Annotated in this window: 57 protein-coding genes (1 of these 57 running past the window's edge); 34 read left to right on the top strand and 23 right to left on the bottom strand. The window is 69.3% G+C overall.

Annotation, left to right across the window (positions count from 1 at the left end):
* Positions 1–396: the 3' portion of an ABC transporter ATP-binding protein gene (locus ABZV44_RS36160; protein WP_354846689.1), read on the top strand. The gene continues 537 nt to the left of window position 1, outside the view; only the last 396 of its 933 coding nucleotides appear in the window; the start codon falls outside the window, past its left edge; its stop codon occupies positions 394–396.
* A 29-nt stretch (positions 397–425) separates the two neighbouring features.
* On the opposite strand, the gene ABZV44_RS36155 is transcribed toward ABZV44_RS36160, so the two are convergent.
* A complete protein-coding gene (locus ABZV44_RS36155) occupies positions 426–1625 on the bottom strand; it encodes a transposase (RefSeq protein ID WP_354846686.1) in 1200 nt (399 codons plus the stop codon).
* Positions 1626–1729: 104 nt separating this feature from the next.
* On the opposite strand from ABZV44_RS36155, the gene ABZV44_RS36150 reads away from it, so the two are divergent.
* From ABZV44_RS36150 to ABZV44_RS36135, 4 genes are all read left to right on the top strand, one after another.
* A complete protein-coding gene (locus ABZV44_RS36150; protein ID WP_354846684.1) occupies positions 1730–2512 on the top strand; it encodes an ABC transporter permease in 783 nt (260 codons plus the stop codon).
* Positions 2513–2642: 130 nt separating this feature from the next.
* Positions 2643–3620 carry a heme A synthase gene (locus ABZV44_RS36145; protein WP_354846681.1) on the top strand — a complete coding sequence of 326 codons (978 nt, stop codon included), beginning with the start codon at positions 2643–2645 and terminating at the stop codon, positions 3618–3620.
* Positions 3621–3672: 52 nt separating this feature from the next.
* Positions 3673–4323, top strand: coding sequence for a class I SAM-dependent methyltransferase (locus ABZV44_RS36140; protein WP_354846679.1), 651 nt, complete (start codon positions 3673–3675; stop codon positions 4321–4323).
* A 219-nt stretch (positions 4324–4542) separates the two neighbouring features.
* Positions 4543–5694 carry a serine hydrolase domain-containing protein gene (locus tag ABZV44_RS36135; protein WP_354846676.1) on the top strand — a complete coding sequence of 384 codons (1152 nt, stop codon included), beginning with the start codon at positions 4543–4545 and terminating at the stop codon, positions 5692–5694.
* A gap of 117 nt (positions 5695–5811) precedes the next feature.
* On the opposite strand, the gene ABZV44_RS36130 is transcribed toward ABZV44_RS36135, so the two are convergent.
* The gene (locus ABZV44_RS36130) at positions 5812–6360 is read right to left on the bottom strand and encodes a TetR/AcrR family transcriptional regulator (RefSeq protein WP_354846673.1); all 549 of its coding nucleotides are present in this window, start codon (positions 6358–6360) and stop codon (positions 5812–5814) included.
* 174 nt (positions 6361–6534) lie between these two features.
* Here ABZV44_RS36130 and ABZV44_RS36125 point away from each other — a divergent pair, with 174 nt between their 5' ends.
* Positions 6535–7350 carry an alpha/beta hydrolase gene (locus ABZV44_RS36125; RefSeq protein ID WP_354846670.1) on the top strand — a complete coding sequence of 272 codons (816 nt, stop codon included), beginning with the start codon at positions 6535–6537 and terminating at the stop codon, positions 7348–7350.
* A 115-nt stretch (positions 7351–7465) separates the two neighbouring features.
* On the top strand, positions 7466–8431 hold the full coding sequence (locus ABZV44_RS36120; RefSeq protein ID WP_354846667.1) for a DUF1152 domain-containing protein: 966 nt from the start codon (positions 7466–7468) through the stop codon (positions 8429–8431).
* A gap of 16 nt (positions 8432–8447) precedes the next feature.
* Here ABZV44_RS36120 and ABZV44_RS36115 read toward each other — a convergent pair whose 3' ends face one another.
* Complete coding sequence (locus ABZV44_RS36115; protein WP_354846665.1) at positions 8448–8642, bottom strand: hypothetical protein; 195 nt, start codon at positions 8640–8642, stop codon at positions 8448–8450.
* Between the two features lie 120 nt (positions 8643–8762).
* Between ABZV44_RS36115 and ABZV44_RS36110 the strand changes: the two genes are divergently transcribed.
* The 3 genes from ABZV44_RS36110 (at position 8763) to ABZV44_RS36100 (ending at position 10678) form a co-directional block, all read left to right on the top strand.
* Positions 8763–8921 (top strand): hypothetical protein, encoded by a 159-nt coding sequence (locus ABZV44_RS36110; protein WP_354846662.1) that lies wholly within the window; start codon positions 8763–8765, stop codon positions 8919–8921.
* On the top strand, positions 8908–10209 hold the full coding sequence (locus ABZV44_RS36105) for a hypothetical protein (protein ID WP_354846659.1): 1302 nt from the start codon (positions 8908–8910) through the stop codon (positions 10207–10209). The genes ABZV44_RS36110 and ABZV44_RS36105 overlap by 14 nt, the downstream gene beginning before the upstream one ends.
* Before the next feature lie 82 nt (positions 10210–10291).
* Entirely contained in the window at positions 10292–10678 is a 387-nt protein-coding gene (locus tag ABZV44_RS36100) for a hypothetical protein (RefSeq protein WP_354846657.1), read from the top strand.
* Between the two features lie 6 nt (positions 10679–10684).
* Here ABZV44_RS36100 and ABZV44_RS36095 read toward each other — a convergent pair whose 3' ends face one another.
* The gene (locus ABZV44_RS36095) at positions 10685–11557 is read right to left on the bottom strand and encodes a class I SAM-dependent methyltransferase (RefSeq protein WP_354846654.1); all 873 of its coding nucleotides are present in this window, start codon (positions 11555–11557) and stop codon (positions 10685–10687) included.
* A gap of 7 nt (positions 11558–11564) precedes the next feature.
* Positions 11565–12089, bottom strand: a complete 525-nt coding sequence (locus tag ABZV44_RS36090) for a cupin domain-containing protein (protein ID WP_354846651.1) — start codon at positions 12087–12089, stop codon at positions 11565–11567.
* 170 nt (positions 12090–12259) lie between these two features.
* Between ABZV44_RS36090 and ABZV44_RS36085 the strand changes: the two genes are divergently transcribed.
* Positions 12260–13168, top strand: coding sequence for a sigma-70 family RNA polymerase sigma factor (locus ABZV44_RS36085; protein WP_354846648.1), 909 nt, complete (start codon positions 12260–12262; stop codon positions 13166–13168).
* Positions 13169–13339: 171 nt separating this feature from the next.
* Here ABZV44_RS36085 and ABZV44_RS36080 read toward each other — a convergent pair whose 3' ends face one another.
* A complete protein-coding gene (locus tag ABZV44_RS36080) occupies positions 13340–14188 on the bottom strand; it encodes a class I SAM-dependent methyltransferase (protein ID WP_354846646.1) in 849 nt (282 codons plus the stop codon).
* A 71-nt stretch (positions 14189–14259) separates the two neighbouring features.
* Here ABZV44_RS36080 and ABZV44_RS36075 point away from each other — a divergent pair, with 71 nt between their 5' ends.
* Together ABZV44_RS36075 and ABZV44_RS36070 are read left to right on the top strand one after the other, a co-directional pair.
* Positions 14260–14850 (top strand): TetR family transcriptional regulator, encoded by a 591-nt coding sequence (locus tag ABZV44_RS36075; RefSeq protein ID WP_354846644.1) that lies wholly within the window; start codon positions 14260–14262, stop codon positions 14848–14850.
* 140 nt (positions 14851–14990) lie between these two features.
* Positions 14991–15362 carry a limonene-1,2-epoxide hydrolase family protein gene (locus ABZV44_RS36070; protein ID WP_354846844.1) on the top strand — a complete coding sequence of 124 codons (372 nt, stop codon included), beginning with the start codon at positions 14991–14993 and terminating at the stop codon, positions 15360–15362.
* A gap of 3 nt (positions 15363–15365) precedes the next feature.
* Here ABZV44_RS36070 and nagB read toward each other — a convergent pair whose 3' ends face one another.
* The 5 genes from nagB to ABZV44_RS36045 are packed head-to-tail and all read right to left on the bottom strand — an operon-like array spanning position 15366 to position 20487.
* Positions 15366–16148: a glucosamine-6-phosphate deaminase gene (gene nagB, locus ABZV44_RS36065; protein WP_354846641.1), complete on the bottom strand. Its 783-nt coding sequence runs from the start codon at positions 16146–16148 to the stop codon at positions 15366–15368.
* Positions 16136–17302, bottom strand: coding sequence for an amidohydrolase family protein (locus tag ABZV44_RS36060; protein ID WP_354846638.1), 1167 nt, complete (start codon positions 17300–17302; stop codon positions 16136–16138). Before ABZV44_RS36060 ends, nagB begins: the two co-directional genes overlap by 13 nt.
* Entirely contained in the window at positions 17299–18954 is a 1656-nt protein-coding gene (ptsP, locus tag ABZV44_RS36055) for a phosphoenolpyruvate--protein phosphotransferase (RefSeq protein WP_354846636.1), read from the bottom strand. The genes ABZV44_RS36060 and ptsP overlap by 4 nt, the downstream gene beginning before the upstream one ends.
* A complete protein-coding gene (locus ABZV44_RS36050; RefSeq protein WP_354846633.1) occupies positions 18944–19207 on the bottom strand; it encodes an HPr family phosphocarrier protein in 264 nt (87 codons plus the stop codon). The genes ptsP and ABZV44_RS36050 overlap by 11 nt, the downstream gene beginning before the upstream one ends.
* Positions 19204–20487: a PTS transporter subunit EIIC gene (locus ABZV44_RS36045; RefSeq protein ID WP_354846630.1), complete on the bottom strand. Its 1284-nt coding sequence runs from the start codon at positions 20485–20487 to the stop codon at positions 19204–19206. Before ABZV44_RS36045 ends, ABZV44_RS36050 begins: the two co-directional genes overlap by 4 nt.
* 123 nt (positions 20488–20610) lie before the next feature.
* Between ABZV44_RS36045 and ABZV44_RS36040 the strand changes: the two genes are divergently transcribed.
* Complete coding sequence (locus tag ABZV44_RS36040; RefSeq protein ID WP_354846627.1) at positions 20611–20841, top strand: PTS glucose/sucrose transporter subunit IIB; 231 nt, start codon at positions 20611–20613, stop codon at positions 20839–20841.
* 5 nt (positions 20842–20846) lie between these two features.
* A complete protein-coding gene (locus ABZV44_RS36035; RefSeq protein ID WP_354846625.1) occupies positions 20847–21296 on the top strand; it encodes a PTS glucose transporter subunit IIA in 450 nt (149 codons plus the stop codon).
* Positions 21297–21380: 84 nt separating this feature from the next.
* Here the strand turns inward: ABZV44_RS36035 and ABZV44_RS36030 are convergent, their stop codons facing one another.
* Together ABZV44_RS36030 and ABZV44_RS36025 are read right to left on the bottom strand one after the other, a co-directional pair.
* Positions 21381–22136, bottom strand: coding sequence for a GntR family transcriptional regulator (locus ABZV44_RS36030; RefSeq protein ID WP_354846622.1), 756 nt, complete (start codon positions 22134–22136; stop codon positions 21381–21383).
* The gene (locus tag ABZV44_RS36025; protein WP_354846620.1) at positions 22133–22483 is read right to left on the bottom strand and encodes a hypothetical protein; all 351 of its coding nucleotides are present in this window, start codon (positions 22481–22483) and stop codon (positions 22133–22135) included. The genes ABZV44_RS36030 and ABZV44_RS36025 overlap by 4 nt, the downstream gene beginning before the upstream one ends.
* Positions 22484–22589: 106 nt before the next feature.
* On the opposite strand from ABZV44_RS36025, the gene ABZV44_RS36020 reads away from it, so the two are divergent.
* Entirely contained in the window at positions 22590–23555 is a 966-nt protein-coding gene (locus ABZV44_RS36020) for a quinone oxidoreductase (protein ID WP_354846617.1), read from the top strand.
* 8 nt (positions 23556–23563) lie between these two features.
* On the opposite strand, the gene ABZV44_RS36015 is transcribed toward ABZV44_RS36020, so the two are convergent.
* Complete coding sequence (locus ABZV44_RS36015) at positions 23564–24172, bottom strand: TetR/AcrR family transcriptional regulator (protein ID WP_354846614.1); 609 nt, start codon at positions 24170–24172, stop codon at positions 23564–23566.
* Between the two features lie 80 nt (positions 24173–24252).
* Here ABZV44_RS36015 and ABZV44_RS36010 point away from each other — a divergent pair, with 80 nt between their 5' ends.
* The 3 genes from ABZV44_RS36010 to ABZV44_RS36000 all read left to right on the top strand — a co-directional run bounded on the left by ABZV44_RS36010 (position 24253) and on the right by ABZV44_RS36000 (position 28441).
* Entirely contained in the window at positions 24253–25719 is a 1467-nt protein-coding gene (locus ABZV44_RS36010) for an FAD-dependent monooxygenase (RefSeq protein ID WP_354846611.1), read from the top strand.
* 215 nt (positions 25720–25934) lie between these two features.
* Positions 25935–27323: a hypothetical protein gene (locus tag ABZV44_RS36005; protein ID WP_354846608.1), complete on the top strand. Its 1389-nt coding sequence runs from the start codon at positions 25935–25937 to the stop codon at positions 27321–27323.
* 251 nt (positions 27324–27574) lie between these two features.
* Positions 27575–28441: an alpha/beta hydrolase gene (locus tag ABZV44_RS36000; RefSeq protein ID WP_354846605.1), complete on the top strand. Its 867-nt coding sequence runs from the start codon at positions 27575–27577 to the stop codon at positions 28439–28441.
* A 5-nt stretch (positions 28442–28446) separates the two neighbouring features.
* Here the strand turns inward: ABZV44_RS36000 and ABZV44_RS35995 are convergent, their stop codons facing one another.
* Both ABZV44_RS35995 and ABZV44_RS35990 read right to left on the bottom strand, forming a co-directional pair.
* On the bottom strand, positions 28447–29676 hold the full coding sequence (locus tag ABZV44_RS35995; protein WP_354846602.1) for an FAD-dependent monooxygenase: 1230 nt from the start codon (positions 29674–29676) through the stop codon (positions 28447–28449).
* 316 nt (positions 29677–29992) lie between these two features.
* Entirely contained in the window at positions 29993–30946 is a 954-nt protein-coding gene (locus ABZV44_RS35990) for a TauD/TfdA family dioxygenase (RefSeq protein WP_354846600.1), read from the bottom strand.
* Positions 30947–31017: 71 nt separating this feature from the next.
* Here ABZV44_RS35990 and ABZV44_RS35985 point away from each other — a divergent pair, with 71 nt between their 5' ends.
* Positions 31018–31614 (top strand): helix-turn-helix domain-containing protein, encoded by a 597-nt coding sequence (locus ABZV44_RS35985; RefSeq protein WP_354846597.1) that lies wholly within the window; start codon positions 31018–31020, stop codon positions 31612–31614.
* A gap of 33 nt (positions 31615–31647) precedes the next feature.
* Here ABZV44_RS35985 and ABZV44_RS35980 read toward each other — a convergent pair whose 3' ends face one another.
* Positions 31648–32289: a dihydrofolate reductase family protein gene (locus ABZV44_RS35980; protein ID WP_354846594.1), complete on the bottom strand. Its 642-nt coding sequence runs from the start codon at positions 32287–32289 to the stop codon at positions 31648–31650.
* Between the two features lie 88 nt (positions 32290–32377).
* Positions 32378–33364, bottom strand: coding sequence for a heme o synthase (locus ABZV44_RS35975; protein WP_354846591.1), 987 nt, complete (start codon positions 33362–33364; stop codon positions 32378–32380).
* 385 nt (positions 33365–33749) lie between these two features.
* On the opposite strand from ABZV44_RS35975, the gene tkt reads away from it, so the two are divergent.
* The 8 genes from tkt (at position 33750) to ABZV44_RS35935 (ending at position 45921) form a co-directional block, all read left to right on the top strand.
* The gene (gene tkt / locus ABZV44_RS35970) at positions 33750–35894 is read left to right on the top strand and encodes a transketolase (RefSeq protein ID WP_354846588.1); all 2145 of its coding nucleotides are present in this window, start codon (positions 33750–33752) and stop codon (positions 35892–35894) included.
* A gap of 5 nt (positions 35895–35899) precedes the next feature.
* Positions 35900–37030: a transaldolase gene (gene tal / locus ABZV44_RS35965; RefSeq protein ID WP_354846585.1), complete on the top strand. Its 1131-nt coding sequence runs from the start codon at positions 35900–35902 to the stop codon at positions 37028–37030.
* Positions 37031–37032: 2 nt separating this feature from the next.
* Positions 37033–38595 carry a glucose-6-phosphate dehydrogenase gene (zwf, locus tag ABZV44_RS35960; protein WP_354846582.1) on the top strand — a complete coding sequence of 521 codons (1563 nt, stop codon included), beginning with the start codon at positions 37033–37035 and terminating at the stop codon, positions 38593–38595.
* Positions 38592–39500 (top strand): glucose-6-phosphate dehydrogenase assembly protein OpcA, encoded by a 909-nt coding sequence (gene opcA, locus ABZV44_RS35955; RefSeq protein WP_354846580.1) that lies wholly within the window; start codon positions 38592–38594, stop codon positions 39498–39500. The genes zwf and opcA overlap by 4 nt, the downstream gene beginning before the upstream one ends.
* Positions 39493–40227: a 6-phosphogluconolactonase gene (pgl, locus tag ABZV44_RS35950; RefSeq protein ID WP_354846578.1), complete on the top strand. Its 735-nt coding sequence runs from the start codon at positions 39493–39495 to the stop codon at positions 40225–40227. The genes opcA and pgl overlap by 8 nt, the downstream gene beginning before the upstream one ends.
* A gap of 292 nt (positions 40228–40519) precedes the next feature.
* Positions 40520–43423: a BTAD domain-containing putative transcriptional regulator gene (locus tag ABZV44_RS35945; RefSeq protein ID WP_354846575.1), complete on the top strand. Its 2904-nt coding sequence runs from the start codon at positions 40520–40522 to the stop codon at positions 43421–43423.
* Positions 43424–43476: 53 nt separating this feature from the next.
* Entirely contained in the window at positions 43477–44913 is a 1437-nt protein-coding gene (locus ABZV44_RS35940; protein ID WP_354846573.1) for an FAD-binding oxidoreductase, read from the top strand.
* A gap of 213 nt (positions 44914–45126) precedes the next feature.
* Complete coding sequence (locus ABZV44_RS35935; RefSeq protein WP_354846570.1) at positions 45127–45921, top strand: hypothetical protein; 795 nt, start codon at positions 45127–45129, stop codon at positions 45919–45921.
* Between the two features lie 59 nt (positions 45922–45980).
* On the opposite strand, the gene ABZV44_RS35930 is transcribed toward ABZV44_RS35935, so the two are convergent.
* Positions 45981–47030: an Lrp/AsnC family transcriptional regulator gene (locus tag ABZV44_RS35930; protein WP_354846567.1), complete on the bottom strand. Its 1050-nt coding sequence runs from the start codon at positions 47028–47030 to the stop codon at positions 45981–45983.
* A gap of 105 nt (positions 47031–47135) precedes the next feature.
* Between ABZV44_RS35930 and ABZV44_RS35925 the strand changes: the two genes are divergently transcribed.
* A complete protein-coding gene (locus ABZV44_RS35925; RefSeq protein WP_354846564.1) occupies positions 47136–48299 on the top strand; it encodes a lactate 2-monooxygenase in 1164 nt (387 codons plus the stop codon).
* A gap of 4 nt (positions 48300–48303) precedes the next feature.
* Here the strand turns inward: ABZV44_RS35925 and ABZV44_RS35920 are convergent, their stop codons facing one another.
* The gene (locus ABZV44_RS35920; RefSeq protein WP_354846562.1) at positions 48304–49701 is read right to left on the bottom strand and encodes an amidase; all 1398 of its coding nucleotides are present in this window, start codon (positions 49699–49701) and stop codon (positions 48304–48306) included.
* A 131-nt stretch (positions 49702–49832) separates the two neighbouring features.
* A complete protein-coding gene (locus ABZV44_RS35915; RefSeq protein WP_354846559.1) occupies positions 49833–50804 on the bottom strand; it encodes an alpha/beta hydrolase in 972 nt (323 codons plus the stop codon).
* Positions 50805–50857: 53 nt separating this feature from the next.
* On the opposite strand from ABZV44_RS35915, the gene ABZV44_RS35910 reads away from it, so the two are divergent.
* The 3 genes from ABZV44_RS35910 to fadD8 are packed head-to-tail and all read left to right on the top strand — an operon-like array spanning position 50858 to position 54575.
* Positions 50858–51706 (top strand): SDR family NAD(P)-dependent oxidoreductase, encoded by an 849-nt coding sequence (locus tag ABZV44_RS35910; protein WP_354846556.1) that lies wholly within the window; start codon positions 50858–50860, stop codon positions 51704–51706.
* 43 nt (positions 51707–51749) lie between these two features.
* Complete coding sequence (locus ABZV44_RS35905) at positions 51750–52943, top strand: Nonspecific lipid-transfer protein (protein ID WP_354846553.1); 1194 nt, start codon at positions 51750–51752, stop codon at positions 52941–52943.
* 24 nt (positions 52944–52967) lie between these two features.
* Positions 52968–54575, top strand: coding sequence for a fatty-acid--CoA ligase FadD8 (fadD8, locus tag ABZV44_RS35900; RefSeq protein ID WP_354846551.1), 1608 nt, complete (start codon positions 52968–52970; stop codon positions 54573–54575).
* A gap of 19 nt (positions 54576–54594) precedes the next feature.
* Here the strand turns inward: fadD8 and ABZV44_RS35895 are convergent, their stop codons facing one another.
* Positions 54595–55260, bottom strand: a complete 666-nt coding sequence (locus ABZV44_RS35895) for a DUF1361 domain-containing protein (protein ID WP_354846548.1) — start codon at positions 55258–55260, stop codon at positions 54595–54597.
* Positions 55261–55407: 147 nt separating this feature from the next.
* Here ABZV44_RS35895 and ABZV44_RS35890 point away from each other — a divergent pair, with 147 nt between their 5' ends.
* Both ABZV44_RS35890 and ABZV44_RS35885 read left to right on the top strand, forming a co-directional pair.
* The gene (locus tag ABZV44_RS35890) at positions 55408–55695 is read left to right on the top strand and encodes a hypothetical protein (protein ID WP_354846545.1); all 288 of its coding nucleotides are present in this window, start codon (positions 55408–55410) and stop codon (positions 55693–55695) included.
* Positions 55688–56029: a hypothetical protein gene (locus ABZV44_RS35885; RefSeq protein WP_354846543.1), complete on the top strand. Its 342-nt coding sequence runs from the start codon at positions 55688–55690 to the stop codon at positions 56027–56029. The genes ABZV44_RS35890 and ABZV44_RS35885 overlap by 8 nt, the downstream gene beginning before the upstream one ends.
* 111 nt (positions 56030–56140) lie before the next feature.
* Here ABZV44_RS35885 and secG read toward each other — a convergent pair whose 3' ends face one another.
* Positions 56141–56374, bottom strand: coding sequence for a preprotein translocase subunit SecG (gene secG, locus ABZV44_RS35880; RefSeq protein ID WP_040858416.1), 234 nt, complete (start codon positions 56372–56374; stop codon positions 56141–56143).
* Positions 56375–56447 lie beyond the last annotated feature (73 nt).

The following is a 56447-nucleotide window of genomic DNA, read 5'->3' as shown; positions in this document are numbered from 1 at the left end:
CTGCGCCGCGACGGGGTCAGCGTGCTGCTGACCACACACATGATGGACGAGGCCGAGCAGCTGGCCGACCAGCTGGTGATCATCGACCACGGCCAGGTCGTCGCACAGGGCACGCCCGCCGAGGTCACCTCACACGGGGCCGAAGGGCGGCTGGCGTTCACCGCACCACCCAAACTCGACCTGTCGCTACTGGAAGCCGCACTGCCGGAAGGGTTCACCCCGCGCGAGACCGCGCCCGGTTCGTACCTGCTGCAGGGCGACATCACCCCGCAGGTGCTGGCCACCATGACCGCGTGGTGCGCGCGAATCGACGTGCTGCCCACCGACATTCGCATCGACCAGCGCCGGCTGGAAGACGTATTCCTCGAACTGACCGGGCGGGAGCTGCGCGGTTGACGTCCTTCCCTACGATGGAGACGGGAGTCCTAGCCCTCACGGGCTGGGGCTTTCTGCTTCGCGGACGATCGCCTGCCCGGAGTACTCCGTTGGGGTCTTACACCATCTCCACAGACTGTCACCGCCCGTCCGGCGGCCAGAATGTTCTTTGCGGCGTTCACATCTCGGTCCTGAGCTGCACCACATCCGCTGCAAACCCACGCCCTGACCTCCAAAGACATGGACTCGGCAAGAAGCCCGCAGGACGAGCACAGCTTCGACGACGGGAACCATCGGTCGATCACAATCAACTTGCGGCCGTACCAGCTCGCCTTGTACGCGAGCATCTCGCGAAACTCCCTCCAAGCGACATCGGATATGTCACGAGCGAGGTGCCGATTTCGGACCATGTTGCTGACCGTCAGGTCCTCGATCACGAGCGTTTGGTTCTCACGCACGAGCCGAGTGGTCACTTCGTGCAAATGGTTCCGCCGCCGGTCTGCAACACGCGCAAAGATGCGCGCGGCCTTATGACGGGCCTTCTCCCGATTACGAGAGCCAGGAGCTTTCCGCGATACCGCTCGTTGTGCTCTGGCGAGCCGGACATAATCGCGTCGTTCATGCTTCGGGTTGGCGATCTTCTCTCCGGTCGAGAGAACCGCCAGGTGACGCAAACCAACATCTATGCCCACGGATCGGCATACAGCCGGGAGCGGTTGAACTCGTGGGTCTTCACACAGCATCGATACGAACCAGCGACCAGCACTATCGCGAGTGACAGTCACCGTAGAAGGTTGCACGCCGGGCGGCAGCGACCGCGACCAAACGATGTTCAGGGGTTCATCCATCTTGGCAAGCGTGAGCTCACCAGATTGATAGCGGAACCCACTCCGTGTGTATTCCGCTGCATCGCGAGATCGCTTGCGGGACTTGAACCGGGGGAATTCGGAACGACGTTCCCAGAACGCCGCAAACGCAGCCTGGAGATGTCGCAACGCTTGTTGCAACGGCACCGAGGACACATCGTTGAGATACGCCAACTCATCGGTTTGCTTCCAGAGCGTCAAGAACGCCGAGGTCTGGTAGTAGTCGATCCTCGTCGCGTGATGATGCCACTCCTCCGTGCGCACCTCCAGCGCCAAGTTGTACACCTTCCGGACACAGCCAAATGTCCGCGCGAGTTCAGCGGCTTGGACAGCGGTCGGATAGAAGCGGAATTCGAAGGCCCGCTTCAGTACAGCGGAGGGCATGACCACAGTAGTAGCACACTTGTTCGAATGACTGGCCGATTTCATGCGAGAACGGCCGTCTTTCCGCCGATATCAGGTGGATGCACCCAAAGAGGAACAGTCCGATGACCGAGACCGGGAATCGATTCGCGGCGGGCACCTTCTCCCCCGCGCCGCAGCCGACCACGCGCGCCAAGATGCTGGCGGCGCAGACGCGCATGGAGCTGATCCTGTTGCTGCGCAACGGGGAACAGCTGCTGCTGACCATGTTCATTCCGATCACGCTGCTGATCGGGCTGAGCCTGCTGCCGGTCACTGGGCTGGGCGAGCACCGGGTGGACCGGGTGGTGCCGGCGGTGATGATGGTGGCGATCATGTCGACCGCGTTCACCGGGCAGGCGATCGCCGTCGGGTTCGATCGGCGGTACGGGGCATTGAAGCGGCTGGGGGCGACGCCGCTGCCGCGGTGGGGCATTGTCGCGGGCAAGTGCTCGGCGGTGCTGATCGTGGTGGTGCTGCAGTCGATCCTGCTGGGGGCCATCGGGTTCGCGCTCGGCTGGCGGCCGTCGCTCACCGGGCTGCTGCTCGGCGCGGTGGTGATCGCGCTCGGGACGGCGACCTTCGCGGCGCTGGGGCTGCTGCTCGGCGGGACGCTCAAGGCCGAGGTGGTGCTGGCGCTCGCCAACATTCTGTGGTTCGTCATGCTCGGGACCGCGAGCCTGGTGTTCATGTCCGACGACCTGCCGCACGCGGTGAGCCTGATCGCGCGGATCATTCCGTCCGGAGCGCTGTCGGAGTGCCTGGAGCAGGCGATGCGCACCAGCATCGACTGGTACGGGCTCGCGGTGCTGGCCGGCTGGGGCGGGCTCGCGGGGTGGCTGGCCACCCGGTTCTTCAAGTTCGATTGAGGCCGTCCGGGCGGCGGTCACCTCCGTAGGCATCGGAGTTGATCGAAAGTTCGCGCCCGCCCGGGTGTTTAACGACACGTTGTAGTAGGGCCGGTGACGGGGCGAAATGCGGCCCCGCTACCATCGGTGCGTGCTGTCTCGCGCCTTCCAGCGACTTGCCGACCTGTTCCCGATGCCTTCCCTGCGGGTGCAGCGACTGCTCGCCTTCCTGGTCATCCTGTCCCAGGCCGGAATCTCGGTGACCGGCGCGGTCGTCCGCGTCACCGCCTCGGGTCTGGGCTGCCCCACCTGGCCGCAGTGCTTCCCCGGCAGCTTCGTGCCGACCGCGGTGGCCGAGGTGCCGGTGCTGCACCAGGTGGTCGAATTCAGCAACCGCATGCTCACTTTCGTGGTGTCGCTGGCCGCGGCGGCCATCGTGCTCGCGGTCACCCGGGCGCGGCGGCGGCGCGAAGTCCAGGTGTACGCGTGGCTGATGCCCGGCGGCACCGTGCTGCAGGCGGTCATCGGCGGTATCACCGTGCGCACCGGGCTGCTGTGGTGGACGGTCGCGGTGCACCTGCTCGCGTCCATGCTGATGGTGTGGCTGGCGACGCTGCTGTGGGCCAAGGTCGGGGAACCCGACGAAGGCATCGACACGGTTCAGGTTCCCAAGCCGCTGCGGCTGCTGACCGCCCTGTCCGGTCTGGCCCTCACCGGAACGCTGATCGCGGGCACCCTGGTCACCGGCGCGGGCCCGCACGCGGGTGACAAGAGCGTCGAGAAGCCGGTCGAACGCCTGCAGGTCGAGATCGTCACCCTGGTCCACCTGCACGCCGAACTCCTGGTCGCCTACCTGGCCCTGCTCGTCGGCCTCGCCTGCGGCCTGGCCGCGGTCGGCATGAACAAGACCATCCGCAACCGCCTCATCCTGGTGATCGCCCTGGTGTGCTCCCAGGCCCTGGTCGGCATCGTCCAGTACTTCACCCACGTGCCCGCCGCCCTGGTCGCCGTCCACGTCGGCGGCGCCGCCGCCTGCACCGCCGCCACCGCCGCCCTCTGGGCCGCCATGCGCACCCGCGAAACCCTTCCCACCTCGGCTCCGGCGCCCGTGGACAAGGCCGCCGCCTGAATCGGTCGGCGGCTCCGTACCGCCATCGACCGCACCGGGCAGGATGTCCTGTGTGCCCGAGCTACTCGACGACACCCACCTGGAACAGACGGCGGTGGTGGCGAACTCCGCCATGAACCGCGACCGCCGACTGCCCGCCTACCGGCGCGAACTCGGCTTCGACCCCGTTGCCTGGCTCGCGGCCCGTCCCGCACCCCAGCGCTGGCTGGATGTCGGATGCGGCAGCGCCCACGCCCTGTTCGAGGCGGACGAAACGCTGTCCGGTCACGCCCGGATCATCGGGCTCGACCTGGTGGACTATTTCGGTGGGCCGCCGCGAGCGGGCATCGACCTCGTCACCGGGTCGGTATTGACCTGGCGTCCCGACGAACCCGTGGATCTGATCACCAGCGTCCACGCCCTGCACTATGTGGGCGACAAACTTGCTGCTCTCACCCGCATGTCTTCCTGGCTCACCTCCGACGGCCTGTTCGCCGCGAACTTCGACGCCACTTCGATCCGTGACACCGGCGGCGTTCCACTCGGTAGACGTGTGACAACCGCCTTGCGTGACAACGGATTCACCTACACCGCGCGAAGTCACCGCCTCACCCGCGGCGGCCGGGCCCTCCCCCGATGGGAATTCACCTACGCCGGCGCCGATGCCCACGCCGGCCCGAACTACACCGGCCAAGACGCTGTCGCCTCTCATTACCGGCTCTGACGGTGCACCGTTCGAATCTGCGCTCCCGCAGGACGGGCAGCGGGTTTTCCCTGACCGGCACTACGTCTCAGGGATGAGCTCGGGTGAGCGTTGCGGGTGATGCCCGGACCGCGGCTCGGAGCTACCATCCGGTTATTGATCTCCGTGAGCTGCGAATCCGGCTGCGCAGCAGCGCATTCCGGCCGAGCGCTCGCGGCCATTACGCCAGAAGGAGAGCATATGAGGCTCGTTCGCCGGATTGCCGCCGCTGTCGCGGTCGCCGGAGTGGTCTGCGCGGTGGGGGCCTGCGGTGATGATGCGACGCGACAGCCGGCAGCGCCGTTGTCGGCCGATGCGCGTGCGGAGGTCGGGCGCGCCCTCGACGCTGCCGTGGCGGCGGGAGTTCCCGGGGTGCAGCTGGTCGTCACCGAGCACGACCGGGAGTGGAGTGCGACCTCGGGTGTCGGTGACGTCGCTACCGGCGCGGCCTTTCCGCGGGGCGCGCATGTGCGAGTCGGCAGCAATACCAAGACGTTCGTCGCGACCGTCATGATGCAGCTCGTCGCGGAGGGTGCGGTGGATGTGGGCGCGCCTGTCGAGCGTTACCTGCCCGGCGTCGTTCAGGGCGCGGGCATCGACGGCAACCGGATCACGGTCCGGGATCTCATGCAGCACACCAGCGGTCTGCCCGAGTATCTGGAACTACCCGAGCTGCAAGGTGATTCGCCTGATCTGCTGACCATGCACTTCGACACTGCGGACCTGGTCCGGCGCGCCATGACCCTGCCCGCGCACTTCGAGCCGGGCGCGAAAGCCGAATACAGCAATACCAATTACCTCATCGTCGGCATGATCGTGGAACGCGTGACCGGGCATCCGGTGGGCGAGGAGGTCACGCACCGCGTCATCGACCGGCTGGGGCTGCGCGACACCTATTTCCCGGCCTCCGGCGACACCGACCTCCGCAGTCCGCACCCGCAGGGCTACGAGGCGGTCGACGGGAAGCCGACCGACGTCACCCGTTTCGATCCGTCGTGGGCGGGCAGTGCCGGCGCGCTGGTCTCCACCGGCTCCGATGCGAATCGGTTCTTCGGTGCGCTCCTCACCGGGGACCTGCTGCCCCCGGCCCAGGTGGCCGCCATGCGGACCGATCCGAAACCGCTGACCAACCGCCCGGGTTACTCGTACGGCCTCGGATTGACCACCGCCGCCGCACCGTGTGGCATCCAGGTGTGGGGACACGGCGGTTCCATCCCGGGCTTCCGAACCTTCAATGCCGTCACCCCGGACGGCCGCGCCGTCACCCTCATCGCCAATCTCCGGCCCTCGGATCCCACCGTCACCGCTGCCCTCCAGAAGGCGTTCGACACCGCGCTCTGCGCAGCCGACTGAGCCCGGAGCGCATCGGGTGCGCACCGCACAGCACCAGAGCCGCGCTCGAGATTGCCGAGCTTGCCTATTGTGTGCTGGGCGGACCACCGTGGGGGCGAGACAGGGACCGGGCGGGTCTCAGGCGGGGAGGAACTGCCACAGGGCGTTTCGCACCGAACCCTGCTCATGACCGGCCTGCAATTCCAGCAGGGCGGCTTCGGCGACCAAGCCGACCCACAACCGGGCCCCTGCCTCCGGGTGCGGCCAGCCCAGGACCTTGAAATCGGGTTCGATCAGCGCGGCGTTGTGGGTGTTGCGAGCCGTCACCTCGTCCACGATCAGAGGTTCGGCTCGGGCTTCGAGGAGCAGGGCTTTGACGCCGCGGTCGCGCAGGCAGGCGTCGAGATAGGCGGTGGATCCGGCCAGGAGACGGTCCCGGCCCGGGGCGAGACCGGAGGTGGCGGAGTCGATCACGGCCTGCAGGCGCTCGTGGAATTCGCGATGCAGGGCCAGCAGATAGTTGGCGCGGGTGCCGAAATGATGGAAGAACGTGCCTTTCGAGACGCCGAGCTCGGCCACCAGGACGTTCACGCTGACACCGCCGAGTCCCAGCCGCTCGGCCAGCAGCAGGCCGCTGTCGACGAGCGCGGCGCGGGTGCGCGCGGCGGAATCCTCCCGCAGATTCATCAGATTCAACCCTCACCGGGGGCGGTGCCGGTTCGCCCCTGTGTTGCGCGACGGGCGATTCGGCGTCCCCTTGCGTGTGTTCCGGACCGATTGTATGGTCACATCATATCTGACCGACCGACTGGTCAGTGAACGACCGATCGGTCACCACAATCGAATGAAGGGTTGTTGCGTATGCACATCATGCGCACGTCGGCCGGACGACTGGCCTACGAAGACATCGGCGCCGGGCCCACCGTGGTCCTGCTGCACGCCACCCTGCACGACCACCACGACTTCGATCCGATCCTCCCGGCGTTGACCGCGGAGCATCGGGTGATCGCCATCGATTGGCCGGGACACGGTGCATCCGAACCGAATTCGACCATCACCGCCGCCGGGATCGCCGACACGCTCGCCGAGGTGGTCACAACACTGGAGCTGGATCCGGCGGTGTTCATCGGCAGTTCGGTCGGCGGATTCGCGGCCGCTCGCCTGGCGCTGGAACAGCCCGCGCGCGTCGCCGGGCTCGTCCTCGTCAACACCGGCGGCTTCGTCCGGCAGACGCCGCTGACCCGGGCCTACTGCAACGTCTACGGCTCCAACCTGATGGCCCGCCGCTGGCTCCCCCACAGCATCCGCAACTACATGAAACCCGTGACCTCGCACGACGACGCCGTCGTAGAGCGCGCGATCCGCGTGGCGGGCACCGACATCGGCCGTGCCACCTACTCCGCCCTGTGGCACAGCTTCAACGATCCCCGCTACGACCTCACCGGCCGCGCAACCGAAATCACGGCACCGACCCTGATCGTATGGGGCCGCCGCGACCCGGTCCTCCCCCTCCGCTACGGCAGCAAAGCCCACGCCCTGATCCCCCGCTCCGAGCTCCAGGTCCTCCCAACCGGCCACCTGCCCTTCTCCTCCGCCCCCGAGCAGTTCCTGGACGTCGTCCGCCCATTCATCGAATCCGCCTACGCGACACCGGGAGCCAGCCCGTCGACCAAATGAAGTGCGACACCTATCAAGATCAGGGAGCTCTCAGCGCGGAATTCTGTCCGGGTAGCCGCAGTGAGAACTCCCCCGATTCGGGCGCGGACGGCGGAAGTGCTGAATACTTCGACGGATGGGTGCGCTCTCGCTGTTCGACACACCGGCACTGCATCGACTGCGGGATTGCGAGCGGGTCCTGGTCGCTGGAGCTGGGGGCGGGTTCGACGTGCTCAGTGGATTGCCGGTGGCGTTCGCGCTGCAGGAGCAGGGCAAGTCGGTGGTGCTGGCGAATCTCACGTTCACGCCGGTCACGCGGACCACGGCCCGGCAGGTCGCGCCCGGGCTGTTCGAAATCGACGCGGAGACCGAAGGTTCGGACGCGTACTTCCCGGAGAAGCACCTCGCGGTGTGGTTGCGTGACCACGGCTTTCCGGATCGGGTGTTCCTGATTCGCAAGGGTGGGCCCGCCGATGTCCGGGCGGCCTACGCGTGGTTGGCTCGCGAACTCCGGCTGGACGGGATGGTGTTGGTCGATGGGGGTACGGATCTCCTGATGACCGGCGATGAGGCCGGATTGGGTACACCGGTCGAGGATGTGACCAGCCTGTTGGCGGCGCAGGCGCTCGACCTGCCCGTCAAGCTGGCCATATGTGTCGGGTTCGGCGTCGATGCCCACCATGGCGTCTGCCACGCGCATTTCCTGGAAAACGTTGCCGCACTTGCCGGACTCGGCGCGTATCACGGCGTCTTCGCTCTCATACCGGGCATCGCGGCCGTCGATGCCTGGCTGGCGGCCGTCGACTGGGTTCAGCAGCACACCCCCGGTAAGGAGAGCATCGTCTGCGCGTCGATCACCGACGCCGCCCGCGGCGAATTCGGTGATCACCACTCCCTGGCCCGCACCCGCTCCCAAAGTGCCGAACTCTTCATCAATCCCCTCATGTCGATGGTCTGGGGATTCGACCTGGACCCCGTCGCCGAGCGGGTGCTCTACCGCGACGACATCGCACACGCCACAACACCATTCGAAGTCGCCGCGGCAATAGAAGCATTCCGCGACCGCACACCCCTGCGGCCCCGCCAGACCATCCCCGTCTGACGATCGACATCCCGTTTCACCAGACAGCCGATCCGCCGAAGCCGTGGGCGTACCTTTCGGTGTCGCAGAAGTGCAGGATCAGGTTTTGCTGCCACGGTGTGCGGGCGGGCGCGGAGCCGGCCAGCGCCAGCACATCGCAGAACACATGGGTGCCGCCATTGGTCATGTAGACATCCGTGCCCGAGGCCCACGCACTGAAGGTGTTGCCCACGGCCCACACCCTGAACTCGTGATGGAATATCGCTGGGCCACACCGTGGCACGGATGATCTGATGTCAGGATGGCCGGTTCGCGAACCACGGTATGCACTCCCCCGTGCGATGCCTCCGACGTGAAGGCGACCCTCGCGGAAGCGCGGACGCCATTCGAACTCGGGTTCACGCCGGGCAAAGCTGATATCGCCGAGGGCTGTGACCACAGTGCCGACTATCTGGCGGCACTGCCGGCTGACACGCTGCTGCTGAACCTGCACTGCCGTGCAGAACAGTGACGGTGCGCCGATCGTGGAAGCGGTTTGGGCGGAACCTGATTCGCTGCTGGGGATGATCCAGCGTGGGCGGGGTGCAGCGTATGCGGCGGCGCTGGATCAGCCAGAGTTGGCTGCGGAGTATGTGATCGGCTGCATTGTGGATGATCCGCGGTGGGACCATCAGGTCGAACATCGAGGGTGGCTCTACGCCACGCTGATCGCCGAATTGGGGATCGATCTGCGGCTCTTGCGTGCCGCGTACGCGCGGCCGCTCGATCCGAGCGGCGATTCGGATGCGTGGCTCGCGGTCCGGGTGTTCGAGCTGCTTGCGCGCCGCGGGGTGCCGGGCAGCGTGGCCGAGTTGCGGCGCTATCTGCGGACAGGTCGCGACTTCGATTTGGCATTCGGTGCACTCGTGCCGTTCTTCGAGCATCCGGAGGCCGAGGGGCTGCTCGAGGAGGCGCTCGGAGTAGCCGATGACGAGCAGCTTCGCTGGGCGATCGAGTGGGGTCAGGATTTCTCGGCCGGACCCTGGCCGGTGTGGCGGCGCGCCAGCGCACGGATCGACAGGGCGATTTCCGATATGGAGCGAAAGCGGGCACGCCCGCCGACAGGGCCGTCCGGGCGGGCGGCACGAGATGCTGCCGAGCGCGAAAGGATCCTTCGGGCTGTCGTGGAATCCGGTCTCGTTCAAGAGGTCTCACCGGCCGGGATCACGGATGAGCTTTGGGAAGGGGTGCTCTTGGACGTTGCACCAACGGTGCTCGCGGAGGGGGCCGCCACACTGGCTGTGCGGGTCGCGGTGCGCCGGCAGTTGCGGCGGCTGCGGTCACCTCGGGCGTTGGAGTGGGCCCGGGCGCGCGCAGACCTGGACAGCTCGATCGGTGGCGCAGCGCTGTCACTGCTCACAGATATCGGCGAAAAATCAGATGCGCCAAGGTTGTTCGATCGTCTGGAGGCCGCCCATGGCGGCGGCAACGACTACATCGATGACCAGTGCAGTCTGGTCGATGCTCTGGCCCGGCTCGACTATGTGCCCGCTGTGCCTGTCGTCGAGGCGATCTTCGACTCCACTGTCTATTCCTATCTCAGGATCCGGTGTGCCGAGGCGCTGCGCCGCCTCTCGGCCGAATTTCCGCGCGGCCGGGCCGTCGAATGCCTGACGGATTGTGAAGAACAGAGTCGCGAGATCGCGATTGGGCACGTGGACATCTCGGTGTGCGCGGTGCGGGAACGGCTGGGGGTGATCGCTGCGGATCCGATGGAAGGGGACGAGAATCGCCGGGTCGCGGCGACAAGGATTTCATAAGAGACCCGCTGGGTGCGGTGGATAACTTCGTCTCATCCAATCAGCCATTCGGGCGGTGGAATTCACACGGAGGTCGGGCATCATGTGGAACGTTCCCAGCGGCGGGCGTGGTCTGGTGGCGAAGGCAGCGGCACCGGTGGCCGCTGCCGCGGTCGGGGTGGCGGCCATCGTGCTGGCCGCGGCACCGGCCCAGGCTCAGTCCAATCATCCGAATTCGTGCATCGTGGTGCAGAACCACGCCGGCCGCACCACCACGGTGACCATGAACTACCCGGCGGGCTACAACGGGTCCTGGACGATCTACCCGGACGACCTGAGCCTGCTGCTGTACAACGGTGAACCGGTCCAGTCGCCGACGGGTGATTTCAATATTCAGAAGGATTCGGACCTGCAGGCGGTGTGGAACTACGACCCGAACCGCGACACCAACCGCGGCTGCAACGGCTCCTGGGTCGTCACGCTGAACTGACCTGGGTCAGCGCCGATCGGCGATGACGATGTGACCGTCGGCGCGGACCGAGGTGCGTTTGCCCTCGATTCCCGCCTCGACCGCGACCGATTGCAGGTCGCGGTCGGCGGTGACGGAGAAGCCGCGCTCGGCGAGCAATGCGGCCATCGCTTCGGGGGTCCAACTCGAACGCTGCGGTTCACCGGCCATGGGATTGGTGCGGCCGGAAACGGACAGCAACAGCTCCATGGCCTTACGGCCGAAGTGGTACACCCGATTGGGGGTCGGGTAGGTGATGATCAGGCGGCTGCCGGGGGCACTGCGCTTTGCCACCTCGGTGACGGTCTCGGCGACCTCGGCGGGCGTCAGGTAGGGGACGACGCCCTCCCAGATCCAGGTGGTGGGCCTGGTCTCGTCGTGGCCTGCCGTGGTGAGGGCGGCCCCCAGGGAGTCCTTACCGAAATCGACCGGGACGAAACGAACGTCCGCGAGGGCTTCCCGCTCCCCCAACCGGTCCCGCTTCTCGGCCTGGGACGCCGGATGATCCACCTCGAATACGGCGACTCCCGCCAGTTCGGACATGCGCCAGGCACGCGCGTCCAGCCCCGCGCCCAGAATCACCAGCTGCGGATGCGCACTCTCCCGCACCGCCTCGTCGATGGCGACCGTGCGGGCCGCCAGCACTTCCGAAGTGGCGGAGAGCAATTCGTACTCCATCCGTGCGCCGAACCTCTTCGGCACCGCGCCCGCGCGCACGAGATCGACCAGTTCGCGTTCACCGTCGACCAATAATTCGACCGCGATCGGGTCGGAGAACCGCCCGCCGCCCATTCGCCCGTCCGCTACGGCGCGGCCCTGGCAGACCAGGACCGCTGTCCGGCTCGCTGCACGCTCGGTCACCGGTTCATTATCGGCGCTGCGGCCATGGTTCGCCCGCCGCCGGGTCGATCCGGGATTCGCGCCAGAGCGGGCTGTCGACGAAGTGATTGTCGAAACGCTCCTGGGTGCGCAGGATTTCGAGCGGATCGCCGTCACCGCGGCGGAGCCGCTCACCCATCCGGAAGTATTCGAAGCGTTCGATGCCGGGCGTGAACACGATCAACACATCGGCCGCCGAATCGGCGGGGGCGGCCCAGGCGTGCACCATGGCGGGCGGAACCAGCAGGAAATCCCCCTCGCCCATGGTGAGGATCTCCTCCCCGGCCAGCACCCGCAGCGTGCCGCCCAGCAGGAAGAACAGTTCCGCGGACGTGGTGTGGAAGTGCGGCGGCGGGCCATCGGTGCCGGCGGGCAGGACCGCGCGGTTGGCGCTGAGCTTTCCACCGGTCATATCGTGGTCGGCGTACAGGTGCACGCCCAGGCCCGGCAGCTGTTCGGCCTCGCCGGCCCGGATGAACAGGGCGCGGTCCGCGCCGCAGGGTGTGGTGGTCATGGTCGGTCTCCTCGGCCCCGGGGACCCTCCCCGGACGACAACACAGAGGCACGGTGACCGCGAACAGTGACACGGGCGCGGATTTCGGTGACGCGGAACACGATCCGGCCCGCCATGTCACAGTTTCCGGGCCGCCCGGCTCTTCGGTGGCGAGAGAAGGGAGACGAATCATGACGGCACAGCCACCGCACGCGGCCTCCGACGAGGTCACCGCGCGTTTTCTCGACTACCGCGAACTGCTGTTCGCGGTCGGATACAACATGCTCGGCAGCGTCGCCGATACCGAAGACGTGCTTCAGGAAGCCTGGCTGGCGTGGGCGGCGCGCCACCGTGACCCCGCCGCGGCACCGGTCGACAATGTCCGCGCCTACCTGGTCCGGGTCGTCGCCAATCACGCCCTGGCGCGGCGCACCGAGATCGGCAAACGACGCGAAACCTATGTCGGCCCTTGGCTTCCCGAACCGCTGGTCACCACCGAGGACGAGGTGTCCGGCGTCGTGGAACGCAAGGAATCGCTGTCCATGGCGGTCCTCGTGGTCCTGGAAACCCTGTCCCCGCTGGAGCGTGCGGTCTTCATCCTGCACGATGTGTTCGGCTTCGGCCACCCCGAGATCGCGGCCATGCTCGACCGCTCCCCCACCGCGGTCCGCCAGCTCGCCTCCCGCGCCCGCAAGCACATCCACGAGCGCCGGCCTCGCCGGCGAGACCAGCACTTCCAGGCCGGGCTGAGCGAGCGCCTGGCCGAGGCCACCCTGCGTGGTGACCTCGCCACCATGCTCGAGGTCCTCGCTCCCGACGTCACCCTGTGGACCGACAGCGGCGGCGCGGGCCGGGCCCAGAGCCTGGAACCCGTCCATGGCCGCGACCGGGTCGCCGCGGTGTTCATGGCCGTGGCCGCCGACCTCCCCGCCGGGCACCTAGCCATTCGCTACCGCTGGGTGGCCGAAGACCCCTGTGTCCTGGTGTTCTCCGACGAGAGCCCCTTGGCGGCCGTCGTCGTCGACCTGGACCCGGCCGGTAGCCGAATCCAGACGATCTACTCGATCACCAACCCGCACAAGCTATCCCGGATCACCTGATGGCACGCCGGACAGCCACCGCAACGAGGGCACGCAAACGGCCACGGTGAGCATGGACCCGGCAATGCGGGCGCTCCCGGACGCAGGCCGCAGGGGTCGCGGTGCACAGCCGAGCAGGTGACCGGACTGCGTCGAGCTGCTCGATCACGAACCCGCGCAGGCTTTTCCGGATCAGCTCGCTGCGGCCGTGGCGGATCGGCCGGGTCGCAGTGCGGCTGTCACGACGACCGTGGCGTAGGAGGCGGTGAGAGTGCCGCCCAGGGTGTCGATGGCCGCGCCGATGCCGTCGAGGACGGCGGCGAGGGTGTGGGGCGGGGCCTGGGTGAGGGTGCCGTGGGTGGGGATCTGGTCGAGCCATTCGTCGCGGGTGTAGGTGCGGTGCCAATCGAACTGCCACTGCTCGGGAACGGTGAAGGCTCCGGATTCGCGGATTCCCTTGGCCACCGTGTCGAGTATCGGCTGGTAGATCTCGAGGGCGGGGCGGTCCGCGACCCGCGCGACGGGTGTGTCCGGCAGCAGGCGGCGATAGACCGCGGCGAAGGCCGCGGCCGCGTCGGGCGGCAGCTGGGCGAGGGGCCAGAAGGCGGCGAGCCGGCCGCCGGGGCGCAGGACCTGCGCCGCCCGGGCCGTGCCCCGCACCGGATCGACCCAGTGCCAAGCGGTTCCGGCGATTACCGCGTCGAAGGTCCGGCCGGCCGGATCCCAGTCCTCGAAGGTCCCGACCTCGACGTCGACGCCGGTCTCGCGTGCGAAATCGGCCATGCGGGCATCGGGTTCGACGCCGAGCACCGTGCATCCGGCATCGCGGAACTGCCTGGTCGCAATACCGGTTCCGCAGCCGACGTCGAGGACGTCCGTGCCGGGGCTTGCCGCGAGGATGCGCTCGATCATGGCGGCGGGATACGCCGGGCGGGTGCGGTCGTAGCGGGCGGCGTCGATACCGAACGACTCCGCGATGTGCCGGGCTCGATGGGGGCTCTGGTCTGCGGGTTCGGTGCCCGAGGGCGGTAGAGTGACCATGCGCCCACTTTAAGTGGGCACTTGCCCACTCCGCAAATGGATTGGGTCCGGCCGACATGAAGGAGTGCGGGGTGCCCACCGGGGTGGCCATTCGGGATGCACGGGAGCAGTTGTTCGACGCCGCCGAGCGGATTCTGTTGCGGGACGGGCCGAGCGGGCTGACGAGCCGGTCCGTCACCGCCGAGGCCGGGTGCGCGAAAGGCGTGCTGCACCGGCATTTCGCCGACTTCGACGGCTTCCTCGGCGAGCTGGTCGAGGATCGGATCGTCCGGGTGGAGCGGCTCGGCGCCGCACTGCGCGACCGGGCGGGGGAGGCCACGGTGCCGGGCAACCTCACCGAGGCACTGACCGCCGTGTTCGAGACGGTGGCGGTGGCCATCGTCAGCCTGGTCACCTATCGGGACGAGCTGCGCGCCCGGCTGCGGCAGCGCCGGCCGGTCGGTGTCCCCGTCCTGACCGAGGCCACCGAACTGATCGCCGGATACCTCGCCGCCGAGGTCGGCAACGGCCGCCTCGCGGCCACCTGCGACACCGATCTACTCGCTCGCACGCTGATCGGATCGGGACACCTGCTCTTCGCCGACCGCACCGCGGCCCGGCCCGAGACCGAAGCCGTGCACGCCATGGTGACCGCGATCCTGGGTGGCGCGCTGACGCCTTGAAACACCGAGACGCGGACGGGTGAATGTCTCACTGCGAGACCACCCTTGACACCGTCGGGGCCGCCGGGAACTTTGGCCCCTGCAGTTCAGGTCACCCGCACGAAAGGTCTCCCACCGCAGTGAGCATCGACCACACGACCCTGTCCCCCGCCGAGGTCGTCACCGCGCTGTGCGCCGAATGGCGCACCGGCACACCGGAATCCATCGCCGAGTTCTTCACCGAGGACGCTGTCTACCACAATATTCCGATGCAGCCGTTCGTCGGCAAGGCCGCGATCCTGGAGTTCCTGCGCGGCTTCATCGGCGCGTTCGGCGGCATCGACTTCATCATCCACCACCAGGCCGTCACCGGCACCGTCGTGCTCAACGAGCGCACCGACCGATTCACCCTCGGCGACAACCACATCGAGCTGCCGGTGACCGGGGTGTTCGAGGTCCGCGACGGCCGGATCTCCGCGTGGCGCGACTACTTCGACATGGCCCCGTTCACCGCCATGCAGCAGGGCGCGTAGGGGTCAGAAGCTCTGCCAGGAGGGCTTGTTCGCCACCGCGAACCGGTAGTAGTCGGCGGCCTTCAGGCGCGCCGCCGCGTCCGGGTCCACGATGACCGTGACGTGCGGGTGCATCTGCAGGATCGACGCTGGGCAGAACGCGGAGAGCGGGCCCTCCACCGCGGCGGCGACCGCCTCGGCCTTGCCCGCGCCGGTGGCGATCATGAGCAGATGGCCGGCGTCGCCGATGGTTCCGAGGCCCTGGGTGAGGACGTGGGTGGGCACCTGCGCCAGGTCGTCGTCGAAGAAGCGCGCATTGTCCTCGCGGGTCGTCGGGGTCAGAGTCTTGACCCGGGTGCGCGAGCGCAGTGAGGAGCCCGGCTCGTTGAAGCCGATGTGCCCGTTCGCGCCGATGCCCAGGATCTGCACGGCGATGGGCCCGTTCTCGGCGATGGCGCGTTCGTAGGCGGCCGCGGCCGCCGGGATGTCGGCGGCATTGCCGTCGGGGCTGTGGACGTCGGTGTCGGCGAAGTCGACATGCGAGGTGAACTCGTCACGGATGAACTGCCGGTAGGACTGCGGATGTCCCGGCGGCAGGCCGATGTACTCGTCGAGCAGGAACGCCTGCACGCCTGCGAAACTCAGACCCTCCTCGCGATACTGCCGGATGAGCTCCCGGTAGGCGCCCAGCGGTGAGGAGCCCGTGGCCAGCCCGATGGCGCGGGCGCCGCGGCGCACGTGGTCGGCCATGATGCGGCCGGCCAGTACACCGGCCTCGGCCGCGTTGTCGGTGATCACGAGTTCCATGGCGCTCCATCCTTGTACACGGTCACGGGGTTGAGGTGGTGGTCGGCGACCAGGACGTCGGCGCGCATACCCGGAGCCAGCGCGCCGATGTCGTCGGCCATGCCGAGCAGGCGGGCCGGGGTGGCACACGCGGCGGTGGCCGCCGCGGTGAGCTCGACGCCCGCGTGGAAGACGGTGCGGCGCAGCACTTCCGCGGCAGTGGCGGTGCCGCCGGCGATGGCGCCCTCCCCCTCCGGGTCGTAGATGCGCGAGATGCCTTCCCGCACCACGACATCCAGGCTGCCGAGCTGGTAGCGCCCGTCGGGTTGCCCGGCGGCGGCCATGGCGTCGGTGATGAGGGCCAGATTGTCGGGACCGATGGTGTCGAAGACCATGCGCACGGTGCCGTCGGCCAGGTGCACGCCGTCGCCGATGACCTCGGCCACCACATCCCCGCGTCCCGCCGCGGCCATGGCGGCGGTGAGGAAGTTGGCGTCGCGGTGCGCCAGCTCGGGCATGGCGTTGAACAGGTGGGTGATGGACACCCGCCCGCCGCGGCGCATGGCGTGCACGGACTGCGCGTAGTCGGCGACGGTGTGTCCCAGGGAGAGAATCACATTCGCGTCGGCGAGCACGTCCGCGAGGGCGTCGAAGTTCGCCGTTTCCGGGGCCACGGTCACCGACACGACGCGGCCGCCCGCGTAATCGAGGAGCCGTTCCAGCAACGCCGGATCACCGGCGATGATCCGATCGGGATCGTGGGCGCCGCGCCGGTGCTCGCTGATGAACGGGCCTTCGAGGTGGACGCCCGCCAGCAGGCCGTCGTCGATGGCCTTGCCGAGCACGTCGATACGGTCGCGCAGTTCGGCCTCGGTGGCGGAGACGAGGGAGGCGACCAGCGTGGTGGTGCCGCGGCGGCGGTGGAAGTTCGCGGCGGCGGCCACGCCCTCGGGATCGGTTTCCGGGAAGCCGAATCCGCCGCCGCCGTGACAGTGCACGTCGATCAGCCCCGGCAGGATGATCGGCGGCTCGTCCGGCAGGTCCGGCAGATCACCGCCGAATCCCGTTGCCGGGCCCACATAGTCGAGGCGCGCCCCGCCGAACGACACCACCCCGTCGGCGAGCTCGCCCGCCTCGGTGAGGGTGACGACCCGGCCGCGCAGGGTGGTCGTCACGTATCTCGCCCCAATGCCCGGCGCGCGGCCTGGTGCGCGTCGTCGGCGGTGCGGGCCGACAGCACCGCTGCCGCCGCCGCTCTGCACTGCTCCAGGGTGACCTCGCCGAGCTGGGCCCGGACGCCCGCGATCGAGCGGGGCGCCATGGACAGCGTCTCGACGCCGAGACCCACCAGCACACAGGCGAATTCGGGATTCGACGCGGATTCGCCGCAGACGCCGACCTTGACGCCGCGCTTGCGCGCCCCGCCCACCGTCGTGGCGACGGTCGCGGCCAGCGCGGGCTGCCACGGATTGTGCAGCGCCGCCAGCGACGACGCCATGCGGTCCGCGCCGAACAGGTACTGCGACAGGTCGTTGGTGCCGATCGAGAAGAAGTCCACCTCCGCGCCGAGCTGCTCCGAACACAGTGCGGCGGCGGGGATTTCGACCATGATGCCGCAGGTGCCGATCCCGGCGTCGCGGGCGCGGGCGGCGAAGTACCCCGCCTCCTCCGCGGTGGCGACCATCGGCGCCATCACCTGTACCGGCGTGCCGGTCTGCCTGGCCGCGGTGTCGATGGCCGTGAGCTGGTCGAGCAGCGTCCCCTCATCGACGCTGCTCAATCGCAGACCGCGCACGCCCAGTGCCGGGTTCTCCTCATCCGGCAGGTCGAGGAACGGCAGCGGCTTGTCGGATCCGGCATCGAGGGTGCGGACCGTGACGGGCCGGTCACCCAGGACTCGGAAAATCTCGGCGTACTGCTCGGTCTGCTCGGCCACCGTCGGGGCCGACTTGCGGTCCAGGAACAGGAATTCGGTCCGGAACAGGCCGACGCCCTCGGCGCCGAGTTCGACCGCCAGCCGCGCATCGGCCGCGGAGCCGACATTGGCCAGCAGCGGTACGGCGTGCCCGTCGGCGGTCCGGCCCGGACCGGTCGGTGCGACCGCCTGCCGAGCGCGCAGCGCGAGCACCTCCTCGCGACGCGCCGCGGTCGGCTCGACCTCGACCACGCCGGCCGTGCCGTCCAGCACGACGTCGGTGTGCTCGGCGATCCCGGCCGCGTCCGGTGCGGCGACCACGGCCGGAATACCCAGCGCCTTGGCCAGAATGGCGGTGTGCGAGGTCGGACCGCCCGCCACCGTGAGCAGCCCGATGACCCGCTCCGGGTCCAGCGTCGCGGTATCGGCGGGCGCCAGATCCTGGGCGGCGAGCACGAAAGGCGTTGCACTGTCCGGGATCCCGGGCGGATCGACCCCGAGCAGCTCGGCCACCACCCGCTGGCCCACATCCCGCAGGTCCGAGGCCCGTTCGGCCATCATGCCGCCGAGCGCGGCCAGCTGCGCCCCGAAATGCGCCACCGCCTCGGTCACCGAGTGCGCGGTCGGCGTCCCGCCCCGGATCTCGGCGCGCACCTGATCCAGCAGTGCCGGATCCGCGGCCAGCGCCGAGGTCATGAACAGGATGTCCGCCGCCGGGCCCTGCGCGTCGAGGGCCTGCGCGGAATACCGGCCGGCGACCGTCTCGAAAGCGGCCTCCGCGCGGGCGATTTCGGCCTCGACGTCACTCCCGGGCGCGTCGTCCCGGCTGGTGACCGGCGCCGGCGCCAGCCACTTCACCGATCCGACGGCGATCCCGGGAGCGGCGGCGACACCGCGCACCTCACGCGTCAAGATCTGTCTCCAGCATCGCGACCAGCGTATCGAGGGCCGCGTCGGCGCCGTCCTCGGCGTGCAGGGTGACGGTGTCGCCCTGCTTGACACCCAGGGTCATCACCTGCAGCAGGCTGTTGGCGGCGACGGGGTCCTTGTCGCCGACCGAGATCCGGACGGGGACACCGGCTTCCCCGGCGGCCTTGGCGAACAGGGCAGCAGGACGGGCGTGCAGTCCGGTCTCGGACGCGACTACGGCGGTGCGGGTGATCATGCTGCGATGTTCTCCTTCTCGAACTCGGTCTCGTCCGGTTCCCGGCCGGGTGTCGGCAGGTTCCAGCGCTTGATGATGAAGCTGAAGGTGACGTAGTACAGGGCCGCGTAGCCGAGCCCGATCGGAATCAGCAGCAGCGGATGGGTGGCCTTGCCGAAGTTCAGCAGATAGTCGATGGCACCGGCCGAGAAGGTGAACCCGTCGTGGATCCCGAGCGCGTTGGTGAGCGCCAGCGAGGTGCCGGTGAAGAACGCGTGGATCACCAGCAGCGGCCACGCCACGAAGATGAACGAGAACTCGAGCGGCTCGGTGATGCCGGTCAGGAACGCGGTCAGACCGGTGGACAGCATGATGCCGCCGATCATCTTGCGGTGCTCGGGGCGGGCGTGGCGCCAGATGGCGATGGCCGCGGCGGGCAGGCCGAACATCATGATCGGGAAGAAGCCGGTCATGAAGGTGCCGGCCGAGGGGTCGCCGGCCAGGAAGCGCGGGATGTCGCCGTGCGCGCCGTGGTAGTCGCCGATGACGAACCAGACCACCGAGTTGATGATGTGGTGCAGGCCCAGCGGCAGCAGCATGCGGTTGGCGAAGCCGAAGATGCCGCCGCCCGCGACCGAGTTGTCGGCGACGGTGGTGCCCAGCCAGGTCAGCGCGGCATTGAAGGCGGGGTAGACGAAGGACATGAGCACGCCGATCACGACGGCCGCGCACGCGGTCAGGATCGGCACCAGCCGGCGCCCGGAGAAGAAGCCCAGGTAGTCGGGTAGCTGGGTGCGGTGGAAGCGCTGCCACAGCGTGGCCGTGGTCAGGCCCATCACGATGCCGCCGAGGACGCCGAAGTTGACGAGCTGCGCGGCCGGGGCCTTCGCGACGTCGACGACCGGGCAGTTCCAGTGCGCCGCCCGGAACAGCCAGCCCAGCACCGGGCCGCAGCTGCCGTCCAGCACCACCGGTGACATGGCCTTGAGGACACCGGTGAAGGCGAGGTAGCCGACCACCGCCGCGAGCGCGGTGGAACCGTCGGCCTTCTTCGCCCAGCCGATGGCGATGCCGACCGCGAACAGCAGCGGCAGGTTGTCGATGAGGGTGCCGCCCGCGCCGGCGAGCACGGCGGCGGCGGACCGCATCGGCGAGAACCGGCCGAGCATGTCGTCCTGTCCTAGCCGGAGCAACAGTCCGGCAGCGGGTAGCGTGGCGATCGGCAGCATCAAGCTGCGGCCGAGCTTCTGCAGTCCGGATAAATCGAGCTTCTTGCGGGAGCTCTCGACGGCATCGGCCATGGATGGTCCTCAGTCTGTGAATGGAGTCACGCGTACTGTTCACGATCAGTTAGCGTCACTGGTTATAACCAGACATATACTGGTTATAACCAGCTTTGTCTACTCGACACGCACGGAGGAAAAATGTCGAAAGTGGATCAGATCATCGCCGGACTGGGTGGCGCGGACAACATTGTCGAGGTGGAAGGCTGCATCACCCGCCTGCGCTGCGAAGTGAAGGATGCGAACCTGGTCGACGAGAAGGCACTGAAGGCCGCCGGCGCCCATGGCGTTGTCAAGATGGGTGACGCGGTTCAGGTCGTGGTCGGGCCGAGCGCCGATGCCCTGGCCGAAGACATCAACGACCTTATCTGACCGCCATGAGCACCGAGATTCTCGCGCCGCTCGACGGGCGTGCCATGCCCCTGTCCGAGGTTCCCGATCCGGTCTTCTCGGCCGAGATGGTGGGCGCGGGCGTGGCCATCGAACCCCTCGACACCGATGCCGCCACCACCGTGGTCGCCCCCGTCACCGGATCGCTGGTGAAGCTGCACCCGCACGCCGCGGTCATCGTCACCGACGACGGCACCGGCGTGCTGCTGCACGTCGGCATCGACACCGTCGGCAAGCCGGACCTCTTCGAGGTGAAGGCCGCCGAGGGCGATCGGGTCACCGCCGGTGATCCGCTGATCTCCTTCTCCCCCAACGCCGTTCGCCGTCTCGGCCTGAGCGCGGCCGTGCCGGTGGTGGTCATGGACAGCAGCCCGGGTTCGGCGCGGAACGCCCTGACCGGCCCGGTCACCACGGGCTCGGTGCTGTTCTCCATGTGAGACAGGAAGGACTCCGCACCAGGCCGGAAAAGAATTGAGCCGCTGCCCGATCGGGCGGCGGCTCGTTCCTTGCCGGCAGGCCGGTCAGCTGTCCTCGGCCGAGACGGTCATGTAGACCTGGTACCGATCGGCCCGGTACCAGGACTGCGCGTGCTCCACGGCCCGGTCGCGCGAGTACGAGATCCGGTCGAAAGCCAGTAGCGGCGAACCGGTTTCGGTGCCCAGCCAGCCCGCGTGCCGCTCGTCGGCGGCCACCGCGCGCACGCTCTGCTCGGCCCGGTCGATCGGGCAGTCGTACTCGCGGGAGAACAGCGCGTAGAGCGACTGCGTCAGTTCGTGATCCAGCAGCTCCGGCAGCAGATCGGCGCGGTACCAGCCGTCGTCGATGGACATGGGCAGCCCGTCGGCCAGCCGCAGCCGAACCAGGTGGTACGCCTTGGCGTTCGCGGTCAGCCCCAGCGCCGTCGCCGAGGCCGGGGGCGGCACCGCATGATCGGTGTGCAGCACCACCGTGCTCGGAGTGCGGCCCAGCCGGCGCATGTCGTCGGTGAACGAGGCCATGTGCAGCCGGGAACGGGCCACCCGCTCGGCCACGAAGGTGCCCTTGCCGGGGACGCGCGTGATGACGCCCTCGGATTCGAGCTGACCCAGTACCTCGCGCACGGTCATGCGGCTGACCCGGTAGTCGTCACACAACTGGCGTTCGCTGGGCAGCATCTCACCGGGACGCAGATTCGCGCACAGGGTGGTGAGCGCCGAACGCAGTTGCGCTTGCTTGGTCACGCGCCCTGACACGTCGATCCGGTCCTTTCCGCCCCCGCCGGCTGCGGGCGCGGTCACTTCTCGTTGCGCGCCTTGGGGAATCGCTTCTGGTGTGCGACCCAGCCTGCCATCTGGGCCCAGTGGCCCTTCGCCGGGGTGACCTTGGAGATGAGTTCGCGGTCCCACTCCTCGGTCTCGGACAGGCCGTTCACGGTCTCCACGAGGGACTTGGCGGCCGCCATGGACCCGACGACGCGGTCGCCCAGGACGCCGTCGGCGCCGACCAGGGTGATGCGGACGCCGACGCGGCCGATGGGCTGCAGCACCGCGGTCGCGGAACCGCCGTGCTCGGCGACGAATCCCTTCACGGAATCCACGACGGACGGCGACAGCTTCTCGGATGCCGGGGCGGTGGTAGCGCTCATGCGCTGCAGTTTACCCACGGGTAATTCAGCGTCCATGAACCGCCGCACATCTCACACCCGCGAGCCGCCGCGTACCGCGTGGCCGCGGCGATGTAAGACTGACTCCATGCGCGCCATCCAGGTTTCCGAGCACGGCGGTCCCGAAGTCCTGCGGTACGTGGAGGTGCCGGACCCGCAGGCCGGGCCCGGGCAGTTGCTGGTGCGGACGCAGGCGAGCGGAATCAACTTCATCGACACCTACATTCGGACCGGGCGGTACCCACAGGCGGTGCCCTACATTCCGGGATCCGAGGGCAGCGGTGTGGTCACCGCTGTCGGGCCCGACGTCACCGAGTTCCGGGTCGGGGATCGGGTGGCGTGGGCGGCGGCGCCGGCCAGTTACGCCGAGCAGGTGGTCGTGCCTGCGGCCGTGGCGATTCCGGTGCCGGACGGGGTGGATGCGCCGGTGGCGGCGTCGGCGCTGTTGCAGGGCATGACGGCGCACTATCTGATCGAGTCGATCTACAAGCCCGAGCCGGGCGAGAGCGTGCTGGTGCACGCTGGAGCCGGTGGTGTCGGGCTGATCCTGACGCAGCTGCTGGCGGCGCGCGGGGTCCGGGTGATCACCACGGTGTCGACCGACGACAAGGAGAAGCTGTCGCGGGACGCCGGGGCGGCCGAGGTGCTGCGCTATGACGACGACATCGCGGCGCGGGCGCGGGAGCTGACCGACGGGGCGGGCGTCGCCGCGACCTATGACAGCGTGGGCGCCTCCACCTTCGAGTCCAGCCTGGCCGCCACCCGGATTCGCGGCATGGTGGCGCTGTTCGGCGCTGCGAGCGGGCCGGTGCCGCCGTTCGATCTGCAGCGGCTCAATCCGCTGGGCTCACTGTTCGTGACCCGCCCCACACTGGCGCACTACACCCGGGATCGGGCCGAATTGCTGTGGCGCGCAGGCGACATCATGACCGCCATCGCCGACGGCAGGCTGCACATCCGGGTCGGCGGCAGCTATCCGCTGGCGCAGGCCGAGCAGGCGCACCGGGATCTGGAGGGACGCCGGACCACCGGTTCGATCGTGTTGGTGCCCTGAGGTTTTCGTCAGTCGAGATCGCGGCCGGTGAGGCCGCGGTAGACGAATCGGGTGAGGGCGTCCACGGCCTGCTCGTCGGTGAGCGCCAGGCCGCCCTCCTGCACCGCCTGCAACAGGCCGGTGGCCGAGACGAACATCATCGCCAGGCTGGCGTCGGCGGAGCCGGGTAGGCGCAGGCCGGCGGGGACGAAACCGTCGAGGTGGTCGGCCACCTCGTCGCGCTGCTCGGTGGCGAAACGCGCTGCGATGCGGGCGAAGTCGTCATTGACCAGGGCCGCCTGCTGGACGGCGCGCAGCACCGGCCAGTTCGTGCGGGCGAAGGACCAGTAGCTCGCGATGTGGTAGCGCACCGACTCCGGGTCGGTGAAGTCGGCGGTGTGCGCCGGGTCCTCGGCGGAGGTATCGCTCTCGTCGGCAAGGTCTTTCAGCAGCGACTGGAGCAGCTCCTCCTTGCTCGCGAAGTGGTTGTAGAACGAGCCCGCGGCCCGGCCGGCGGCCGCGGTGATGTCGGTGATCTTGGTGTTGAGGTAGCCGCGGTCGGCGAACAGCTGCCGGGCGGCGTGCTTGAGCGCCTGTTCGGTCTCGGCCGACTTCTCACTGCGGCGGGCTGCCACCATCCACCTCCTTGACAGCGGAAGGTACCACCCACAATACTGAATCAACATTCAGTGAATTTCGATTCAGCATTGGAGTCGCCATGAATCCGCAGGTCCTCGTCGCGGGAGCCGGGCCGACCGGGCTCACCCTCGCCATCGATCTGGCGCGTCGCGGCATCGGGGTCCGCATTGTCGACAAGGCCGGGGAGTTCTTCGCCGGGTCGCGCGGGGACGGGCTGCAGCCGCGCACCCTCGAGGTGTTCGACGATCTCGGGGTGCTCGACGCGGTGCTCGCGCAGGGCGCGCCGCAGGCGCCGCTACTGGTGCACCTGGACGGGCAGTTCGTGATGGAGCGGCGGATGAGCGCCTGGCGGGAGCCCACATCCGCGGTGCCGCACCCGAATCCGTGGGTGCTGGCCCAGGCCGACACCGAGCGAGTGCTGCGCGAGCGGCTGGCCGAGTTCGGGGTCCGCGTCGAAACCGCCACGGCCGTGGCCGATTTCAGCGCCGACGCCGACGGAGTGACCGTGATCCTGGAGCGCGCGGGTGCGACCGAGACCGTGCGGGCCGACTATCTGGTCGGCGCGGACGGAGGGCGCAGCACCGTGCGCAAGACGCTGGGGATTCCGTTCGAGGGCACCACCGACGAGTCGATCCGCATGCTGCTCGGGGACGTGTGCGCGGATGCGCTCGATCACTCGGTCGGGTACTGGTTCGCGGACAGCTCCTCCCCCATGGACGGCATCGCGCTGATGCCGCTGCCGGGTGGGCGGAAATTCCAGTTCGCGACCGGCCTGAACACCGAGTCCGGCACCGAGCTGGCGGACCTGCAGGACCATCTCACGCGGCGTTCCCGCCGTGACGACATCGTCCTGAGCGACCTGACCTGGTCGACGGTGTGGCGGCCGAATGTCCGTCTCGCACAGCGGTATCGGGCCGGGCGGGTGTTCCTGGCCGGTGACGCCGCGCACGCGCATCCGCCGACCGGCGGGCAGGGGCTCAACACCGGTGTGCAGGACGCCCACAACCTCGGCTGGAAACTCGAAGCCGCGCTGCGTCATCCGGGGCCCGCGAGCGAGGCGCTGCTGGACAGCTACGAGACCGAGCGCCGCGCCGTGGCCGCACGGATCCTCGGGTTGAGCAGCGAGCTGCTCGACAAGACCGTGAAGGGCGATCCGGATGCCATGGATCGCGAGGGCACCCATCAGCTCGACATCAGCTACCGGGACACCGGCGACGACGCGGCGGAGCTGCAAGCCGGCGATCGTGCCCCCGACGCACCCCTGGTCGATGCCAACGGAAAGACCGTGCGGCTGTTCGACCTGTTCCGCGGTCCCCACGCCACGCTGTTGCTGTTCGGCCCGGACACGACGGCCGATCAGGCCGGATCCCCCGCGACGGACCTGCGAACCGTGCGCGTGGTCCGGCCGGAATCCGCCTCCGGCAATGGTGAATTCACCGACGCCGCGGGGGACGCGCAGCGGGCCTACGACGCGGCCGACGGCAGCTGGGTGCTCGTCCGTCCCGACGGATATGTCGGATCCCGGGGCACGCCTACCGAGCGGTAACTGCCGGAGTTCGCATTCCGGGCGTATCGGGGCGAAAGCCCCTGGGATCCCTAGTCCCGGGCCGACCGTGCAGAATGATCATGCTGCCGCGCAAGACGATTCGCTGAGACCGTACATTTTCGGCCACACGAGGGTGCCGCGACCCCGTAAGGTGGTCGCGGCGAGGGTTCGGGCGGCCGGCAGGTAGAGGCGCATCGGTCAGAGGTGGTTCTGGGATGTTGGTGAAGGTCCGTAACGACGACCCGTCGCGGCTGTCGAGCACCGAACGCACCGTGGTGAACTGGCTCAAATCCTGGAGCGGCCCGCACGCCGTGCCCGGTATCGCGGTCGTGCAGTGCCAGGACGCCGATGTGGTGGTCTGGACGCCGCAGACCTGTGTGGTGGTCGGCGTGCACGGGTTCACCGAGCGGGTGACCGGAACCCTGGCGTGCGCGGAGGATCAGCCGTGGACCGTGGACGGCAAGCCCGCGCCCATCGACGGGGACGCCGATCCGCTGGAGCGGGTGCGCCGCCAGACCGTGGACCTCGCCGGGCAATTGCGCTCCGCACCCGGACGCGAGCATGTACCGGTCAGCGGGCTGGTGCTGCTGGTGCCGCAGCTGGGCAGTCGCGTGAAGCTGGAGAAGGGCGCGCTGCCCACCGGTATCGACGTGCTGATCGGCGACGGGCCGTCGTCGCTGCGCGCCTATTTCACCACGCTCGCCGAGGGCGCCCCGGCGTCGTGGGATGCGGGACAGGTCGGGCAGGCGCTGGGGGCGCTCGGGTTCGCCGCCGCCGCAACATATTCCGATCTGGTGTCGGAGGGATTCCCGGTGCCCGACTCGGCACGCGACGCTCCCCTGCCGTTCCCGAACCGGCCGACCGAGGTGATGGTGCCGTCGGTCCCGTCGGTGCCCGTCCATTCCGGCGAGGGCACGGGCGGGAGCGGCCCGGCCGAGCCGGGACCCGCTGCCGAATCCGCGAGCGGCGGTGATCGTCCTGCCGCACAGCAGGATCCGGCGCGCCGCACCGGCGCGGGCAGTGCCGCCGCGGCCGCGATCGCGGGTGCTACCTCGGCGACCGCGGCCGAGCGGGCCTATCGCGCGCTGGCAGGCAGGTCCGAGCCGACGACGCCGAGCCGGGGCACGCCACCGCCTCCGACACCGATCCCGGGCGCGGCCCCGGCCGGGCGGCCGACGCAGCCCACACCGACCCAGCCCCTGCCCGCACCGCCCGGTGCGCCGCCGTTCGGGCAGCCGGCGCAGCCCCGTCAACCCGCGCCGCCGGGTTTCGGGCCGGGCCCCCAATCCTGGCCGCAGCCCGGTCTTTCCGGTCCGTCGCAGGAGCGTGAGAGGTTCCCGCTGTGGAACGATCGGCAGGCCACGAGCGGGACCGGGCAGAAGCGTCGCAAGGATCTGCCGATCATCGGCGGCCTGGTGCTGGCGGTGATCATCCTGGTGATCGCCATCGCCTGCACGGGCCGGACCACGCCGACGCCCAGCAAACAGCAGCCGCCGCCGCACTCCACGGTCGTTCAGGCGACCACCTCGACGCATGGGGTGGACCCGACGCTGCCGTCGACGACCATCGCACCCGCCTGTTTCCCGTTGCAGCCCTGCAACTGACCGCTCCCCCGCGCCGGAATGCGGTGCGGGGCCAGGGAAGCCGGAAGGTCTCCACCCCGGCCGTGGTGCCGAGGATGAGCACGCCGTTCCACCGGCAGGAGCACTTCGCAGAGGCCGAGCGCCGTCATCGTATTCCGAATTCCGTGCGCCATCATCACCGCTCATTCGTCGGCCCGGCCGTGCCCCGCCATCGTGACACACCGCCACGGAGCCACCGATGAATTCCGCCGCACGGTACCGTCCCTACCGATATGACCGCACACATCCTCGAAACGCCCGAAGCCGATCTCGCCTACGACCTGCTGGGACCCGCGCCGTCCGCGAGCGCGCACCGGCCGCTGATGATGATCGGCCAGCCCATGACCGCAGACGGATTCGCCACGCTGGCTTCGTATTTCCCGGAGCGGACCGTGATCACCTACGATCCGCGCGGGCTCGGCCGAAGCGTCCGCAAGGACGGGCGCACCGACAATTCGCCGACCGTCCAGGCCGAGGATGTGCACGCGCTGATCACCGCGCTCGGCGTCGGCCCGGTGGACCTGTTCGCCAGCAGTGGCGGCGCGGTCACCGCGCTGGCCCTGGTCACCGCGCATCCGGACGATGTGGCCACACTGGTGGCGCACGAGCCGCCGATGATCCCGGTACTGCCCGACGCGGCGGCCGCCGAGCGCGCCCGCGCCGCGGTCCGCGACGCGTACCAGGCCAAGGGATCCTTCGCGGGCATGGCGGCGTTCATCGCCTGGACCTCGTGGCAGGGCGAGCTCACCGACGCCTACTTCGCCCAGCCGCCGGCCGATCCGGCCATGTTCGGCATGCCCACCATCGACGACGGCACCCGCGACGACCCGCTGCTGTCGGAAGCCTCCTGGGCGGTGACCGACTATGCCCCCGATGTCGCGGCGCTGCAGGCGGCGAGCACGCGGGTGCTGATCGCCGTGGGCGAGGAGTCCAAGGGCGTCTTCACCGGCCGCACCGCCGAGGCCACCGCGGCCATCCTGGGCAGCAGCCCGGTCGTGTTCCCCAGTCACCACGGCGGATTCGCCGGTCCCGACGGCGGCTATCCGGGGCAGCCGGAGGCCTTCGCCGAGCGACTGCGCGAGGTCCTCGACGAGAGCTGAGGGGCTCACGCATAGTCCGGTAGCGGATATTCGCCCTGTTTGCCGATCAGATGGGTGAGCAGGGCGCGCGCCGGGTGCAACGGTCGCGACACCAGCACCCGCATCAGGATCTGCATGATCGCGACGCCGCGGCGGGTTTCGGGATGGCGGAGCCGCACCGATTTCTCGGTGCCCTTCTGCACCTCGGTCACCAGCGGCCGCAGGATCTGCTCGTATCGATCGAAGGCCCGCTCGAAATCCGCAGGCGCGCTGAGGAGTTCACCCGCGAGCAGGTACGCGCCGATCAGCGCGAGCGCGGTGCCCATACCGGTCATCGGCGATCCGCAGTAGGCGGCGTCGCCGAGCAGCACCACCCGGCCCTGCGACCAACGCGGCATCCGGACCCGGGTCACCTCGTCGAAGTAGAAGTCGGGCGCCGCGGGCATCGCGTCCAGAATCGCCGGAATCACCCAGCCGCAGCCGGTCAGCCGTTCGCGAATCAGGTACTGCTGCATCGTGATATCTCCGCGCAGGGCGGGATCGGCGGGTATCCGGGTGGAGATGATGGCCATCGAGGTCGCCGGATCCGGATCGGGCCGCAGTGCGACCGTGCTGCCCGGCACGGGCAGCACTCCGACCCAACCGGTTTCCAGACCAGTGCCCGGCGGCGTCGGAACGGTGAAGAAGGCGATGTAGGCCCCGAGATACTCGGAGTACCGCTCCTCCGGGCCGAACACCCGTTCCCGCAGGGCCGAATGCAGTCCGTCCGCGCCGATCACCACATCGAACTCGTCCGTCGCGCCGGAGGCGAACCGGACCTTCACCCTGTCGCCGTCCTGCTCCAGCTCCTCGACCCATTCACCGTACCGATAGTCGAGTACCCCGGATTCCGCAGGCAGATCGGCGATCTCGTCGAGCAGCACCTGATTGAGCTCGCCGCGGGCGATCTCGATCTCGGCGACGAGCCCCTCGCCGCCGAACATCTCCGCCGGCATCCGGGAGCGCTGCCGGCCCGCCTCGTCGACGAACACCATCCCCCGCTCGTCGAGCTGCCGCTTGCGGATCCCGGGCATCAGCCCCATCCGCTCGGCCACCTTGCGGCTGGGCCCGCGCAGGTCGACGGCCTGCCCGCCCGGCCGCGGGACCGGCGCCCGCTCCACGACGGTGACGGCCATCCCGCCCCGCAACAGCTGCAACGCGACCGCGTTCCCCGCGATCCCGCCGCCACACACCAGAATTCGAACCGGCCGAGACATGACGAACCCTCCTCGCAGTGCTTTCGGTGCAGCCGACGTTCCAGGAGTCGAGCCAAGTCAGTGTTCCAGCGAAATCCGAGTCGGATCAATCGATTATCCGCCGCTCCCCACACCACACCGGCACCGGCCGCCCCCTCGGGCCTGCCTGTCTCCGCAGAGCTACGACCGGTCTTCGGAGGACTCCCGATGCCCAGGGCCGGGTGGGACGATCGGCTCGAAAAGCGAAGGGCTGCTGCCGGTTACGCGCTCAGCAGGTCGCCTGTAGGGCCATCCGCACGGTCGCCCGTCGCCCCCGACCGGCGGGCGACCTCGGGAGTCAGCGCCTGGGGCGCGGGCCGATGATGGAGGCGCGCTCCATGATCCGCACCTGCGGCCAGTAGTCGCTGGCGGCATAGTGCTGGACGGCACGGTTGTCCCAGAAGGCGACCGTGTCGGGCTCCCAGTGCAGGCGGACCTGGTGTTCGGGGGCGTCGGCGGTACGGCACAGGCGATCGATGAGGGCGCGGCTCTCGTCGAGGTCGAGGCCGTGGATGTGGTCGGCGAAAACGCGGTTGACGTAGAGGTGTTTGCGACCGGTGACCGCGTGCGTGCAGACCACGGGGTGGCGGACCGCCGGATGCTGCGCGCGCATCTTCTCCCGCTGTTCGTCGTTGAGCGTGTGGCCGAAGGCACGAGTGAAATCGTGGACGGCGTCGAGGGTTTCGACGCGTGCGCGGGTCTCGGCGTCGAGTGCGTCGTACGCGGCGTACATGTCGGCGAACAGGGTGTCGCCGCCGATCTCGGGAACCGAGATCGCGTGCAGGACAGCGCCCATCGAGGGCTGCTCGCGCCAGGTGACGTCGTGATGCCAGGCATTCTCGAATCCGCTGACCTGAGCGCTCTTCTCGAACCGGACGAGCTCGGGGCAGTCGGTGTTGGAGGGGATGAAGGGGTGCACCTCGAGCTCGCCGAAGCGGCGCGCGAAGGCCACGTGCTGCTGCGGGGTGAGCGGCTGGTCACGGAAGAACAGCACCTTGTACTCGTGCAGCGCTTGCCGCACCTCGGCGATCACCGCGTCCGGCTGCTCGCGGGTCAGATCGACGCCGGAGATCTCGGCGCCCAGCGTGGCACCCACCGGGCGGGCGTCGAAACTCTGCCAGCGCAGCCCGGCCAGCCGGTCGCGTTCGGCGGCGAGGTGGGTGAACGGGCCCGACCACACCGGATATCCAGGGATCTGAACGGTTCGGGGCGTGATATCGGCGGCGGGGTCTTTGTCGGCGATCACAGTCATGACGGTCTTCCTTCGCTGATCGAATGGACTGTAGTCAATTGACTACACCTGATGTGCGCTACTGTAGTCGCATGACTACATCCGCCGCAAGGACTTCGCCGGACGAAGGCGGACCGCTCGGACGCGACGCCGTCGTCTCGGCAGTGCTCACCCACGCCGCCGACCTGTTCGCCGAGCGCGGCCCGGCCGCGACCTCCATCCGCGATATCGCCGACCGGGCCGGGGTCAACCACGGATTGGTCTTCCGCCACCTCGGGGCCAAGGACAAGGTGGTCACGGCCGTACTCGATCACCTGGCCGCCGAAACCGCGGCACTCGCCGCGGCGGGCGTGCTCGCACCGGACGACCCGCGCCTGCGCCGGCACTGGAGCGTGCTGGCCCGTGCGATCCTCGACGGCTACCCGGTCGGGCAGATGCAGAGCCGGTTCCCGGTCATCGAATCCCTGATCGATCAGGCTCGGACGCAGCACGCCGACGACCGGGACGCCGCCCTGGCCGTCGCGAATGTGGCCGCGTTCATGCTCGGCTGGCAGCTGTTCGAACCGTTCCTGCGCAATGCCGCCGGACTCGAGGACATGCCGGCCGAGCAACTGCGGCGAGCCGTCGGCACCGAGGCGGCGGCGATCCTGCGCGGTCCGCTCCCCCGCCCCAGCACCGCGAGTGAATGAGCCGGTGCGCGAACAGGTCCCGCGTGCCCGGGCCTATTGCCTGGTGAACCAGAGGTGGGTGACGGCCCTGGTGCTGATCATGTCCGACAGGCGATAGCCGGACAGGGTGCCGAGATCCTGGAACAGCCGTTCGCCGGACCCGAGCAGGATCGGGACCTGCACCACGTGCAGTTCGTCGATCAGGCCCGCCGCCAGGAACTGGCGGATGGTGCCCGCGCCGCCGCCCAGGCGGACATCCTGACCTCCGGCCGCCTCGCAAGCCTGCTTCAGGACGGCTTCGGGGGTGTCGGAGACGAAGTGGAAGGTGGTGCCGCCCTGCATCGGAAGCGCAGGGCGGGGGTGATGGGTCATGACGAAGGTGTCGTGGTGATACGGCGGGTTGTCGCCCCACCAGCCGGTCCAGGAGTGATCGGGCCAGTCGCCGCGGACGGGGCCGAACATATTGCGGCCCATGATGGTGGCCCCGATACCGCGGTCTCCCGCGGCGAGGAGGTCGTTGTCGGCGCCGAGGTCGCCGCCACTCTCGCCGATCATCTCGCGGCCGTATCGGGTCAGGAAGACCCAGTCGTGCAGGCGTTCTCCGCCGATCCCCAGCGGGGCGTCGGGGCCCTGATCCGGTCCGGCGGCGAAACCGTCCAGGGAGACGGCGAAATTGTGGACGCGAAGTTTCGGCATGACGCGGTCCTCTCGGGTGAGTGGGCGGCGGTTCCGCCCCTACCCTGTCATCGAACGGCCGGGAGCCGAATCGACACGCGCGCCGGGATCAGCCGAAGAGGGTGTGGCCGATGGTGTGCCAGCCGAGCACCGAGTCGACGGCCAGGCCGCAGAACACGACGGCCAGATAGTTGTTGGACTGCAGGAACAGTCGCAGGGGCTTGACCGACTCGCCCTTGCGCACACCGGAGTACAGCTGGTGGGCCATGAGCAGGAACCAGGCGCCGGCCACCAGCGCGACGGCGGCATAGATCACACCGGCGGCGGGGACGAGGGCGAAGGTGGCCAGGACGGTCAGCCAGGTGTAGATGACGATCTGCTTGGTGACCGTCCGCTCGGTGGCGACGACCGGGAGCATCGGCACGCCCGCGGCCTTGTAGTCCTCCTTGTACCGCATGGCGAGCGCCCAGGTGTGCGGCGGCGTCCAGAAGAAGATCACCAGGAACAACACGATGGCGGGCCAGCCGATGTTTCCGGTCACAGCGGACCAGCCGACCAGGGCGGGCATGCAGCCGGCGGCCCCGCCCCACACCACGTTCTGCGAGGTCCGGCGCTTGAGGCCGAGGGTGTAGACGAAGACGTAGAACAGGATGGTCGCCACGACCAGCGCGCCCGAGAGCAGATTGGCCTGCCACCACAGCCAGGCGAAGGAGGCCAGGCCGAGGGTGACGCCGAAGACGAAGGCATTGCGGGTGGGTACGGCCTCGCGGGCCAGCGGACGCTTGGAGGTCCGCTTCATCACCTTGTCGATGTCGGCGTCGGCGACGCAGTTGAGGGTGTTGGCGCTGGCCGCGCCCATCCAGCCGCCGAACAGGGTGACCAGGATGAGCCGGATGTCGACGTGGCCGCGGTCGGCCAGCAGCATGGTGGGAATCGTTGCGACGAGCAGCAATTCGATGACCCGGGGCTTGGTCAGCGCGATGTAGGCGAGCACCCGCCTGGCCGCCGCCGACAGCGGGCCGCTGCCCGTGACACGGTCGGCGAGCACCGCCCCGGAGGAGCCGTGAGCGCCACCCGGCTGTTGCCCAATCCCCACTGTTTCTCCTCGCACGCCGTGCATTATCCGATCCGGTCTGGAACTAGCAGCGCGCTCTGCCGATCTCCAGACACAGCCCAGTGCGGCGCGGCCACTACTACAGAGCATGGTAGACCCACGGCGACCATGCTCCCGACCAGGTCCACCCCAGCGCGGCCCGAGACCGGTTCGCGATGCGTACACCGGGTAGTCACGAACAGGTCCGGGAAACGCCACGAACCAGAGACGCGGCGGGCAGTGATTGCGGGTTCCCGTATGACCACGAAACGCCGCCCTTTAGGGTGGTTGTAGATCGGTGCGGCCGTGTCGCACCCGGATCGAACGCAGCGAATCCCCCGCCGCCCACAACCGCATCGTTGACGAGAAGGTCAGGAGAACCTCGGTCGTGTCAGTCACAGACGACATCCGCGCGCTCACTCAGCCGAACCACCCCACCGACTGGACCGATCTGGATACCAGAGCCGTCGATACGGCCCGGGTCCTCGCCGCCGATGCGGTCCAGAACACCGGCAACGGCCATCCGGGCACCGCGATGAGCCTGGCCCCGCTGGCCTACACGCTGTTCCAGCGCGTGATGCGGCTGGATCCGAGTGATCCGGCCTGGGCGGGCCGCGACCGTTTCGTGCTCTCCTGCGGTCACTCCAGCCTCACCCTCTACATCCAGCTGTACCTGGCGGGCATGGGTCTCGAGCTGACCGACCTCGAGCACCTGCGCAAGTGGGGTTCGCTGACCCCGGGGCACCCGGAGTACCGCCACACCGACCACGTCGAGATCACCACCGGTCCGCTGGGCCAGGGCCTGGCGTCGGCGGTCGGCATGGCGATGGCGGCGCGGCGCGAGCGTGGGCTGTTCGATCCCGAAGCGGCACAGGGCAAGTCGCCGTTCGACCACTTCATCTACGTGGTGGCCTCCGACGGTGACATGGAGGAGGGCGTCACCTCCGAGGCGTCCTCGCTGGCGGGCACCCAGCAGCTGGGCAACCTGATCGTCTTCTACGACGACAACAAGATCTCCATCGAGGACGACACCCGCATCGCCTTCACCGAGGACACCGCCGCGCGCTACCGCGCCTACGGCTGGCACGTGCAGACCGTCGAGGGCGGCGAGGACGTGATCGGCATCGAGGCGGCCATCGCCGCGGCGCAGGCCGTGACCGACAAGCCGTCGATCATTCTGCTGCGCACCATCATCGGCTATCCGGCCCCGAACAAGATGAACACCGGCTCCTCGCACGGCGCCGCGCTGGGCGCCGACGAGGTCGCGGCCACCAAGAAGATCCTGGGCTTCGACCCGGAGAAGAACTTCGACGTGGACGGCGCGGTCATCGCGCACTCGCGCGGCAATGTCGCCGACCGGGCCAAGGCCGCGCGTGCCGTCTGGCAGGAGCAGTACGACGCCTGGGCCGCCGCCAACCCGGAGAACAAGGCGCTGTTCGACCGCCTGCAGGAGCGTCGGCTGCCCGAGGGCTGGGCCGAGACCCTGCCGACCTACGAGGCGGACCCGAAGGGCATGGCCACCCGCAAGGCCTCCGGCAAGGTGCTCGCCGCGCTGGCGCCGGTGCTGCCGGAGCTGTGGGGCGGTTCGGCCGACCTGGCCGAGTCCAACAACACCACCATGCCGGGTGTGCCGTCGTTCGGCCCGGAGTCCATCTCCACCGGTGCGTGGAAGGCCAACCCGTACGGCCGCACCCTGCACTTCGGTGTGCGTGAACACGCGATGGGCTCGATCCTGAACGGCATCGCGCTGCACGGACCGACCCGTCCGTACGGTGGCACCTTCCTGGTGTTCTCCGACTACATGCGCCCGGCCGTGCGCCTGGGCGCCCTCATGCGCACCCCGGTCACCTATGTGTGGACCCACGACTCCATCGGCCTCGGCGAGGACGGCCCGACCCACCAGCCGATCGAGCACCTCGCCGCGCTGCGCGCCATCCCGGGCCTGAACGTGGTCCGCCCCGGCGACGCCAACGAGACCACCTACGCCTGGCGCACCATCCTGGAACGCGATAGCGCCGAACGGCATTCGCACTTCCTGGTCTCCGAGCCGCCGCACCAGGACGGCCCGTCCGCGCTGGCCCTGACCCGCCAGGACCTGCCGATCCAGGAGGGCACCAGCTACGAGGGCGTCCGCAAGGGCGGCTACATCCTGGCCGAATCCTCCACCGCCACACCGCAGGTAATCCTGATCGCCACCGGTTCGGAACTGCAGCTCGCCGTCGAGGCGCGCGCTACGCTCGAGGCACAGGGCATCGGCACCCGCGTGGTGTCCATGCCGTGTGTGGAGTGGTTCGACGCGCAGGAGCAGTCCTACCGCGACGAGGTCCTCCCGCCGTCGGTGCGGGCCCGCGTCTCGGTGGAGGCCGGTATCGCGATGCCGTGGCACCGTTTCACCGGTGACGCCGGTGAGAACGTGTCCATCGAGCACTTCGGTGCCTCGGCCGACTACAAGACGCTGTTCCGCGAGTTCGGCATCACCGCCGATGCCGTCGTCGCCGCTGCCACCCGCTCGCTTGCCAAGGTGAAGGGATAGTCCTCATGACCCAGAACGCGAACACCGCGGCCCTGTCGGCCGCCGGGGTTTCGGTGTGGCTGGACGACCTGTCGCGTGATCGCATCAAGTCCGGAAACCTCCAGGGCCTGATCGACTCTCGCAATGTCGTCGGTGTCACCACCAACCCGACCATTTTCCAGGGCGCGCTCTCCAAGGGCCACGCCTACGACGAGCAGGTCACCGAGCTCGCCGCCCGCGGGGCCGATGTGGATTCGGCCATCCGCACCATCACCACCGATGATGTGCGGGCCGCCTGCGACGTGTTCGCCGAGGTCTTCGCCGCGAGCAACGGCCTCGACGGCCGGGTTTCGATCGAGGTCGACCCGCGCCTGGCCTTCGACACGGACGGCACGGTGGCCCAGGCCATCGAGCTGTGGAAGATCGTGGACCGGCCCAACCTGTTCATCAAGATTCCTGCCACCGAGGCCGGTCTCCCGGCCATCACCCGGGTGATCTCCGAGGGCATCAGCGTGAACGTGACGCTGATCTTCTCGGTGCAGCGCTACATCTCGGTGATGGGCGCCTACCTCGACGGTCTGCGCAATGCCGCGACCGCCGGGCACGACATCGCCAAGATCCAGTCCGTCGCCTCGTTCTTCGTCTCCCGCGTGGACACCGAGATCGACAAGCGCCTGGAAGCCATCGGCACCCCGGAGGCGCTGGCGTTGCGCGGCAAGGCCGGAATCGCCAACGCGCAGTTGGCCTATGCGGCCTACCAGGATGTGTTCGACGGCGGCAAGCACACCGACGTCTACGCCAAGCTGGCGTCGGCGGGCGGCAACAAGCAGCGCGCGCTGTGGGCGTCCACCGGTGTGAAGAACCCGGAATACCCGGACACCATGTACGTCACCGACCTGGTCGCCCCCAACACGGTGAACACGGTCCCGGAGAAGACCCTCGAGGCGGTCGCCGACCACGCCGAGATCGTGCCGAACGCGGCCGTCGGCAAGGCGGCCGAGGCGCAGGCGATCTTCGATCAACTGGTCGCGGTCGGTATCGACCTGGACGACGTGTTCGGTGTTCTCGAGACCGAGGGCGTCGACAAGTTCGTCGCCTCCTGGCAGGAACTGCTCGCGGCCACCACCGAAAAACTGCAGGTCGCGGGAGGAAACTGACGGTGGCAGGCGCGGCGACGACGGTCGCGACGCCGAACCCGCTGCGCGATTCACGCGACAGCCGGGTTCCGCGCATCGCTGGACCGTGCAACGTGGTGATATTCGGCGCAACCGGCGACCTGTCGCGCCGCAAAGTGCTGCCGGCCATCTACGACCTGGCGAACCGGGGGCTGCTGCCCCCGGGCTTCTCGCTGATCGGCTTCGCGCGCCGGGACTGGACCGATGAGGACTTCGCGAACCTGGTTCACGAGTCGGTGTCCTCCTCGGCGCGCACTCCCTTCCGGGAGGAGGTGTGGCAGCAGCTGAAGGCGGGTCTGCGTTTCGTTCGCGGCACGTTCGAGGACGACGCGGCCTTCCACAAGCTGGCCACCACGCTCAAGGATCTGGATCGGGATCGCGGGACGGGCGGCAATACCGCCTTCTACCTGTCGATCCCGCCCAGTGACTTTCCGATCGTGCTCGAACAGCTGTCGAAGAACGGACTGGCCAAGCCGTCGGATTCGCCTGCGGGACAGCCCGATCCGTGGCGGCGGGTGGTGATCGAGAAGCCCTTCGGGCACGACCTGAAGAGCGCCCAGGAGCTCAATGCCCTGGTGAACACGGTGTTCCCGGAGCGTTCGGTGTTCCGCATCGACCACTACCTGGGCAAGGAGACGGTGCAGAACATTCTGGCGCTGCGCTTCGCCAACCAGCTGTGGGATCCCATCTGGAACGCCAACTATGTGGACCATGTGCAGATCACCATGGCCGAGGACATCGGCCTGGGTGGTCGCGCCGGCTACTACGACGGCATCGGCGCGGCCCGCGATGTCATCCAGAACCACCTGCTGCAGCTGCTGGCGCTGACGGCCATGGAAGAACCGGTGAGCTTCCAGCCCAAGCAGCTGCAGATCGAGAAGATCAAAGTGCTCTCGGCCACGAAACTCGTCGAGCCGCTGGACGAGACGACGGCGCGCGGCCAGTACACCGCGGGCTGGCAGGGCAGTGAGCCGGTGGTGGGCCTGCTGCAGGAGGAGGGTTTCGACCCCAACTCCCGCACCGAGACCTACGCGGCCATCACCCTGGCCGTGGAGACCCGCCGCTGGGCGGGCGTGCCGTTCTATCTGCGCACCGGAAAACGGCTGGGCCGCCGCGTCACCGAGATCGCGGTGGTGTTCAAGCGGGCCCCGCACCTGCCCTTCGACCAGACCATGACCGAGGAGCTCGGGCAGAACGCGCTGGTCATCCGGGTGCAGCCGGATGAGGGCATCACCATGCGATTCGGGTCCAAGGTGCCCGGGTCGTCGATGGAGGTGCGCGACGTGAACATGGACTTCAGCTACGGCGAGGCGTTCACCGAGGACTCCCCCGAGGCCTACGAGCGGCTCATCCTGGATGTGCTGCTCGGGGTGCCATCGCTGTTCCCGGTCAACGAAGAGGTCGAATTGTCCTGGCGCATCCTCGATCCCGCGCTCGCGCACTGGGCCGACACCGGCAAGCCCGACCCGTACGAGGCGGGCGGCTGGGGCCCGGAATCCGCCGACGAGATGCTCGCGCGCAGCGGGCGGGAATGGCGGCGGCCGTGATCATCGACATGCCCGACACCGACACCCGCGAGGTGTCGAAACGTCTTGTGCAGCTGCGGGAATCCAATGGCGTGGTGACCATGGGGCGGGTGCTCACCCTGGTGGTGTGCACGCTGGACAGCTCCGAGGCCGAGGACGCCATCGATGCCGCCAACGACGCCAGCCGGGAGCACCCCTGCCGGGTGATCGTGCTCGCGCGCGGTGACCGCATGGCTCCGACCCGGCTCGATGCGCAGATCCGCGTCGGCGGTGACGCCGGGGCGGCCGAGGTGATAGTGCTTCGGCTGCAAGGGGATCTGGTGCCGCACGAGTCGAGTGTGGTGATCCCGTTCCTGCTGCCCGACACCCCCGTGGTGGCGTGGTGGCCGCGGGGCGCGCCGGAGTTCCCGTCCAAGGATTCGGTGGGCCGCCTGGCGACCCGCCGCATCACCGACGCGACCTTCGCCTCGGATCCGCAGGAGACCATCAAGGGCCGGCGGCAGTCCTACGCGCCCGGCGACACCGATCTGGCGTGGAGCCGGGTCACCTACTGGCGGGCCCTGCTGGCGGCGGCGCTGGACGAGGCTCCGTTCGAACCCGTTGAGTCCGTGACGATTTCGGGCTTGCAGGAAGAGCCGGCGCTCGACATGCTGGCGGGCTGGCTGGCCGCGCGGCTGGACTGCCCGGTCTTGCGGCGCACCGGCGAGCTCAAGGTGGAGATGCACCGGCCCACGGTGTCGATCTCCATCGCGCGTCCACAGCACGGCCGCACCGCGAGGCTCACCCGGACCGGGGAACCCGACCAGAGTTTCGCGCTGGCCCGTCGCGAGACCAAGGACTGCCTGGCCGAGGAACTGCGCCACCTCGACGCGGACGACATCTACGCCGAGGCCCTCACCGGAATCGAAAGGGTGACCTATGAGTAAGCCCGCCGTCGAAACCTTCACCACCACCGACGAACTCGTGCAGGCCGCGGCCGCGAAGTTCGTCGCCCAGGTGGTGGAGGCGCAGCGTCTGCGCGGCTCCGCGTCGGTGGTCCTGACCGGTGGCGGCACCGGTATCGCCCTGCTGGAGTGGGTCCGCAAGGCCCCCGGCGACATCGACTGGTCCACACTCGACGTCTTCTGGGGCGACGAGCGTTTCGTCCCCACCGGCGACGCCGAACGCAACGAACTCCAGGCCCGCCAGGCCCTGCTGGACCACGTCCCGGTCGACCCGGCCCGCGTCCACCCCACCGAGACCTCCAGCGGCGACTACCCCGACCCGCTCGAGGCCGCCGGCGAGTACTCGGCCACCGTCCACGCCCACCTGGCCGAACACGGCGCCTTCGACCTGCACCTGCTGGGCATGGGCGGTGAGGGCCACATCAATTCGCTGTTCCCCCACACCGCCGCCACCCGCGAGGAACACGAACTGGTTGTGGCCGAAACCAATTCGCCCAAGCCACCGGCGGTCCGCATCACCCTGACCCTCCCCGCCATCCGCAAGTCCCGTCACGTGATGCTCATCGTCTCCGGCGAGGCCAAGGCCGCCGCGGTAGCCGCCGCCCTCCACGGTGCCTCTCCCCTCGACATCCCCGCCGCCGGCGCCATCGGCACCGAATCCACCACCTGGCTCCTCGACGAATCCGCTGCGGCAGATCTCCCGAGCTGAACGGGCGCTGGCCGACGAAAGGGGCGGACTCGCCACAAGAGTCCGCCCTTTCGTCTTGTCACCGGTCTCGCCCGGATGAGAGCAGCCCCGGCGCCGCTGCTCGACATCGGACCATCGCGACCGGTTGCTGGTGATGATCTCCCAATCCAGGTAGCGGGCGACCGCGACACGAATGTCGCGACCGTCCAGCACGGCTATCAGGTTCGAGACGTCTGGCCGGATCCACGTCGATGCGCGGTGCGGCTCCCTCGCCAGGTTAGATTGCTGGGCGAGAGCTGTAGTGAGGTGATCCGTGGGTGACACGCGGGGTGAAGTCGATGACGATGCCGTGCGGCCGCAGGTGCGGTTGCGGGTGCTGGGCGGCCTGGCGGCCACCGTCGCCGGGCGACCGGTCGATCTGGGCGGTGTGCGGCAACGAACATTGCTGGCGGCGTTGATCGTCGCGTTCCCGCACGAAGTATCGGCCGATAGGTTGCTGGAGCAGGTCTGGCACGATGCCCCGGATCCGTCGGTGAGTTCCCTGCATTTCGGGATCTCGAAACTACGCGATCGGCTCGAACCCGACCGCCGCCGCGGCGCCGAGGGTGTGATCGCCCGCTGCGGTACCCGCTATCTGCTGGATCTCACCGCGGACCGGATCGACGCGCACCGCTTCGCCGAGCAGGTCTCGGTCGCCGAATCCGCATGCGCAGCAGGCGATCTCGATGCCGGTCTGCGAGCCTACGAGGCGGCGCTGGGCGAATGGCGGGGCGCGCCGTACGCGGACGTGGCAGACGCCGATTTCGTTGGGCCCGAGATCACCCGGCTGGTCGCGCTCCAACTGCGGGCGCGCAAGGCCCTGGTGGAGTTGCGCCTCGACACCGGCCGCGTCGACGCCGCACTCGCCGACGCGGAGGATCTGGTATCGGCGCATCCGCTCGACGAGCGAGCCTGGGAGCTGGCCGTGCTGGCCCGCTACCGGGCCGGGCGCCAGTCCGATGCGCTTGCGGCCCTGCGGGATGTCCGCCGCCTGCTCGACACCGAGCTCGGTATCGAGCCGGGCGTCCGCTTGCGCGAGCTGGAGACCGCGATTCTGCGCCATGACGAGGCGCTGCTGCTCGGATCGGCGAAGCCCGCGCCGGGCGGCCCGCCCGCGACCGCGGCGGTCTCGCCGATGCCGGTTCCCCGCACCCAGTTGATCGGCCGCACAGGCGAACTCGGCGATATCGGCCGGGCGCTGCGCACCGCACGGCTGGCGACACTGGTCGGCACCGGCGGCGTCGGCAAGACCCGGCTGGCCCTGGAGACCTGCGGCCGGCTGCCCGCCGGGGACGGCCCGTGGTGGGTCGATCTGGCCCCGATCGAATCCGATGAGCTGGTCACCGCCACGGTGGCCGCGGCCGTGCAGGTCCGGGGCGCGAGCTCGCCGGATCGGCTCGCGGACATCCTCGCGGACAGGGAATGCACGCTGCTGCTGGACAATTGCGAGCATGTCCTCGACGGAGTCGCCGCCGTGGTGAACACGCTGTTGAGCCACTGCCCTCGGGTCCGGATCCTGGCCACCAGCAGAGAGCCGCTCGAGCTCGACGGTGAGCGCGTCATCGAGGTCTCGCCCCTGGACGAGGCCGACGCCGTCGAGTTGTTCGCCGCCCGGGCCGCCGGTGTGGTCGACGGCTGGGCGCTCGATGAGCGGGTGCGCGTACCGGTGCGGCGGATCTGCGCCGACCTCGACGGCATTCCGCTCGCGGTGGAACTGGCCGCCGCACAGCTGCGGATGCTGTCCGAACAGCAGATCGCCGACGGCCTCGCCGACCGATTCACCCTGCTGGCCGGGGGCGCGCGCACCGCACCCGCACGCCAGCGCCGGTTGGCCGACACCATCGACTGGAGTTACCGTCTGCTCGATCCCGGCGAGGCGCGGCTGCTGCGTGATATCGCCGTCTTCGCCGGAAGTTTCGATATCGACGCCGCGGCCGCGGTGCACGGTGCGTCCGCACCGATGGCGGTCCTCGAACCGCTGACCGGTCTGGTGCGCCGATCGCTATTGCGGGTCCAGCCCGCGTCGTCGCCGCGGCGCTATCGGATGCTGCAGTCGATCCGCGAATTCGCGCTGGCCCGTTGCGAACCCGACGAACTCGCCCGGGTGCGGGCCGCGCACCGGCGCACCGTGCTGGACCGGTCCCGGGCCGCGGCGGCGCATCTGCGCGACGCGCGGTCGGCGCAGATGCTGGACGCGCTGAGCGCCGATATCGCCGAACAGCGCAGTGCGATCGCGTCCGCGTTCGCGGCGGGTGACCACGGCTATGTGCTGCGGCTGGCGGCGGCCCTGTACTGGTTCTGGTACCGGCGCGGGTTCATCGGGGAAGGCATCGCGGCGATCACGGGCGCGCTCGCCGCGACCGCGCCGCCGGCGCACGAGGTCGACGGTCCGACGTTGTCGGCCGTGCTGGCCGGTCTCGGCGGGCTGTACTATCTGTCGGGTGATCCGGTCCGGGGTGCGGAGGCGACCGAGCGGGCCGCGCGTGTCGCGGCCGAGGCCGATGATCGGGCCACGGTCGCGTGGATGCGGTCGTGGACGACGTATATGCGCGCGGTCGTCGCGCCCTCGTCCGCGTCGGCGGACGCGGCCCGGGCTGCGGTCGCCGAGGCCGGTGCGGTCGGCCGGCCATGGCAGCTGGCCGAGGCCCTGATGATCGAGGGCATGATCCTGCGCTTCACCGAGCGCCCGGATGCGGCGCGAGACGCACTGCGCGAGGCGGTTTCGGTCGCCGAGCGGTGCGGGCACCGCTGGCCGGTCGCGTCCGCGTCGTGGACCCTGGCACGCTGTGCGATGGCCACCGGCGACGCGGCCGACGCCCGCACGGCGTTGCGCACCATGCAGACCGCGCTGGAGCTGGACGGGGATGTCACCTCGTGGCTGGTGATGGTGCACACGGCCGCGGCGCTCGCCGCCCGCTGGGGCCGCCCTGCCGACGGCGCCCGCCTGCTCGGGGCGGTGCGGGCGCTGGGAGGGCGGATCGGGTTCCTGCCGGAGGTGATGGATCCGCTGGACGCGCCACGCGAGGCCGACGCCGTCCGGTCGGCGTTGCCCCCGGCCGATTTCGACGCGGGCCTGGCGGCGGGTGCGAGCATGACGCGCGCCGAGGTGAACGCACTGGTGAGCGCGATCGGCGCGGAACCCGCCGGTGTTGCTGGGCGGGAGCTAAGTTCGCGCTAAGCGCGCCGCGGTCTCCTGGAAATCGATCAGCACCATCGACTTTCAGGAGCCCCATGTCCAGCGTCTTCGATCCGCCCGCGCCGACCGCCACCGGGCGGCGGCCGATGCCGAGTGCCGTGCTCGCCGAACGCCTGCGAGCGGCGGTCGCCGGTGAAGTCCACACGCCCGGCCAGGACGGCTACCGGTTGTCGGCGACCGGATTCAATGTCGCGACCGAGCATCGGGCCGCGGCCGTCGTGGTGGCCAGCAGCGCCGCCGACGTCGCGGCCGCGGTGAGCATCGCGAACGCGACCGGCTACGCGGTCGCGGTGCAGGCCACCGGTCACGGGGCCGCTCCTACGCCGCCGGAGAGCATCCTCATCGACACCGCATTGCTGGACGCGGTGTCGATCGATCGGGATCAGCGCACCGCGACCGTCGGCGCAGGCGTGCGCTGGCAGCGTGTCCTGGACGCGGCCGCCCCGTTCGGCCTCGCCGCGCTCGCGGGGTCGTCCACGAGTGTCGGCGTGGTGGGCTACACCCTGGGCGGCGGTCTGGGCCCGATCGCCCGCACCTACGGTTTCGCCGCCGACCACGTCATCGGCATGGAGGTGGTGACCGCGGACGCCACCCTGCGCCGGGTCTCCCCCGATACCGAACCCGAGCTGTTCCGGGCGCTGCTCGGCGGCGGCGCGGCATTCGGGATCGTCACACAGATGACCTTCCGGCTGTTCCCGATCCGCACCCTGTACGCGGGCGGCCTGACCTACCGGATCGAGGACGCGGCGCAGGTGCTGCGGGCCTGGCGGAATTGGATGGCAACCGTGCCGGAGACCGTGACCAGTTCGGTGGCGATCCTCAATCTGCCTCCGCTGCCGGAGATTCCGGAGCCGCTGCGCGGAGCCACGGTGTTGCACCTGCGCTACGCCCATGTCGGCGACCTGGCCGAGGGCGCCGCGCTGCTGGCGCCGCTGCGGCCGGTGGCGGCGCCGTTGCTGGACACCGTCGCCGAAATGCCCTACGCGGCACTGGCTTCCATCCACAATGACCCGGTCGACCCGATGCCGGCAGCCGATCGCGCGACCCTGCTGCGCGAACTGCCCGACGCCGCCATCGACGCGCTGCTCGAAGCTGCCGGCCCGGCGGGCGGCCTGCCCATCACCATGGCCGAGATTCGCGCCCTCGGCGGCGCGCTCGCGCGAGAGTCGCTCGCCCCGACCACGGTCGCGGGCCGGCAGGCCGCCTTCAACCTCCTCACAGTCGGTGTGCTGGCGCCACCGATCGCAGCGCTGGTCCCGGCGGCGCTGGACACTGTGATCGCTGCGCTCTCCACCTGGAGTCTGAACGCGGCCACACCGAACTTCGCCCCGGATCCGCACGGCCGGCCCAGTGCGGAGACCATGACCGCCTGGACCACCGCACAGCGCGATCGCCTGGTCGAGGCGCACCGCCGCTACGACCCCTCCGGCGTGTTCGCCCCGGCCGCCCGCTGGACCGCACCCCGGTATTGACCTCCGGCGGCGAGCCGGTGTCCGGCGGGACCTGCCACCGGTCGACAGACCACGCGGGGTGCGGCAGGTCCGGTCCGGGGCACCGGCTCGAGCCGCGTGCCGGCCGCCGTCCGGGCTCGGAATCGGGTAGTTCACTACTCGCGAGCTCGGGCCCGGATCGGCCTAGCGTCGGGCACAGGCGTCGAAGGGTTCGGCGTGCGTGGAGGGAATGCCATGATCGACATCATCACGTTGCGGGGTACCGGGGAGCAGCGGAACAGCGATGGGACGCCGGCGGGCATGCTGCACGATGTCGCCAAGCTGCTGGATACGGGGAAGTTCCGGTGTTTCGAGCCGGATTGGCCGGCTTCGATCGGGCCGGATCCGGATACGTGGGGGCCGTCGCTGGATTCCTCGGTGCGGCTGGGGGTGGCGGCGGGAGTCAAGGCATTGCAGGATTCGCCGAATGTGTGTGGGCTGATGAGTTATTCGCTGGGCGGGATCGTCGCGAGCACGATTCTGCAGGGAGTGCGAGCGGGCATCTACACCAATGTCGACGGGTCGCCGCTGGAGATCGCGTTCGTGGTGAATATCGCCAATCCGATGCGGCGGGCGGGGCAGTCGGTCGGGAATCTGTGCCCGGCAACGACGTACGGGCTGCACGGGCAGCGGGGGGCGTGGCCGCTGGGGATGGATGTGCGGGAGTACGCGAATCCCGGCGACATCATCACCGCCTCCCCCGCCGATTCGCCGCTGCGGGCCATCGATACCGCGATTTCGCCGTTCTCGCTGGTCGAGGGGGCACGGATCGGGAATCTGACGCCGGTGATCTTCCATGAGCTGCTGGAGTTCCTGATGCAGAATCCGGTGGCGAACCTGAATCGGTACGAGGCGGCGGTGCGTGGGCTGATCGGATATCTGACGCCGTGGCCGGACGGGCAGCACGTGCTGTATTCCGGGCACAATATGCCGGGCACGGGCATGCTGTGGACGACGCATGCGGCGGAATACCTCAACGCGAACTTCTGAGACGCCTCAGCCGAGAGTTGGCGTCGAATTGCCGTGCGCCGGTGACAGATTGTCAGCTTTCAGTGCGAATCACCCTGTGCCGGTGCAGTTTCCCGCCAGATATCCGGCGGCACCGCGATACGGGAGCGGCCGTGGCGGTCGAGGATGCGGCCGAGCAGTTTCTCGTGCCGCAGGGTGATGGTGCGTTCGGTCACGACGAGCTCGGGATGCAGTGTGGCGATCTGGTTTTCGAAGCGGGTGACCTCGGCGACCGCGTGCAGTCCGGCCTGCAGCACCAGATTGTGGGTGCCGCTGACGGCGGCGCAGTTGCGGGTCTGCGGGAGGCGGATGAGCCCGTAGCCGATCTCGGGCAGCGCGGCGGTGGGCGCGGTCGCCCAGAAGGTGACCGCGACCGGCCAGCCGCCCAGCGGGCGCGCGAAATCGCAGCGGAAGCTGAGCAGTCCGAGCCGGGTGAGCTCGTCGATGCGGCGTTTGACGGTGGAGGCGCTGGTGCCGAGGGCGGCGGCGAGGACGCTGTGCGCGGCGCGGCCGTCGCGGGCCAATGCGCCGATGAGGGCCCGGTCCAGCGGGGTGACGCGGCGGCCGCGGTCGGCCCCGGCCGGAGCGGGCGTGGTGCGCAGCTGGTCGCGCTGGCCGGGGGCGAGGGCGTCGATGCGCCAGCTGCCGCCCTCGGCGAACCAGTGGGTCACGATGCGGGTGCGCACGGCCGCGATGTGCGGGACGGCCGGCAGCACGTCGAGGGTGTAGCGCGACATCTGCCCGAAATCGCCGGTGGCCACGGTGGCGAGAATGCGATTGCTGCCGCCCGCGCGTTCCAGGGTGAGCATGTGCGGATGCGCGGCCAGCGTGGCGACCACCGCATCGGTCTGCCCTGCGGCGCAATCGATGTCGACGAAGGCGGCGCACAGCAGATCGAACACCGCCGGGCCGGGTGAGACGCTGATCCACGCCTCGCCGCGGTCACTGAGCCGTTGCCAGCGGCGGGCCACGGTCACCGGGTCCACGCCGAGCACTCGCCCCAGGTCGGTCCACGACGCGCGGGGCCGCAGCTGCAGGGCGTGGATGAGCGCGAGCTCCTCCTCGGTCAGCAGCCTGACGTCATCCTGCACGGTTCGGCACCCTCTGCTCGTATCCTGCGATTCACCCGTGTCTGATGCCCAGTCTCGCACAATCGCAGTGTCGCTTTCGGCAGAGACGGAACTGGAGAGTGCGTCGTGGCATTCGGTGATTTTCAGAACGAGATCTACTTCGACGGGTTGCGCGGGGTGGTGCCGGCGCTGCCGGTGAGCTTCGCAGAGCTGGCCGAGCGGGCGCAGGCGGCGCTGCCGCCGGCGGTGTGGTCGTATGTGGCGGGCGGCGCGGGCGACGAGCGCACCCAGCGGGCCAATGTGGCGGCCTTCGATCGGTGGGGCGTGATTCCGCGCATGTTCGTGGGCGCCAAGCAGCGTGACCTGTCGATGGAATTGTTCGGAAGCACCTGGCCCGCACCGGTTTTCATGGCGCCGGTGGGTGTGATCGGCCTGTGCGCGCAGGACGGGCACGGTGATCTGGCGACCGCGCGGGCCGCGGCGCGCACCGGCGTCCCCATGGTGGCGTCCACGCTGAGCGTGGATCCGATGGAGGACGTGGTGGCCGAATTCGGTGACACCCCCGGCTTTTTCCAGCTCTACACGCCCACCGACCGGGATCTCGCCGCCAGCCTGGTGGAGCGGGCCGAGCGGGCGGGGTTCAAGGGCATCGTGGTCACCCTCGACACCTGGGTGACCGGCTGGCGGCCGCGCGATCTGTCCACCGGTAATTTCCCGCAGCTGCGCGGGCACTGCCTGGCCAACTATTTCACCGATCCGGTGTTCCGGGCGAGCCTGGCGCAGTCGCCGGAGCAGGATCCGCAGTCGGCCATCCTGCGCTGGATCCAGGTCTTCGGCAATCCGCTGACCTGGGCGGATCTGCCGTGGCTGCGGTCGCTGACCGAGCTGCCGCTGATCGTGAAGGGCATCTGCCACCCCGAGGACGCGCGTCGCGCCCGGGATCTGGGCGTGGACGGCATCTACTGCTCCAATCACGGTGGCCGCCAGGCCAATGGCGGGCTCCCGGCGCTGGACATGCTGCCCGAGGTGGTGGCCGCCGCCGAGGGGCTGCCGGTGCTGTTCGATTCCGGGGTGCGCTCGGGCGCGGACATCATCAAGGCGCTGGCGTTGGGCGCGTCCGCGGTCGGCATCGGCCGCCCCTACGCCTACGGGCTGTCGCTGGGCGGCGCGGACGGCATCGTGCACGTGCTGCGCACGCTGCTCGCGGAGGCGGATCTGATCATGGCGGTGGACGGGTATCCGGCGCTGAAGGATCTGACGCCCGACGCACTGCGCGCGGTCTCGGTCTAGCTCGTCACTGCTCGATGCGGCGGAAGGGGTGGACCGATTCCAGGGCGTAGGCGAGTTCGAGCAGGGTGCGTTCGTCGCCGTGGAGGGCGGAGAACATCATCCCGATGGGGAGACCGGACTCGGATGCGCCCATCGGGAGCGAAAGGGCCGGGGCCCCGGTCACGTTCGCGAACGGTGTGTAGGTGACGTAGTCCAGCAGGCGGCCGAACACCTCGTCGAAGGGCTCACCGGGGCTCAGGTAGCCCAGGCGGGGTGTGAGACTCGCCAGCACCGGGGACACCACGAGTTCGACGTCGTGGAAGGAGGCCGCGTAGGCGCGGCGGAGGCGCGAAAGCCGGTACAGCACAGCGGGTGAGCGCAGGGCGGAGCCGTGGAAGCGGGCGGCCAGGCCACGGGTGAAGGGATCGAGGCGGGCGGGGTCGAAGGACCGGCCGAAGCTCAGTTTGCCGGTGTGGCTGCCCAGGAAGGCCAGCATCGCCCAGTAGGTGGCGAAATCCTCGGCGAACCCCCGGTCCACCGGGTAAGGGATGGGCCGCACCTCGTGGCCGAGGCCCTCCAGCAGCGTGACGGTCTCTTCGAGGACCGTGCGAATCTCCGGGTCCAGGGTTGCCCCGGTGATGGGATCGCTGAGCAGGCCGATACGCAGCCGCCGCTGGGCGGGCCCCTCGACGAGCCCGATCGGCGGCAGCGCGGGATTGCGCCAGAAGCGTTCGGCCGCCGCGAAATAGGTGGCGGTATCGCGGACCGTGCGGGTGAGCACGCCCTCGGAGACCAGGTTGATCGGCATGGAACGAGCCTGCGGGCCGTCGAGGTGACGGCCACGCGTCGGTTTCAGGCCGACCAGCCCGCAGCAGGCGGCAGGAATCCGGATGGAACCGCCACCGTCGTTACCGTGGGCGATCGGCACCGCGCCCGCCGCGACGAGGGCGGCCGAACCACCCGACGAGGCGCCCGAGGAGAACTCGGTGTCCCACGGATTGGGGGTCGGTTCGGCATCGACGAATTCGGTGGTGGCGTTCAACCCGAACTCCGGCAGCGTGCTCTTCCCGAGCACGGTCACACCGGTGCCCAGAAACTGTTTCGCGAAGGGTCCGTGCGCCTTCGCCGGCCGGGCCCGCCAGGCCGCACTGCCGTGCTGGGTCGGCAGCCCGGCCACGTCGGTGTTGTCCTTCACGAAGGCCGGCACGCCGTACAGCAGCGCCTCCCGGTCCCCCGAGATCAGCGGCGGATCCGCCTCCACCACAACCGCGTGCAACACCGGATCCACGTGGGCCACCCGCTCCCGGGCCGCCTTCGCGACCTCGGCCGCACTCAACTCACCGCTGCGGATCAGCGCGGCAATGGCCACCCCGTCATGCTGGCCGAGCGCGTCATCGCCGAAAGCGTGAACTCGAACTGCCATGAACCGGGCCTCCTGATCGACAACACCCGATATCTGCCCGACGGTACGCCTCTCACTGGACGCACGAACAGCAGGATCCTCGAATCGACCGGTGACCGGGCCTGGTGTCCCGGGCCACCGGTCCGGTCGGGTTACGCCGGGAGGCCGAGGCTCTTCAGGGCATCGGTCAGGAAGGTGTTGACCGCGTCGGGGCGCTCGAGCTGGACCAGGTGGCCCGCGGCCGGGACCTCGACGACCTCGCGGAGGTCGGGGACGTTGGCGCGCAGGGTGGCCAGGGGGTCGCGGCCGCTGAAGCCCTCCATGTCGGGGTCGTTCTGGCCGTAGAGGAAGAAGGTGGGGACTTCGACCTTGGCGTCGGCGTAGGCGGCGGTGAGTTCCCAGTTGCGGTCGAGGTTGCGGTACCAGTTGAGGCCGCCGGTGAAGCCGGTGCGCTCGAAATCCTGGACCAGGGTGTCGAATTCGACTTCCGAGAGCCACGGCCAGGGCAGGGCGGGCGCCTGCGGGAGGACGTCGAGGTAACCGAGGCCGGGCGGGTTCTTCCAGGTGTCGAGGTAGTGGTAGTCGCCGGAGAGCGAGTAGTAGACCCGGGCCAGGAAACCGCGCGGGTCCGCGGCGAGTTCGGCGTCGGCGATGCCGGGGGTCTGGAAGTAGGACAGGTGCAGGAAGTGGCGTTCGGCCGCGTTCGTCCAGAAGGCCGACGGGGCGCGCGGCGGGCGCGGGGCGAACGGGTTGTTCAGGACCATGGCGGCGGCCACCCGCTCGGGGGCGCGCAGGCTCAGCTCCCACACCAGCTGGGCGCCGAAGTCGAGGCCGACGAAGACCGCCCGCTCCGCGCCGATGTCGTCGAGCAGGGCCATGAGGTCGCCGATGACGGCGGCGTTGGTGTACGCCTCCGGGTCGGCGGGCGCCTCGGTGCGGCCGTATCCGCGCAGGTCGGGGGCGAGGGCACGGTAGCCGGCCGCGGCGACGGCATCGAGCTGGTGGTGCCACATGAACCAGGTGTGCGGAAACCCGTGACAGAAGACGACCGGGAAGCCCTCGCCCTGATCCGCGACGTGCATGCGGACCTCCCCGGTGTCGATCGTCCGATGCGTCAGTTCCACTCCGCCTCCAATTTCTAGAACACGTTCCTATTTCAAGGTAATGTCCAGAGGTCGTGAGCGAAATACCCAAGATTCTCGCCGGAAAGGTCGCGGTGGTGACCGGCGCGAGCCGCGGCATCGGCAAGGGCATCGCCCTGGAGCTGGGCGCGGCCGGGGCGACCGTGTACGTCACCGGGCGCACCGTCACGGCCGGGCACCTGCCGGGCACCGTGGCCGGGACCGCCGCCGAGATCGACGCCCTGGGCGGGATCGGGGTGCCGGTGGTCTGCGACCACCGTGACGACGCGGCCGTGGAGAAACTGTTCGCGCAGGTGCGCGACGAGCAGGGCCGGCTCGACGTGCTGGTCAACAATGTCTACAACTCCCCCGCGTCGGCGCGCTGGATCGGCCGCAAGTTCTGGGAGGTGCCGCCCAGGGCGTGGGACGAGGGCTTCGATATCGGCGTCCGATCCCATTACGTGGCAAGCGTTTTCGCCGCGCCGCTGCTCATCGAGTCGCAGGGCCTGATCGTGAGCGTGTCCTCCCCCGGCGCGATCCGCCAGATGCACAACGCGGTCTACGGCGTCGGCAAGGCCGCCGTGGACCGGCTCACCGCCGACATGGCGCACGACCTCGACGGCACCGGCGCGACCGCGGTCTCGATCTGGCCGGGCATCGTGAACACCGAACTGCTGCAACTGGTTCCGGCCGATGCCCAGGGCCGCCGCCTGGTCACCCTGCCCGGCGAGGGCACCTTCGATCTCGACCAGGCCGAGACCCCGCACTTCGCCGGCCGCGCCGTGGTCGCGCTGGCCGCGGATCCGGATCGCCTGGCGCGCACCGGAAAAGCCTGGAAGGTCGCCGACCTGGCCGAGGCCTACGGCTTCACCGACCTCGACGGCCGCGTCCCGCGCGCCGACTAGACATCACGAATTACGTTCCCGAAGAACAGGAGTGGACAATCCTATGCGACGCGTTTTCGTCGTCGGCGTGAACATGACGCCGTTCGTCAAGATCGGTTCCCGCGAGTGGACCTACCCGGAGATGGTCGCCGAGGCCGTGAACGGCGCGCTGAAGGACGCGGGCGTCACCTACGACCAGGTGCAGCGCGCCGCGGTCGGCTACGTCTTCCAGCCCTCGGCCGCCGGCCAGCGCGCCCTCTACGACATCGGCCTGACCGGCATCCCGATCGTCAATGTGAACAACAACTGCGCCACCGGTTCCACCGCGCTCATGTTCGCCCGCGAGTGGGTGGCCGCCGGCATCACCGATGTGGCCCTGGCCGTCGGCTTCGAGCAGATGACCAAGGAGGCCATGGCCGGCCCGGCCACCAAGCCCAAGGTCACCACCGTCGACGCGCACCTGAAGGTGAACAGGGAGCACTTCGAGTTCTCCGCCGCGCCGATCACCACCCAGTTCTTCGGCAATGCCGCCCTCGAGCACATGAAGCGCTACGGCACCACGCCCGAGCAGCTGGCGGCGGTCGCGGTCAAGAACCACGAGCACTCGACCCGGAACCCGCTGGCGCAGTTCCAGGATGCCTACACCCTCGAGCAGGTCCTCGGCGACAAGCCGGTGCACGGCCCGCTGACCCGCTCGCAGTGCTCGCCCATGTCCGACGGCGCGGCTGCCGCGGTCGTGGTGAGCGAGGAGTTCGTCAAGGCCAACGGTCTCGAGGGTCAGGCCATCGAGATCCTGGCCCAGGAGCTGGCCACCGACGACGGCACCGCCTTCTCCACCGGTTCCATGATCGACGTGGTGGGCGCGCCCATGACCCGGGCCGCGGCCTCGAAGGTGTTCTCCCGCGCCGGAATCGGCGTCGCCGACGTCGACGTGATCGAGCTGCACGACTGCTTCTCCATCAACGAGCTCATCACCTACGAGGCGCTGGGACTGTGCGGGGAAGGCGAGTCGGGCGCGCTGATCGAGTCCGGCGCCACCACCTACGGCGGCACCTGGGTGGTCAACCCGTCGGGCGGCCTGATCTCCAAGGGCCACCCGCTCGGCGCGACCGGCCTGGCCCAGTGCACCGAATTGAGCTGGCAGCTGCGTGGACTCGCGGGCGAGCGGCAGGTCGCGGGCGCGCGCACCGCGCTGGCGCACAATCTGGGCCTGGGCGGCGCGGTGGTCGTCACCCTGTACGCGGCCCACACGGCGTGACCATCGGACGGAGTTGAGAATCCCATGACCACACTCGATCCCGACACCCTGCTGCGGCTGCCGGTGCACAACGGCCACGCCCTGGTGGCCGGGCTGAAGCGGCACCGCAACCGCCCGGTGCTCACCCTCGGCGACCACGTCCTCACCGGCGGTGAGGTGCTCGACGGCATGAGCCGCTACATCGACGCCTTCGCCGAGCACGGCGTCACCACCGGCACTCCGGTCGGCGTGCTCGCGCTGAACCGGCCCGAGGTGCTGTTCACCATCGGCGCGGGCCAGATCGTGGGCTCGCGGCGCACCGCCCTGCACCCCATCGGCGGCCTCGACGATCACGCGTATGTGCTCGCCGACGCGGGCATTTCGACGCTCATCCTGGATCCGGTGCCCGCGTTCGTGCAGCGCGCCCGGGAGCTGGTCGACATGGTGCCGACGCTGACCAAGATCCTGGTGCTGGGCCCGGTGCCCGAACTGCTCGCCGACGTCGGCGTGGATCTGCTGGCGACCGCCGACAAGTACGCGCCGCATCCGGTGGAGGCGGTGGAGCTGCTGCCCTCCGACGTCATCTCCATCAGCTACACCGGCGGCACCACCGGCAAGCCCAAGGGCGTGATCGGCACCGCGCTGACCATGAACACCATGACGCAGATCCAGCTCTCGGAGTGGGAGTGGCCCAAGCGCCCCAAGTTCCTGATCTGCACGCCGCTCTCGCACGCGGGCGCGGCGTTCTTCCTGCCGGTCGTGCTGCTGGGCGGGCAGTGCGTGGTGCTGCCGCGTTTCGATGCCGGAGAAGTGCTGCGCGCCATCGAGGAGCACAAGATCTCGGCGACCATGCTGGTGCCGTCCATGCTGTACGCGCTGCTCGATCACCCGGATTCCCAGACCCGCGACCTGTCCTCGCTGGAGACGGTGTACTACGGGGCCTCGGCCATCGACCCGAATCGGTTGCAGGAGGCCATCGATCGCTTCGGGCCGATCTTCGCCCAGTACTTCGGGCAGTCCGAGGCGCCGATGGCGATCAGCTACCTGGGCAAGGACGAGCACGACAAGGAGCGGCTCACCTCGTGCGGGCGGCCCTCGGTCGCGGTCCGGGTGGCGCTGCTGGACGGCGAGGACAAACCGGTTCCGCAGGGTGAGGTCGGCGAGATCTGTGTCTCCGGGCCGCTGCTCGCCGCCGGCTACCTGAATCTGCCGGAGGTCACGGCCGATACGTTCAAGAACGGCTGGCTGCGCACCGGCGATCTGGCCCGCCAGGACGAGGACGGATTCCTGTTCATCGTCGGGCGTTCCAAGGACATGGTCGTCACCGGCGGGTTCAATGTGTTCCCGCGCGAGGTGGAAGACGTTGTCTCCGAGCACCCGAAGGTGGTCACCGTCGCGGTGGTCGGTGTGCCGGACGCGCATTGGGGCGAGGCCGTGACCGCCGTGCTGGTCCTCGACCCCGCCACCGCGGCCGATCCGGCCGCGATCGAGGTGGTCACCGCCGAGATCCAGGCCGCGGTCAAGCAGCGCAAGGGTTCGGTGCAGGTGCCCAAGCACGTGGTGGTGATCGAGGAGCTGCCGCTGACCGGGCTCGGCAAGCCGGACAAGAAGGCGATCCGCGTGCTGGCTCAGGAGCGCCTGGGCATCGCCTGATTTCCCCGAAGGCGCTCGGCTAGGCGAACTTCCGGGTTCGGATCAGCCGGGCGCCCCGGCGGGCGCTGTCGATGCCCGCCTCCACCACGGCCCGGGTCACGAAGTGCCCCAGGGCCGTTGCCACGAACATGGCCGCTATCAGCACCGGCGCCCAGTTCCAGCTCAGCGCCAGCATCATGCGATCGAAGGTGCCACGCGGCTGCACCACCGGCTCCCAGCTGTTCAATCGCACCCAGCGGCCCAGGAAAACGCCTACCGCGCACAGCAAATGGATCGCGAGCGTCACCGGGGTGCGCAGCGCGCCCAGTCCACGTGCCTCCAGGAAGCGGCCCAGCTCGGCCAGCACCAGGTAGTAGGCGACGAAACCGGAGGCGATGAACGCGCCGTAGACCGGCAGGATCGTCGTCACCACCGGGCCGTTGCCGGCCGCGCGGATGTCGTCGCGCAGGTGCACCAGATCGGTCACCACATAGGGCGCATTGGGCAGGAACAGCAGCAACAGCGCCGATCCGCCCCACCACACCGGCGAAATCGGTAGTCGCCGTTCGTCATCGCGCGCGCCGCGGAACACCAGTAGCGCCAAAGCCACCGGGATCCAGGCCAATACGGTGTTCCACACCATCCAGAACAGATTCCGGTCCAGCACCCCCGCAAGGCTCGGCGCGACCGTCTTCACCGGGTCCATTCGTTCATGATGCCGATCTCGGCACGGCGCGTCATGCGAGTTGGCAACACCCTTTGGCAACACTCCTGCCACCGACCCGCCCGCGCTGTCCGCGACAGGCTGGTCGACAGGTGGCGACCAGCTGTTTTACGATCGTATTATGCGGCCGTGGGATATGAGATTCCCGAGTGGGCCCTCGACGTCGCGGCCCGGCTCGGCATCGCACCCGAGGAGATCATGCGGGTCCTGACCGGCCCGGGCCGGCGCTGGCCGCGACCGGTGCGCGGAACGGGCGGGCTGCCCGCTCTCATGATCATCGGCCGCACCGGCGCGGGGCAGCCGCTGGCGGTGGTGGTGCGTCCGCTGTCGCAGTGGGACCAGCAGGTCGTCGGCGTCCGGCCGGTGACCGGAAGGCTTCTCGCCCAGTTCGAACAATGGGAGGCGGACCATGACTGACTATCCGGACAAGGGCTACCCGCACACGGCCGACGAAGCCCGCGACTTCCTCGACAGCCTCACCTTCGACGAGGACGCCCCCGAACCCGACCTCCCCGGCCCCGACACCCCCGTCACGGTGCTGCGCACGGTCCGGCTCCCCTACGCCATGGATCAGCGCATCCGCGCCGAGGCCGACCATCGCGGGGTGAGCATGTCCGACCTGATCCGCGACTTCCTCACCATCGAACTGGCCGCCCTCGACGACGACACCCCCATCAGCCGCGCCGACGCCCGCCGGGCCCTCAGCGCCGCCCTCGCAAATCTGTCACCCGTGCAACGTCATCCGCGGTGACCCTGCCGCGCAGTCATCCGCGGTGACCCTGCCGCGCACGACGAACCCTGCCGCGCACGACGAATCGCCCGGGCACCGATGTGGTGCCCGGGCGATTTCAGGAGCTTGGGGCTAGGAGAACTTGATTTCGAGGCCGATGCCGAGAATGGAGATCAGCCAGATCAACCCCAGGAAGATCGTGATGCGATCGAGGTTCTTCTCGACAACAGTGGACCCCGACAAGCTCGACTGCACACCACCACCGAAGAGGCTGGACAGACCTCCGCCCTTGGCCCGGTGCAGCAGCACCAGCAGCACCAGCAGCACACTGGTGATAACGAGGAGGATATCCAGGAACATCCGCATTTCAGGGAGTATAGGCGGTCGTCAGGGGTGCTTTTACCCAACCCCCTGGTGAGGGGCACGTTCCTCGGACGTG

Origin of the sequence: Nocardia sp. NPDC004860 (assembly GCF_040609015.1) — a bacterium.
GTDB lineage: Bacteria > Actinomycetota > Actinomycetes > Mycobacteriales > Mycobacteriaceae > Nocardia.
Note: the sequence above shows the minus strand (reverse complement) of the source record. Positions and strands in the feature narration are given on the sequence as shown.

Excerpts from the sequence above, each read along its gene's own strand:
- ABZV44_RS36155 (WP_354846686.1), bottom strand. The coding sequence starts at position 1,625 with ATGCCCTCCGCTGTACTGAAGCGGGCCTTCGAATTCCGCTTCTATCCG.
- ABZV44_RS36150 (WP_354846684.1), top strand. The coding sequence starts at position 1,730 with ATGACCGAGACCGGGAATCGATTCGCGGCGGGCACCTTCTCCCCCGCG.
- ABZV44_RS36135 (WP_354846676.1), top strand. The coding sequence starts at position 4,543 with ATGAGGCTCGTTCGCCGGATTGCCGCCGCTGTCGCGGTCGCCGGAGTG.
- ABZV44_RS36130 (WP_354846673.1), bottom strand. The coding sequence starts at position 6,360 with ATGAATCTGCGGGAGGATTCCGCCGCGCGCACCCGCGCCGCGCTCGTC.
- ABZV44_RS36125 (WP_354846670.1), top strand. The coding sequence starts at position 6,535 with ATGCACATCATGCGCACGTCGGCCGGACGACTGGCCTACGAAGACATC.
- ABZV44_RS36120 (WP_354846667.1), top strand. The coding sequence starts at position 7,466 with ATGGGTGCGCTCTCGCTGTTCGACACACCGGCACTGCATCGACTGCGG.
- ABZV44_RS36100 (WP_354846657.1), top strand. The coding sequence starts at position 10,292 with ATGTGGAACGTTCCCAGCGGCGGGCGTGGTCTGGTGGCGAAGGCAGCG.
- ABZV44_RS36090 (WP_354846651.1), bottom strand. The coding sequence starts at position 12,089 with ATGACCACCACACCCTGCGGCGCGGACCGCGCCCTGTTCATCCGGGCC.
- ABZV44_RS36085 (WP_354846648.1), top strand. The coding sequence starts at position 12,260 with ATGACGGCACAGCCACCGCACGCGGCCTCCGACGAGGTCACCGCGCGT.
- ABZV44_RS36080 (WP_354846646.1), bottom strand. The coding sequence starts at position 14,188 with ATGGTCACTCTACCGCCCTCGGGCACCGAACCCGCAGACCAGAGCCCC.
- nagB (WP_354846641.1), bottom strand. The coding sequence starts at position 16,148 with ATGGAACTCGTGATCACCGACAACGCGGCCGAGGCCGGTGTACTGGCC.
- ABZV44_RS36050 (WP_354846633.1), bottom strand. The coding sequence starts at position 19,207 with ATGATCACCCGCACCGCCGTAGTCGCGTCCGAGACCGGACTGCACGCC.
- ABZV44_RS36045 (WP_354846630.1), bottom strand. The coding sequence starts at position 20,487 with ATGGCCGATGCCGTCGAGAGCTCCCGCAAGAAGCTCGATTTATCCGGA.
- ABZV44_RS36040 (WP_354846627.1), top strand. The coding sequence starts at position 20,611 with ATGTCGAAAGTGGATCAGATCATCGCCGGACTGGGTGGCGCGGACAAC.
- ABZV44_RS36035 (WP_354846625.1), top strand. The coding sequence starts at position 20,847 with ATGAGCACCGAGATTCTCGCGCCGCTCGACGGGCGTGCCATGCCCCTG.
- ABZV44_RS36025 (WP_354846620.1), bottom strand. The coding sequence starts at position 22,483 with ATGAGCGCTACCACCGCCCCGGCATCCGAGAAGCTGTCGCCGTCCGTC.
- ABZV44_RS36020 (WP_354846617.1), top strand. The coding sequence starts at position 22,590 with ATGCGCGCCATCCAGGTTTCCGAGCACGGCGGTCCCGAAGTCCTGCGG.
- ABZV44_RS36015 (WP_354846614.1), bottom strand. The coding sequence starts at position 24,172 with ATGGTGGCAGCCCGCCGCAGTGAGAAGTCGGCCGAGACCGAACAGGCG.
- ABZV44_RS36010 (WP_354846611.1), top strand. The coding sequence starts at position 24,253 with ATGAATCCGCAGGTCCTCGTCGCGGGAGCCGGGCCGACCGGGCTCACC.
- ABZV44_RS36005 (WP_354846608.1), top strand. The coding sequence starts at position 25,935 with ATGTTGGTGAAGGTCCGTAACGACGACCCGTCGCGGCTGTCGAGCACC.
- ABZV44_RS36000 (WP_354846605.1), top strand. The coding sequence starts at position 27,575 with ATGACCGCACACATCCTCGAAACGCCCGAAGCCGATCTCGCCTACGAC.
- ABZV44_RS35995 (WP_354846602.1), bottom strand. The coding sequence starts at position 29,676 with ATGTCTCGGCCGGTTCGAATTCTGGTGTGTGGCGGCGGGATCGCGGGG.
- ABZV44_RS35990 (WP_354846600.1), bottom strand. The coding sequence starts at position 30,946 with ATGACTGTGATCGCCGACAAAGACCCCGCCGCCGATATCACGCCCCGA.
- ABZV44_RS35985 (WP_354846597.1), top strand. The coding sequence starts at position 31,018 with ATGACTACATCCGCCGCAAGGACTTCGCCGGACGAAGGCGGACCGCTC.
- ABZV44_RS35980 (WP_354846594.1), bottom strand. The coding sequence starts at position 32,289 with ATGCCGAAACTTCGCGTCCACAATTTCGCCGTCTCCCTGGACGGTTTC.
- tal (WP_354846585.1), top strand. The coding sequence starts at position 35,900 with ATGACCCAGAACGCGAACACCGCGGCCCTGTCGGCCGCCGGGGTTTCG.
- pgl (WP_354846578.1), top strand. The coding sequence starts at position 39,493 with ATGAGTAAGCCCGCCGTCGAAACCTTCACCACCACCGACGAACTCGTG.
- ABZV44_RS35940 (WP_354846573.1), top strand. The coding sequence starts at position 43,477 with ATGTCCAGCGTCTTCGATCCGCCCGCGCCGACCGCCACCGGGCGGCGG.
- ABZV44_RS35935 (WP_354846570.1), top strand. The coding sequence starts at position 45,127 with ATGATCGACATCATCACGTTGCGGGGTACCGGGGAGCAGCGGAACAGC.
- ABZV44_RS35920 (WP_354846562.1), bottom strand. The coding sequence starts at position 49,701 with ATGGCAGTTCGAGTTCACGCTTTCGGCGATGACGCGCTCGGCCAGCAT.
- ABZV44_RS35905 (WP_354846553.1), top strand. The coding sequence starts at position 51,750 with ATGCGACGCGTTTTCGTCGTCGGCGTGAACATGACGCCGTTCGTCAAG.
- fadD8 (WP_354846551.1), top strand. The coding sequence starts at position 52,968 with ATGACCACACTCGATCCCGACACCCTGCTGCGGCTGCCGGTGCACAAC.
- ABZV44_RS35895 (WP_354846548.1), bottom strand. The coding sequence starts at position 55,260 with ATGGACCCGGTGAAGACGGTCGCGCCGAGCCTTGCGGGGGTGCTGGAC.
- ABZV44_RS35885 (WP_354846543.1), top strand. The coding sequence starts at position 55,688 with ATGACTGACTATCCGGACAAGGGCTACCCGCACACGGCCGACGAAGCC.
- secG (WP_040858416.1), bottom strand. The coding sequence starts at position 56,374 with ATGCGGATGTTCCTGGATATCCTCCTCGTTATCACCAGTGTGCTGCTG.